This is a genomic window from Pseudomonas sp. B707, from assembly GCF_022496685.1.
Taxonomy (GTDB): Bacteria; Pseudomonadota; Gammaproteobacteria; order Pseudomonadales; family Pseudomonadaceae; genus Aquipseudomonas; species Aquipseudomonas paraglycinae.
In genome coordinates this window covers 227,095-283,275 of sequence record NZ_WTVE01000032.1, presented here as the reverse complement: position 1 = coordinate 283,275, position 56,181 = coordinate 227,095, and the positions used below count along the sequence as shown (strand labels likewise).

General features: G+C 60.6%; 51 protein-coding genes. 13 read left to right on the top strand and 38 right to left on the bottom strand.

Annotated features, from left to right (window positions below):
• From GQX66_RS22400 to tssA, 21 genes are all read right to left on the bottom strand, one after another.
• Window positions 1-1,520 (bottom strand): type VI secretion system tip protein VgrG (locus GQX66_RS22400; protein WP_240871506.1); only part of this gene is annotated, 1,520 nt, incomplete at its 3' end.
• A gap of 28 nt (window positions 1,521-1,548) precedes the next feature.
• A complete protein-coding gene (locus GQX66_RS22395; protein ID WP_039765160.1) occupies window positions 1,549-2,550 on the bottom strand; it encodes a serine/threonine-protein kinase in 1,002 nt (333 codons plus the stop codon).
• The gene (locus GQX66_RS22390) at window positions 2,547-3,275 is read right to left on the bottom strand and encodes a PP2C family serine/threonine-protein phosphatase (RefSeq protein WP_039765158.1); all 729 of its coding nucleotides are present in this window, start codon (window positions 3,273-3,275) and stop codon (window positions 2,547-2,549) included. Before GQX66_RS22390 ends, GQX66_RS22395 begins: the two co-directional genes overlap by 4 nt.
• Window positions 3,275-6,814 carry a type VI secretion system membrane subunit TssM gene (gene tssM / locus GQX66_RS22385; protein ID WP_240871498.1) on the bottom strand — a complete coding sequence of 1,180 codons (3,540 nt, stop codon included), beginning with the start codon at window positions 6,812-6,814 and terminating at the stop codon, window positions 3,275-3,277. The genes GQX66_RS22390 and tssM overlap by 1 nt, the downstream gene beginning before the upstream one ends.
• A gap of 13 nt (window positions 6,815-6,827) precedes the next feature.
• Complete coding sequence (gene icmH / locus GQX66_RS22380; RefSeq protein ID WP_064600459.1) at window positions 6,828-7,703, bottom strand: type IVB secretion system protein IcmH/DotU; 876 nt, start codon at window positions 7,701-7,703, stop codon at window positions 6,828-6,830.
• A 5-nt stretch (window positions 7,704-7,708) separates the two neighbouring features.
• Complete coding sequence (gene tssK / locus GQX66_RS22375; RefSeq protein ID WP_039765155.1) at window positions 7,709-9,040, bottom strand: type VI secretion system baseplate subunit TssK; 1,332 nt, start codon at window positions 9,038-9,040, stop codon at window positions 7,709-7,711.
• 2 nt (window positions 9,041-9,042) lie between these two features.
• Window positions 9,043-9,543 carry a type VI secretion system lipoprotein TssJ gene (gene tssJ / locus GQX66_RS22370; RefSeq protein WP_011336587.1) on the bottom strand — a complete coding sequence of 167 codons (501 nt, stop codon included), beginning with the start codon at window positions 9,541-9,543 and terminating at the stop codon, window positions 9,043-9,045.
• Window positions 9,544-9,548: 5 nt separating this feature from the next.
• A complete protein-coding gene (gene tagH, locus GQX66_RS22365; RefSeq protein ID WP_240871496.1) occupies window positions 9,549-10,742 on the bottom strand; it encodes a type VI secretion system-associated FHA domain protein TagH in 1,194 nt (397 codons plus the stop codon).
• An 18-nt stretch (window positions 10,743-10,760) separates the two neighbouring features.
• On the bottom strand, window positions 10,761-10,901 hold the full coding sequence (locus GQX66_RS22360) for a hypothetical protein (protein WP_003229566.1): 141 nt from the start codon (window positions 10,899-10,901) through the stop codon (window positions 10,761-10,763).
• A gap of 93 nt (window positions 10,902-10,994) precedes the next feature.
• A complete protein-coding gene (locus GQX66_RS22355) occupies window positions 10,995-12,521 on the bottom strand; it encodes a sigma 54-interacting transcriptional regulator (protein WP_129972430.1) in 1,527 nt (508 codons plus the stop codon).
• Between the two features lie 10 nt (window positions 12,522-12,531).
• A complete protein-coding gene (gene tssH / locus GQX66_RS22350; RefSeq protein WP_240871494.1) occupies window positions 12,532-15,189 on the bottom strand; it encodes a type VI secretion system ATPase TssH in 2,658 nt (885 codons plus the stop codon).
• 11 nt (window positions 15,190-15,200) lie between these two features.
• Window positions 15,201-16,208 carry a type VI secretion system baseplate subunit TssG gene (gene tssG / locus GQX66_RS22345; RefSeq protein ID WP_039765146.1) on the bottom strand — a complete coding sequence of 336 codons (1,008 nt, stop codon included), beginning with the start codon at window positions 16,206-16,208 and terminating at the stop codon, window positions 15,201-15,203.
• Window positions 16,172-17,959 (bottom strand): type VI secretion system baseplate subunit TssF, encoded by a 1,788-nt coding sequence (tssF, locus tag GQX66_RS22340; RefSeq protein ID WP_011336593.1) that lies wholly within the window; start codon window positions 17,957-17,959, stop codon window positions 16,172-16,174. The genes tssG and tssF overlap by 37 nt, the downstream gene beginning before the upstream one ends.
• Before the next feature lie 69 nt (window positions 17,960-18,028).
• On the bottom strand, window positions 18,029-18,451 hold the full coding sequence (locus tag GQX66_RS22335) for a hypothetical protein (protein ID WP_102718399.1): 423 nt from the start codon (window positions 18,449-18,451) through the stop codon (window positions 18,029-18,031).
• A 264-nt stretch (window positions 18,452-18,715) separates the two neighbouring features.
• Entirely contained in the window at window positions 18,716-19,102 is a 387-nt protein-coding gene (locus tag GQX66_RS22330) for a hypothetical protein (RefSeq protein WP_240871492.1), read from the bottom strand.
• The gene (locus GQX66_RS22325; protein WP_240871488.1) at window positions 19,099-20,085 is read right to left on the bottom strand and encodes a DUF6402 family protein; all 987 of its coding nucleotides are present in this window, start codon (window positions 20,083-20,085) and stop codon (window positions 19,099-19,101) included. Before GQX66_RS22325 ends, GQX66_RS22330 begins: the two co-directional genes overlap by 4 nt.
• Before the next feature lie 11 nt (window positions 20,086-20,096).
• Complete coding sequence (locus GQX66_RS22320; protein WP_102718398.1) at window positions 20,097-20,621, bottom strand: PAAR domain-containing protein; 525 nt, start codon at window positions 20,619-20,621, stop codon at window positions 20,097-20,099.
• 11 nt (window positions 20,622-20,632) lie between these two features.
• Window positions 20,633-21,040 carry a type VI secretion system baseplate subunit TssE gene (gene tssE, locus GQX66_RS22315; RefSeq protein WP_064379801.1) on the bottom strand — a complete coding sequence of 136 codons (408 nt, stop codon included), beginning with the start codon at window positions 21,038-21,040 and terminating at the stop codon, window positions 20,633-20,635.
• Between the two features lie 9 nt (window positions 21,041-21,049).
• Window positions 21,050-22,525: a type VI secretion system contractile sheath large subunit gene (tssC, locus tag GQX66_RS22310; protein ID WP_011336600.1), complete on the bottom strand. Its 1,476-nt coding sequence runs from the start codon at window positions 22,523-22,525 to the stop codon at window positions 21,050-21,052.
• 28 nt (window positions 22,526-22,553) lie between these two features.
• On the bottom strand, window positions 22,554-23,057 hold the full coding sequence (gene tssB / locus GQX66_RS22305; protein ID WP_003229587.1) for a type VI secretion system contractile sheath small subunit: 504 nt from the start codon (window positions 23,055-23,057) through the stop codon (window positions 22,554-22,556).
• Between the two features lie 32 nt (window positions 23,058-23,089).
• On the bottom strand, window positions 23,090-24,652 hold the full coding sequence (gene tssA, locus GQX66_RS22300; protein ID WP_102688427.1) for a type VI secretion system protein TssA: 1,563 nt from the start codon (window positions 24,650-24,652) through the stop codon (window positions 23,090-23,092).
• Window positions 24,653-25,367: 715 nt separating this feature from the next.
• Here tssA and tssI point away from each other — a divergent pair.
• From tssI to GQX66_RS22280, 4 genes are all read left to right on the top strand, one after another.
• Window positions 25,368-28,727, top strand: coding sequence for a type VI secretion system tip protein TssI/VgrG (gene tssI, locus GQX66_RS22295; RefSeq protein ID WP_240871486.1), 3,360 nt, complete (start codon window positions 25,368-25,370; stop codon window positions 28,725-28,727).
• A complete protein-coding gene (locus GQX66_RS22290) occupies window positions 28,720-29,388 on the top strand; it encodes a DUF2931 family protein (RefSeq protein ID WP_129972434.1) in 669 nt (222 codons plus the stop codon). Before tssI ends, GQX66_RS22290 begins: the two co-directional genes overlap by 8 nt.
• 168 nt (window positions 29,389-29,556) lie before the next feature.
• A complete protein-coding gene (locus GQX66_RS22285) occupies window positions 29,557-30,228 on the top strand; it encodes a DUF2931 family protein (protein ID WP_129972435.1) in 672 nt (223 codons plus the stop codon).
• A gap of 233 nt (window positions 30,229-30,461) precedes the next feature.
• Entirely contained in the window at window positions 30,462-30,710 is a 249-nt protein-coding gene (locus GQX66_RS22280; protein WP_236187597.1) for a hypothetical protein, read from the top strand.
• Window positions 30,711-30,844: 134 nt separating this feature from the next.
• On the opposite strand, the gene GQX66_RS22275 is transcribed toward GQX66_RS22280, so the two are convergent.
• From GQX66_RS22275 to GQX66_RS22265, 3 genes are all read right to left on the bottom strand, one after another.
• Window positions 30,845-31,120, bottom strand: a complete 276-nt coding sequence (locus GQX66_RS22275) for an HU family DNA-binding protein (RefSeq protein ID WP_003213368.1) — start codon at window positions 31,118-31,120, stop codon at window positions 30,845-30,847.
• A gap of 190 nt (window positions 31,121-31,310) precedes the next feature.
• A complete protein-coding gene (locus GQX66_RS22270) occupies window positions 31,311-32,459 on the bottom strand; it encodes an FAD-dependent oxidoreductase (RefSeq protein ID WP_129972436.1) in 1,149 nt (382 codons plus the stop codon).
• A gap of 21 nt (window positions 32,460-32,480) precedes the next feature.
• Window positions 32,481-32,648 (bottom strand): rubredoxin, encoded by a 168-nt coding sequence (locus GQX66_RS22265; protein ID WP_007954349.1) that lies wholly within the window; start codon window positions 32,646-32,648, stop codon window positions 32,481-32,483.
• A 199-nt stretch (window positions 32,649-32,847) separates the two neighbouring features.
• Here GQX66_RS22265 and GQX66_RS22260 point away from each other — a divergent pair, with 199 nt between their 5' ends.
• Both GQX66_RS22260 and ubiA read left to right on the top strand, forming a co-directional pair.
• The gene (locus tag GQX66_RS22260) at window positions 32,848-33,399 is read left to right on the top strand and encodes a chorismate lyase (protein WP_240871483.1); all 552 of its coding nucleotides are present in this window, start codon (window positions 32,848-32,850) and stop codon (window positions 33,397-33,399) included.
• Window positions 33,399-34,289, top strand: coding sequence for a 4-hydroxybenzoate octaprenyltransferase (gene ubiA / locus GQX66_RS22255; RefSeq protein ID WP_240871479.1), 891 nt, complete (start codon window positions 33,399-33,401; stop codon window positions 34,287-34,289). The genes GQX66_RS22260 and ubiA overlap by 1 nt, the downstream gene beginning before the upstream one ends.
• Window positions 34,290-34,352: 63 nt before the next feature.
• Here the strand turns inward: ubiA and GQX66_RS22250 are convergent, their stop codons facing one another.
• Entirely contained in the window at window positions 34,353-34,736 is a 384-nt protein-coding gene (locus GQX66_RS22250; protein WP_240871477.1) for a hypothetical protein, read from the bottom strand.
• Between the two features lie 151 nt (window positions 34,737-34,887).
• On the opposite strand from GQX66_RS22250, the gene phoB reads away from it, so the two are divergent.
• The 3 genes from phoB (at window position 34,888) to GQX66_RS22235 (ending at window position 38,390) form a co-directional block, all read left to right on the top strand.
• Window positions 34,888-35,577, top strand: a complete 690-nt coding sequence (phoB, locus tag GQX66_RS22245; RefSeq protein WP_007896474.1) for a phosphate regulon transcriptional regulator PhoB — start codon at window positions 34,888-34,890, stop codon at window positions 35,575-35,577.
• Between the two features lie 74 nt (window positions 35,578-35,651).
• On the top strand, window positions 35,652-36,938 hold the full coding sequence (gene phoR / locus GQX66_RS22240) for a phosphate regulon sensor histidine kinase PhoR (RefSeq protein ID WP_240871512.1): 1,287 nt from the start codon (window positions 35,652-35,654) through the stop codon (window positions 36,936-36,938).
• A 111-nt stretch (window positions 36,939-37,049) separates the two neighbouring features.
• Window positions 37,050-38,390, top strand: coding sequence for a hemolysin family protein (locus GQX66_RS22235; protein WP_007954342.1), 1,341 nt, complete (start codon window positions 37,050-37,052; stop codon window positions 38,388-38,390).
• A gap of 6 nt (window positions 38,391-38,396) precedes the next feature.
• Here the strand turns inward: GQX66_RS22235 and GQX66_RS22230 are convergent, their stop codons facing one another.
• The 8 genes from GQX66_RS22230 to GQX66_RS22195 all read right to left on the bottom strand — a co-directional run bounded on the left by GQX66_RS22230 (window position 38,397) and on the right by GQX66_RS22195 (window position 49,056).
• Window positions 38,397-39,293: a M23 family metallopeptidase gene (locus GQX66_RS22230; protein ID WP_240871470.1), complete on the bottom strand. Its 897-nt coding sequence runs from the start codon at window positions 39,291-39,293 to the stop codon at window positions 38,397-38,399.
• Between the two features lie 225 nt (window positions 39,294-39,518).
• On the bottom strand, window positions 39,519-40,475 hold the full coding sequence (locus GQX66_RS22225) for a response regulator (protein ID WP_240871467.1): 957 nt from the start codon (window positions 40,473-40,475) through the stop codon (window positions 39,519-39,521).
• Between the two features lie 177 nt (window positions 40,476-40,652).
• A complete protein-coding gene (phoU, locus tag GQX66_RS22220; protein WP_007954334.1) occupies window positions 40,653-41,414 on the bottom strand; it encodes a phosphate signaling complex protein PhoU in 762 nt (253 codons plus the stop codon).
• Window positions 41,415-41,538: 124 nt separating this feature from the next.
• On the bottom strand, window positions 41,539-42,372 hold the full coding sequence (gene pstB, locus GQX66_RS22215) for a phosphate ABC transporter ATP-binding protein PstB (RefSeq protein ID WP_007954333.1): 834 nt from the start codon (window positions 42,370-42,372) through the stop codon (window positions 41,539-41,541).
• 82 nt (window positions 42,373-42,454) lie between these two features.
• The gene (pstA, locus tag GQX66_RS22210) at window positions 42,455-44,125 is read right to left on the bottom strand and encodes a phosphate ABC transporter permease PstA (RefSeq protein WP_085747944.1); all 1,671 of its coding nucleotides are present in this window, start codon (window positions 44,123-44,125) and stop codon (window positions 42,455-42,457) included.
• A gap of 16 nt (window positions 44,126-44,141) precedes the next feature.
• Window positions 44,142-46,175 (bottom strand): ABC transporter permease subunit, encoded by a 2,034-nt coding sequence (locus tag GQX66_RS22205; protein ID WP_170844920.1) that lies wholly within the window; start codon window positions 46,173-46,175, stop codon window positions 44,142-44,144.
• A gap of 424 nt (window positions 46,176-46,599) precedes the next feature.
• A complete protein-coding gene (locus tag GQX66_RS22200) occupies window positions 46,600-47,601 on the bottom strand; it encodes a phosphate ABC transporter substrate-binding protein PstS (RefSeq protein WP_085747946.1) in 1,002 nt (333 codons plus the stop codon).
• A 156-nt stretch (window positions 47,602-47,757) separates the two neighbouring features.
• Window positions 47,758-49,056, bottom strand: a complete 1,299-nt coding sequence (locus GQX66_RS22195) for an MFS transporter (RefSeq protein ID WP_240871452.1) — start codon at window positions 49,054-49,056, stop codon at window positions 47,758-47,760.
• A 378-nt stretch (window positions 49,057-49,434) separates the two neighbouring features.
• Between GQX66_RS22195 and GQX66_RS22190 the strand changes: the two genes are divergently transcribed.
• Together GQX66_RS22190 and GQX66_RS22185 are read left to right on the top strand one after the other, a co-directional pair.
• Window positions 49,435-49,839 (top strand): acyl-CoA thioesterase, encoded by a 405-nt coding sequence (locus GQX66_RS22190; RefSeq protein ID WP_003229628.1) that lies wholly within the window; start codon window positions 49,435-49,437, stop codon window positions 49,837-49,839.
• 57 nt (window positions 49,840-49,896) lie between these two features.
• Entirely contained in the window at window positions 49,897-50,796 is a 900-nt protein-coding gene (locus tag GQX66_RS22185) for a D-hexose-6-phosphate mutarotase (RefSeq protein ID WP_240871450.1), read from the top strand.
• Between the two features lie 48 nt (window positions 50,797-50,844).
• Here the strand turns inward: GQX66_RS22185 and GQX66_RS22180 are convergent, their stop codons facing one another.
• From GQX66_RS22180 to purE, 4 genes are all read right to left on the bottom strand, one after another.
• Window positions 50,845-51,381 carry a DUF3299 domain-containing protein gene (locus tag GQX66_RS22180; RefSeq protein WP_064379774.1) on the bottom strand — a complete coding sequence of 179 codons (537 nt, stop codon included), beginning with the start codon at window positions 51,379-51,381 and terminating at the stop codon, window positions 50,845-50,847.
• Window positions 51,382-51,484: 103 nt separating this feature from the next.
• A complete protein-coding gene (locus tag GQX66_RS22175; protein ID WP_003229635.1) occupies window positions 51,485-51,730 on the bottom strand; it encodes a GlsB/YeaQ/YmgE family stress response membrane protein in 246 nt (81 codons plus the stop codon).
• Between the two features lie 113 nt (window positions 51,731-51,843).
• Entirely contained in the window at window positions 51,844-52,926 is a 1,083-nt protein-coding gene (locus GQX66_RS22170; protein WP_085747949.1) for a 5-(carboxyamino)imidazole ribonucleotide synthase, read from the bottom strand.
• A 10-nt stretch (window positions 52,927-52,936) separates the two neighbouring features.
• Complete coding sequence (gene purE, locus GQX66_RS22165; RefSeq protein ID WP_007954291.1) at window positions 52,937-53,428, bottom strand: 5-(carboxyamino)imidazole ribonucleotide mutase; 492 nt, start codon at window positions 53,426-53,428, stop codon at window positions 52,937-52,939.
• 493 nt (window positions 53,429-53,921) lie between these two features.
• Between purE and GQX66_RS22160 the strand changes: the two genes are divergently transcribed.
• Together GQX66_RS22160 and GQX66_RS22155 are read left to right on the top strand one after the other, a co-directional pair.
• Window positions 53,922-54,527 carry a reprolysin-like metallopeptidase gene (locus tag GQX66_RS22160; protein WP_085747950.1) on the top strand — a complete coding sequence of 202 codons (606 nt, stop codon included), beginning with the start codon at window positions 53,922-53,924 and terminating at the stop codon, window positions 54,525-54,527.
• Window positions 54,528-54,561: 34 nt separating this feature from the next.
• On the top strand, window positions 54,562-55,149 hold the full coding sequence (locus tag GQX66_RS22155) for a hypothetical protein (protein ID WP_085747951.1): 588 nt from the start codon (window positions 54,562-54,564) through the stop codon (window positions 55,147-55,149).
• A gap of 57 nt (window positions 55,150-55,206) precedes the next feature.
• On the opposite strand, the gene GQX66_RS22150 is transcribed toward GQX66_RS22155, so the two are convergent.
• Window positions 55,207-56,118, bottom strand: coding sequence for a LysR substrate-binding domain-containing protein (locus GQX66_RS22150; protein WP_085747952.1), 912 nt, complete (start codon window positions 56,116-56,118; stop codon window positions 55,207-55,209).
• Window positions 56,119-56,181 lie beyond the last annotated feature (63 nt).

Below are 56,181 nucleotides of genomic sequence, written 5' to 3'. Positions count from 1 at the left end.
ATTTGTTCGGCGCCTTTTTTGTCTTCGATGCGCAGTTCGTTGTAGCCACCGCCGCCCGGGGAGCTGAGGGTTTTGAAGACGCTGCGGGTTTTGTTCGCCGGGAGGGCGTACGGCACCGGGTTTTCCTTGTGGTACAGGCAGCCGGTGACCAGTGGCTGGTCGGGGTCGCCTTCGAGGAAGGTGACGAGGACTTCCATGCCGATGCGCGGGATGGAGATGGCGCCATAGCGGTCGCCGGCCCAGGAGCTGGAGACGCGCAGCCAGCAGCTGGTCTTGTCGTCGGCCAGGCCTTCGCGGTCCCAGTGGAATTGCACCTTGATGCGGCCGTATTGGTCGCAGTGGATTTCTTCGCCTTTGGGGCCGGTGACCATGGCGGTCTGGCTGCCGAGCACGCGGGGTTTCGGGTGCTCCAGCGCGGGGCGGTAGAACACGTCCCACGGGGTGGCGAGGAAGGTGTTGCGATAGCCCTGGTGGAAGTCGTCCTTGTTGTCGGTGGTGTCGCTGGTCACCGACTCTTCGAGGACTTGCGGCTGTTTGCCTTCGTGGAAGATTTCGGTGAGCAGCCACAGGTCGTTCCACTCGCTGCGCGGGTGGTCCGACATTTCCATGAAGTGGCCGCTGACGAGTCTGGTCTGGTCGCCGCGACCTTCGGCCTGGCGGTAGTCGGCACGGTGGCGTTCGAGGGCGCGCTGGCTGAGGAACTTGCCGCGCGCGCGGTCGATGAAGCGGCCGGGGTAGTCGTAGTCTTCCAGATCCGGTTCAGCGTTTTTGCTATCGAGAGCGCCGTCCGGTTTGTACGCCGCCTCCATTTGCAGGCGCGGTTTCTCGAAATCGTAGTCGCGGCGGGTGGTGCGGCTGGTGCGGGTTTCCAGGCGCAGCTTGAAGCCTTTGATCACCGGCTCTTCGGCGACCATGCCGCTGCCCTGCACGTACGCGGTCGGTTGGCCGAGGTTCGGGAATACGGTCTGGTCATCGCCGAACACCAGCAGGTGGCCTTTCTTGCTGTGCTGGAAGTGGTAGTGAATGCCTTCTTCTTCGCACAGGCGCTGGACGAAGTGCAGGTCGGTTTCGTCGTACTGCACGCAGTAGTCGCGATCCGGGCACGGCTGGCTGAGCTGGAAGCTGTAGGCGTTGCCCTTGATGCCGTGCTCGTCGAGGATCAGCGCGATGATTTTCGGCGCCGACATCTGCTGGTAGATGCGCTGGTTGGTGCGGTGATGCAGGTATTGCAGCTGCGGCACCAGCGAAACCTTGTAGCGGGTCAGGCGCTTGCCGGCATCGCCCTGGGCCACGCGGTAGATCTGGCCGTGGATGCCCGAGCCCTGCGGATCGAGGGCGAGGAATGCCTGTTTGTGCAGGAGTTTTTCCAGGTCCAGATCCGGGTTTTCGCTGACCAGTTCGATGTCGAAACGAAACGGCTGGCTGATGCCTTCGGTGCCGGTGAACGACAGGACTTGCAGGTCGCCTACGTAATCTTCAACAGTCAGGCTGAAGTGCGTTTCGTTAGCTGGGTTGAACATAAAGTGCTCCCTGTTCGAATGTCATCCGTTACGCCCTCAGCCGCAAACGCTGCAGCCAGGACGAAGTGGCGCCCAAGGCGTCACGCAATTGTTCGGCAGAAATGTTGCGCTCTGCCGCGTCAAAGGCCAGCGCGGTGCGCAGCGCGGGCCAGCAGTGTGTCGGCAGATTTGCCGGGGCTTGCAGTTCGCGATCCAGGTGTTCGTCACGGGCCTGGGTCGAGGGCAAGCGGCGGAACGGGTGTTTGCCGCCCGCCAGTTCATAGATCACGCAGGCCACGCCGTACACGTCCGCGCTGGCCGACAGCGGTTGGCCCTCAAGCAGTTCGGGGGCGGCGTAGCCCGGAGTCCAGGCGTTGAAGCGCTCGCGGCTCAGGTGCGGCAGGCCGGGCAGGATGCCCTCCTCGGCCTGCCCGAGACCGAAGTCAAACAGGCGCACGCCGTCTTCGCTGAGCATGACGTTGCTCGGTTTCATGTCACCGTGCAGCACCCCGCGACGGTGGGCGTAGGCCAGCGCGTCGAGCAGCGGCAGCGCGATGTCGCGCAGTTCTTTCCACGGCAGGCCCAGCGGCCGCTCGCAGAGCAGTTTGTCCAGGGTCAGGCCACGCATGAGTTCCATGGTGATGAAGGCCCGCTGGCAATCGGTGTCGACTTCGAACGTGTGCGGTCGCAGCACGTTGTCGTGGCGCAGGCGTCGGGTCAGGGCGAACTCGCTGTAAAGCAAGGCACTGGCGTCCGGCGACTCGGCAAATTCTTCGCTGAGGATTTTCAGCGCAATGTAAGGATCGGGATCGCCGAACTGTTCGTGCAGCAGATCCCGGGCCCGGTAAACCGCTCCCATGCCGCCGGCCCCGAGCAGGCGCTCGAGGTGGTAGCGGCCTGCCAGAACATCCGGCAGTGCGCCGACGCTGGCCTTGGTTGGCGCCAGCGCGGGTTCGGCGTTGTGCTGCTTTGCAAAAGCGAAATAGGTCAGGTTGTTGGCCTGCTCCTCGCTCATCAGCAAGTCATCGACTGAGGATTCGATTTCAGTCATTGGCGGATCACCACGGCCGTCAGATTGTCGCGGGCGGCGCCACGCAGGGCGCCGTCGAACAGACGTTCCAGCGCCACATGCGGCGCCGCCAGGCTGAGGGCGTTGCCGAGGGCATCGCTGCTCAGGCCTTGATACAAACCATCGCTGCACAGCAGGAACACATCACCGGGATAGACCTCGAGTTCCAGCACATCCAGGGTCAACTGTTCCGCCGCGCCGACCGCCCGGGTCAACGCCTGGGCTGCCGGGTGCGCCGCCGCCTGTTCGACACTCATCTGCTGCTCATCGATCAGTTGCTGTTGCAGCGAGTGATCCTTCGACAGCTGATACAACCGCTGCCCGCGCCACATGTAGCAACGGCTGTCGCCGGCCCAGATGCAGGCCGCGCGATTGCCTTCCACCAGCAGCGCCACGACGGTGCTGCCCATGATGCTGTCGTGACGCCCGGCGGTGACGGTCAACTCCTGCCCCAGGCGCCGGTTCAGCCAGTGCAGGCACTGGCGGATGGCTTTGAGACGTTCGTCGAAGTCTTCGTGCTGCGGCAGTTCAGCCAGGCTGGCGACGATCAACTGGCTGGCGATGTCGCCACCCTGATGACCGCCCATGCCGTCCGCGACCACCCACAGCCCATGCTGCGGGGTGTCGAGGAAGGCATCTTCGTTGCGCGACCGCACCTTGCCCGGGTCGGTTCGCGCCGCGCTGCGCCAGGGACTGGCCACCAGCATCAGAGCTGCACCGGCATACGGAAGGTACGCAGCACGCCCATGTCGAACGGGTTCGGCGTGCGCTGGCTGGTCAGCAGGTAGTTGGCGCGCAGGCCACCCACGTCGGCTTTGAGCACCAGCACGTCGCGACCGGTCAGGTACTCGGTCTGCATCAGGTCGAACAGACGGAACAGCGACCACGGGCCGGAGTTTTTCTCGATGCCGATCGGGCGTCCGGCCATCTTGTCCATGACCAGGCTGGTGCGACCGTCTTCAGCATCGGTCGGCCACTTGAAGCTCATGGGCAGGATCGGACCGTGGCGGTATTCCATGGTCTTGTCGCCGAACTTGAACTCGGAACGGCTGACCGCCGGATCGAGGGTGTACGGCTCCAGCTTGAACTGCACGGTCGGCTCGGCCGGGTTGATCGAGAAGAAGCTCTGGCGAATGTTCAGGGCCGCCGCCATCTGGTCGAGGAAGACCTTCGACACCGGCAGGCTGCGGCCGTCGACGCTGCGCATCCGGTAGTTGCCCGGATCACCGCTGACGAACGGACGCATGTAGCTGTCGAAGAAGCGGTCGATGGTGCCTTGAGCCCGGAAAAACTCGCGGAAATCGCTGATCGCCACATCGCTGGTGCTTGAGGCGCTGAACGGGTAACGCTTGTTGATGGTCTTGCCATACACGCTGTACAGCTCGTTCTGATAACGGCCGTTCAGGTACTGGTAGGCATCGTTAAGCACCAGGCGCCACGAGTCTTCGGCCAGCACGTTGAACCACACGCTCAGCGGACGCGGCAGACGACCGGACGCATTGCGCAGGTTGGTCAGCGCATCACGCTGGCCGCTCATGCGGGTCTTGGCCAGCTCGAACGCGGCCTGCTCCGGCGTGCTGGAACGGGCGAGGCCCGCCAGTTGCAGTTGCAGGTCGTTGAGCGCGGTGAAGGCCGGGGTCAGGTCAGCGGCCGGGCCGTTATTGTCGTCGAGCAACTTGTGCAGCGGCTCGAAGCGACGTTGCAGGGACTTCTTGGCCGTGTCCGGCAGGTTCTTCGCCACGTTCATGGCCGCAGCCTTGTCCGTCAACGCCGAAGCGAGTTTGCCGACCTTGCCCAGTTTGCCCTTCTGCCCCGCCAGCGCATCGGCAGCGTCACCGGCTTCATCCACCGGTTCAGGAGCTGCCGGAAAGCGGGTGTTCTCACGCACTTCGGTCAGCAGCGCCAGCACCGGCGAGTTGGCCGAGGTCAGGCCCGCCAGTTGCTCTGCGCCTTCACCGGCATCGCTGATCGGCGGCAGCGCCACCTGGCCAACGGCTTCGCTCCAGTAGTTGGCGTAGTCGCGGAAGTACAGTTGCTCCAGCTCGACCATCAGGCGACGCAAGTCCATGTCGCTGATGCCCGCGCCTTCGCCCAGCACCCAGTTGTCGCGCAGGATGTCGGTCACCAGCGATGCGCCTTGGACCGAGAAATACTGCTGATAGCCTGTCTGGGTGTAGAAGCCCGGAATCACGTATTCAGTGCCAATGAACAGCGAGCCCTGCGGCCCGAGGTGCTGGCTGAAACGGTAATCCGGCAGGTTGCGCGCCTGCTCGCGGAGCATGCGGTAAACCACGGTCGCCAGCGACTCGCTGCGCAGGATCTGACGCGCCTGGGCCACCAGTTGCTCGTTGAGCGGATAGATAAACGGCTGCTGCAACAGACGCTCGAGGTGCGTGTTCAGACCGTTCTGCACCGCGGTGTTGCCGGTGTAGCGCTGCGACCAGTCCGCCGCGATCCAGTCCTTGAGCCATGCCGCGTCACGACGATCCTTCATGTTCAACATCAGGTACGCGCGCAGGCTGTTGATCAGCTTTTCGCGGTCCTTCATGTTGGCGCGGATCTGGCCTTCAAGCATCGTTGCAACGCGCGGCAGCAGTTGCTTTTCGAGCTCGTGCTCGTAAGCCTCCTTGACCACCGGATTGACGTCCTGGCCCTGATACAGCCCCATCCGTTCGTGGTACGCCGCGTCGCCTTTTTTCGGGAACACCTGGGTGGCAGCGTAGCTGGTGTCGAGGGTTTTCAGTGCGCCCATGGCGTCATCGCGCGGCGACAGTGCCGTGCGTTGCTGAGTCCAGTTCTGCGCCAGATTGCGCAGGTTTTCCAGACGCTCGTAGTTGGCCGAGAAACCACCGGCCCAGAGCATGCCGAACAGGACCAGCGCACCCAGTGCGCCGACGTACAACGCACGCTGGCCCCAGTGGATGCGGCTGCGCTCGCGCTTGTCCAGACCGGCCAGATCGGCCTCGGGGAAAATCACCCGGCTGAGCAAGTGGTGGATGAAGCGCGAACGACCGCTGCGCAATGTCGGCAGCACGCCGGCGCTCATGCCCAGACTCGCGCCGATGCCGGCGGTGGTCGAATCCATTTCCTGAGTCAGGTGCGGTGCGCTGGTCAGGTAGAAACCACGCAGTTGCGTCGCACGCTGGTAGCGGTTGCCGGTGAACGCCATGTCGACCAGCAGGCACAGACGCTCGCCGATCTGGCCCATCTGGTGCGGGAAGTCGAGGATGCGGCCACGGCGCTGGGTGTCGCGCTCGGAGTGCATGCGCATGATCACCTGGCTGTTGAGGCGACGCAGCAGCTCTTCGAACTCGTTGCGCAGCACCGTCACGTCCGTGCCGACCTGATCCTTGCGGAAACTGGTGCCCAGCACCTGATCGCTTTCTTCGCGAGTCAGTTGGTCGAAGAACTCGTCAAAGCCCAGCAGCTTGTCGGCCTTGCTCAGCACCAAATACACCGGCACATCGACGTGCAGCTTCTGATAGACGTCTTGCAGACGCGCACGCACTTGGCGGGCCAGGGTTTCGATGTCCTGTTCGCTGCCACCGGTCAGGGTTTCCACCGGAATGGTCACCAGCACGCCGTTCAGCGGACGACCGCGACGACGCTTGCGCAACAGCTCCAGCAAGGTGGTCCAGGCGCTGCCGTCGACTTCCGCATCCGGCTGGGTCAGATAGCGGCCGGCGGTGTCGATCAGTACACCGTGATCGGCGAAGTACCAGTCGCAATGACGAGTGCCGTGGGTATCACGGGTCAGCTTGCGGTCGATCTTGTTGATCGGGAATTCCAGCCCGGAGAAGTCCAGCAGGCTGGTCTTGCCGCTGGCCTGCGGGCCGATCAGCAAGTACCACGGCAAGTCATTGCGCCAGCGCTCGCTGCGGCCGCGGTACAGGCTCGAAGTCTTCAGGGTTTTCAGGGCGTCCTTGAAACGCTCCTTCAACTCTTTCTGCTCTTCGTCGATCAACTCTTCGCGGCGGATACGGTCCTGGCCGTCTTCGGTTTCTTCGACGGCTTTCTTGCGGATACCGGCGCGCCAGCTGACGAAGACCATGGTCAGGCCCCAGATCAGGAACAGCACGCTGATGGTCAGCAGACGCGACGTCGCGCTTTCCCAGAACTTGTAGTCATCCACTGCCAACAGCGGGCCGACGAACCACACCAGCAGCGCCACGAACAGCACCAGCAGCAAGGTCCAGACCCAGGTCTGGCGCAGGAAGGCGCCGACTTTCTTGAAAAACTTTTTCATCACACGTCCCTGTTTACGGCTGCGACTGCGGCGAGGCCGCGGCCGGATCAAGCGGCTGATAAGGTTGCAGAACGGTGTCGCGCTGCTCGCCCAAGACCCAGGCGAAGCCCGAATACATCATCACCAGACAGACGAAGGTGAACAGCACCACCATCCACGCCGGCACGATGCGTACCAGGTTGCGGCGCTGATCGTTGAGGCCTTCCCACTGCGGCGACAATTCACGCGGCACGTCGCCACGCAACTGACGGATCTGCCGGTACAGGGCGTCACGGATGCCTTCGAGTTCCAGCATGCCGCGCGCCTGCACGCGGTACTTGCCCTCGAAACCGAGGGACAGGCACAGGTACATCAGTTCCAGCATCGGCAGGTGCTTGACCGGGTTTTTCGACAGCCGATCGAGCAGCTGGAAGAACTTCTCGCCACCGAAGGTTTCGTTGTGGAAGCTGCTGAGCAGGCTCATCTGCGACCACTCGCTTTCGTTGCCCCACGGCGTGGTCACGACGGCTTCGTCGACCACGGTGCAGAGCACGTAACGAGCGGCCATCACCTGGCTGCTTTCGGCGCCGTTGTGCAGGGCCCGCACTTCGAACAGCTTGAGCCCGGCGGTCAGGCGCTCGTTGAGCGCGTAGAGGTCTTCGCGGGTTTCACTGTGCTTGAGACGCACCACTTCCGACAGCAGTTCGGAGGACGCCGCCACCAGCGAATTAAGGCTGATGTTGAAGGCTTCCGCCGGGCGCAGGCGCGCGGCGTAGATCATCCGTTCTTCCAGTTGTTCGAAGCGCGGTGGCGCGGCGAAGTCGGTCAGCGGACTCGCCGCCGGGCCATGGCCCTGACGGTCGAGCAGGACGGTTTTGTCGTCCTGGTTGTGTTCCATGTCCTTGATCATGTCGGTCAGTTCCTGATGGCCCAGAATTTCAGTTCAAGCTCGGCGAATTCGCCGGACACGTGGAACGCGAAGCCGCCGGAGCGCTCGAGTTGTGCCAGGTCTTCGGAACTGAGTTCGAGGATGAAATAGGTTTTGTTGGAGTGGAACGCGATCTGCCGCGGGGCCACCGGCAACGGTTTGACCTTGATCCCCGGCAGGTGCAGGTTGACCAGTTGGCGGATGCGCTCCACCGGGCCGACCTTGAGGTGCGCAGGCAAGCGATTGCGCAGCTCTTCGGAGTCGCAGTTGGCACTGGCTGCCAGCACGAACGACGCCGAGCCCAGCAGTTTGTGGTCGTGCAGCGGCGACACGATGATCCCGTACTGACGCGCTTGCAGGATCAGTTCGATGGCGTGCTGTTCCAGCACCATCGACAGTACCTGACGGATCGACTCCATCAGTTTGCGGAAGCTCGCACCCTGGTCAGCGTGGGAGTAACGGCTGTCCAGACGCGGGCGTTTGCTGTCGCTGGAGAAGGTCGCCAGATCGCCGAGCATGGTCAGCAGCGTGCGGTACAACTCTTCCGGGTGAACCTGCTCCAGGCCGAGGTAGTGGCGCAGCAGCAGTTCGGTGCGGTTGATCAGTTGCAGCATCATGAAGTCGCCGATTTCCGCGCCGCCGACCTTGCCGTTCGAGCGAATGCGCTCGGCAATGGTGTCGCCCCGGTGACCGAGCATGCTGATCACTTCCTTCAGGCACGACAGCAGGTAGCTGGAGGCGTGGGCCTGAATGTAGGTCGGCACGAAATCCGGATCGAGGCTGATCACGCCGTCCGGCGTGGTGTCGAGCACGTCGCAGATCTTCAGCTTCACGTAGGCCTGGTCGCTCTGCTGCTCGCCGAGCAACAGCTTGAAATCCGGACGGCCGCAGCTGACCTGGCTGGCGGAATCATCGCCGGCGTTGGAGTCGGCGACTTCGGCGTCATACGCGGTGTACCGCGCAAGAACGTCGGACTGCTCCGGGCGACGGGCCTCGATGTGGTTACCGGTGACCAATGGCAGCGCCAGGTAGATCGGCGTGTTGCCGGTGTTCGGCGGCACGTCCAGGGCCAGCGGTTCGGTGTTGCCGCCGAGTTCGAACAGGCTGCCGTCCGGCAGGATCCCCGAGGCTTCACTGATTACCAGTTTGCCCATGTTGAGGAACTGCAGGTCGATCTCCAGATTCAGGAACCCCCAGGTGTAGCCGCCCAGCAACCGGGTGCGGGTCTTCATCTGGTGATCGTAGTAGCGGTCGTTGTGCTGGAAGTGCTGCGGACGCAGCAGCATGCCTTCCTGCCAGATGACTTTATGGGTATTCATGATCAGTCATCCGCCTTGGCGAGCACTTCGTTGGTCTTGCGGATACCGGCCTGATCCAGGGTCAGATCGGCTTCGGTGACTTCCAGCGGCGTGATCGGGAACGTGTGGCGCCATTTGGTTTCCGGCAGGTCGCGGTATGCGGCGAGGATGCCGATGAAGCGGCTGCCCTCCTCCACGCTGAGTTTCAGTTCCACGGTTTCACCCGGGCGCAGTTCGAGTTCTTCGCTGGCCACCAGATCCGGGTTGAGGGATTCCTTGGCGCGCTCGTAGAGGCTGAAGAAATCGGCATTCTCGAAGGTCACCGGGTGCTTGAGTTCGAACAGGCGCACCACGATCGGCGACGGGCGACCGTTGAGGTCCGGGTTCAGCTGATCGCTGCCGGTCAGCTTCAGGTTGATCTTGGTCACTTTCGAATACGGCGACAGCGACGAACAACCGGCGAGCAGCACCAACAGGGTGAGCGCGGTCAGCGTCTTGAAAAAAGCGGTCGAGCGGCGAGACATGCGCATCATCCTTGGTGGTCGGTGTGGAGGGTGGAGATCAGGCGGATCTGTTCTTCGTAGGCCTGGGCGAAATCGCGGGCCAGCAGGCGCTCGCTCCAGTCGTCGTCCTGACGCAGCGCATGGTGGTAACGGTTGAACGCTCTCCAGCGCCCGCCAGCGGTGGCGAGCAACGGCTTGTTGTCGCGCTCGAAACGCAGGGTCAACTGCTCCGGCGAGAAGTGCTCCAGAGTGCCGCGCACCGCCGCGCGGCTGGCGGTCAGCAGCGCCACCTGATGCGCCTGCAAATCGCGGAACGCCCGGGAGATCGCCTGCTCGGCCGGCAAATGGCCCGGCTTGTGCGGTTGCAACAGGATGTCCAGCGCTTCGCTCGGATCGACGGCGAATTTCAGCGGATTCTTGTTGGTGCCTTGCACGGTGGTCTGGGCCAGACGCAGCTCGTTCTTCAGCTCCGAACGGGTGCGCAGGCTCTGTTGCAGACCGCCGATGCTCTGGCGCAGCAGACGTGCGGCATTGACCGCCAGTGCTTCGCGCTCATCATGGCTCAGGCCTTTCAGATCGACACCGAGGGCCGCGCCGAATTTATCCCAGAAGGTTTCGCTCTGACGCTCGACCGCTTTCGGTGCCGGCGCAGGCTCAGGCTTGGGCTCGACGATCAGCTCCGGCACCATCAGGCTTTCCATGTCGATGCGCGCGTAGTCGGCGCGCTGACGGGAGTCTTCAGGATCGGTCACCGGCGCGAGCATTTCCTCGAATTCCGAGTACACGCGCTCTTGCTGCTCCAGCGACTTCAACGGGTCGAGGTCGAGGAACGCGTCGTCCGGAATGATGGTGCCGGCGGCACGTGGCAGGCCGACTTCACCGTCGAACGTCGCCGGGTCGCGCACCAGGCGCGCGCGAATCTCGAAGTCGCCCAGCACGTAGGTGCTGCCGTGCTCGATGCGCACCGGTTCGCCCTTGTGCAGGCGTGCGCCGCTGTCGCCGTCCTGAACACCGTTGCTGCTGGTGTCGGTCAGGAAAAACGTGCCCTCGCGATAGCTGACAATCGCGTGGTGATTGGACAAGTGACGCTTGCGGTCCGGGATGATCCAGTCGCAGTCCTCGCCCCGCCCGATCACGCCGCCGGCCTGTTTGAAGGTCCGCTGGCACAGCTCGGTGGGCACGAACTGCTTGGTGTTCAGCATTTCGAAAACCAATTCCATGTTTGATGCTCCTTGCGGTCACTTGCCGCGATTGACCGCCTGCGGATCACCCAACGGGCGGTAATCGTTATCGTTGAATTTGTAATTGCCGCTGCAGCCGCCGAGGCCGCATAGAACGACGAGGGTCAGCAGGACAGCGTGCCAGTGACGAACAGACATCAGAGGGTCTCCAGGTGTAGACAAAGCACAAAGCGCCGACCCTCACGGGCGGCGCTGAAATAGGTTTTCGAGGTGAATCCGACGGACTTTTGCCTACCCATCGAAATCTCCCAGATTGATGTTCAAGCGACCGAGCCGGTACAGCAGCGTGCGTCGCGGCAAGCCCAGTTCCCGGGCGGCGAGCGTCTGGTTGCCGTCGTTCTTGCGCAGGCAATCGAGCAGCAGATTGCGTTCGACCGCTTCCAGTCGTTCGCGCAAATTGAGGCCGCAGTGGTCTTCCGACGCCGGCGCCGATTCCAGGCGCAGCGAGAAATGCTCGGCCAGCAACTCGCCGCCCTCGCACAACAACACTGCGCGTTCGACCAGGCCTTTGAGTTCGCGCACGTTGCCGGGGAAGGTGTAACCGGACAGGTGCTCCAGCGCCGCTTCCGACCAGCGCACCGGATCGCGTTGCAGGAAGCTGCAGGCCTTGTCGGCGAAGTGTTTGGCCAGGTCGAGGATGTCGCCTTCGCGCTGACGCAGGGCCGGCAACTCGATCGGGAATTGCGCGAGACGGTAGTACAGGTCTTCGCGGAATTTGCCTTCGCTGACCAGCACCGACAGATCGCGGTGCGTCGCGGCGATGATGCGCACGTCGATCTTGTGGGTGTCGTTGGAACCCAGCGGGCGGATCTCGCCTTCCTGCAACACGCGCAACAACTTGGCTTGCAGCGACAGCGGCATGTCGCCGATTTCATCGAGCAACAGAGTGCCGCCGTTGGCCGCGTCGAACAGCCCGGCGCGGTCGCGATCGGCCCCGGTGAACGCGCCTTTGCGATAGCCGAACAGCTCGCTTTCCAGCAAGTTTTCCGGGAACGCCGCGCAGTTCTGCACGATGAACGCCTGGGACCGGCGCGGGCCGCAATCGTGGATCGCACGTGCGACCACTTCCTTGCCGGTGCCGGTCTCGCCACGCAACAGCACGGTGTACGGGCTGTGCAGGACTTTGCTGATCAGCGAGTAGGTCTGACGCATCGCCGCGCTCTTGCCGATCAGGCCGTAGCCGCTGGCACTCGGCAGACTGCGCACGACCGGCGCGGCCGCATCCACTGGCTGGCGCAGGCGTTGCAGCAAGTGCAACTGACCAAGCACGAACGAGCCGAGCTGGCCGAGAGAATCGGCGAAGCCTTGCAGGTTGATATGGCGACGGCTGGCGCACAGCAACAGGCCTTCGACAGCCTTCTGCTGATTGACCAGCGGCACGCACAACAGCGACTGCCACGGCGTGGACGACGCCGGCAGGAAACTGGTTTCGTGCAGGCTGCCGCCCAGGTCGTCGAAGCTCACCACGCGGTTCTGGCACAGGGCGAACTGCAACAGTTGCTCGCCGTTGTAGTCCGCCGGCAGGCTCGCCGCGCTGCGCGGTTGCAGCACGCCGTCGAGGCATTCGGCGTTCATCCCCAGCGACGTGTGCGTGGCGTCCAGCAAGTACAGCTGCGTCAGTTCGCAACCGCTCAGCCCGGCCAGACCGCGCACGAAGTCACCCAGCAGCGCAGCACCGTCCGCCGCGCGCGACAGGCTGGCGAACTGCGCCAGCAAGGCTTCGGCATAGAGCAGTGGCTGCGGCACTTGAGTGAACATCACACTCACCTCAGGCGAACTCGCAGGTCACGCTGGCTTCACCGTCGAGCGTCGCATGCACGCGCTTGAGGCTCTCACCGGTGGCCATGGCGTCGAGCAAGCGGTCGGCCACCAGCGGCAGTACGTGCTGGTCGAGCAAATGGTCGATCAGGCGCGCACCGCTTTCGCTTTGGGTGCAGCGCTCGGACAGGTGATCGACGAGGTTCTGGCACCAGGTGAAATCCAGCTGGCGACGGTTCAGACGCTCGCCCAGACGACCGAGCTTGATCTCGATCAGCTCGCGCAGCACCGGGCCGCCGACCGGGTAGTACGGCACCACTTTCATCCGCGCCAGCAGCGCTGGCTTGAAGTGTTTGCTGAGCACCGGGCGAATGGTTTCTTCCAGCACTTCGGCGGTCGGACGCGCACCGTCTTCGCAGAGGTCGCTGATCTTGTCGCTGCCCAGGTTCGAGGTCATCAGGATCAACGTATTGCGGAAGTCGATCTCGCGCCCTTCGCCGTCGTTGGCCACGCCTTTGTCGAAGATTTGGTAGAACAGATTGAGCACGTCCGGATCGGCCTTCTCGACTTCATCGAGCAGCACCACCGAGTACGGCTTCTGGCGCACGGCTTCGGTGAGCATGCCGCCCTCGCCGTAACCGACGTAGCCTGGCGGTGCACCGATCAGGCGGGAAACGGTGTGTTTCTCCTGGAACTCGGACATGTTGATGGTGGTGATGAAACGATCGCCGCCGTACAGCAGGTCGGCAAGTGCCAGGGCGGTTTCGGTCTTGCCGACACCGCTCGGGCCGACCAGCAGGAACACGCCGACCGGTGCGTCAGGCTTGTTCAGGCCGGCAGCGGTGGCGCGCATCGAGCGATCCAGTGCGTGCACGGCTTGTTCCTGACCACGGATGCGGGTGCGCAGGTCGGTGGCGAAGCTCGCGACCTTGGCGTTGTGTTCGCGGGCCAGTTGCGCCAGCGGCACGCCGGTCCAAGCGCTGATCACTTCGGCCACCAGACGCGGGCAGACTTCGAAGCTGACCAGACGCTCCTTGACCTGAGCGGCGGTCAGGGCACTGTGGGTTTCGTTGAGTTGCGCTTCCAGCGCTTCGACGCTTTGGCCTTCTTCAACTTCAGCGACCACGGTTTCGATCACCGTGCCTTCGGCGTCTTCCTCAACGCTGACGGTTGGCTCGATGGCGGCAGCTTCACGAGCCTTGGCCAGTTGCTGACGCAGTTCCAGAAGGCGCTCGGCCAGTTGCTTCTGCTCGGTCCACAGGGTTTCCAGTGCGACCATCTCAGCTTCGGCTTCGTCCAGACGCGCTTCCAGTGCCTCCAGCGCTTCGTGGTCGATCAGCAGACCGGCTTCGGCATCGCGGCGCAGGGCCTGACGCTGACGGCCACCTTCAGCCAGTTCGCCACGCAGGCGCTCCAGGCTTTCCGGGGCGGCAGCGAGGCTGATGCGAACACGGGCGCAGGCGGTGTCGAGCACGTCGACAGCCTTGTCCGGCAGTTGGCGTCCGGCGAGGTAACGGGCGGACAGTTCCGCTGCAGAAACCACCGCGTCATCGCGCAGGTATATGCCGTGGCTCTTCTCGTAGACCTGCGCCAGGCCACGCAGGATGGTGACGGCTTCGCTCACGGTCGGTTCGTGCAGCTGAACCGGTTGGAAACGACGGGCCAGTGCCGGGTCTTTCTCGAAGTATTTCTTGTACTCGGCCCAGGTGGTCGCGGCGATGGTGCGCAGTTCGCCCCGAGCCAGTGCCGGTTTCAGCAGGTTGGCCGCGTCGGAACCGCCGGCGTTGCCGCCCGCGCCGATCAGGGTGTGGGCTTCGTCGATGAAAAGGATGATCGGCTTCGGCGAGGCTTTGACCTCGTCGATCACGCCTTTCAGACGACGCTCGAATTCACCTTTGACGCTGGCACCGGCCTGCAACAGGCCCATGTCCAGCGACAGCAGCTCGACGCCCTTGAGCACTTGCGGCACTTCACCGGCAGCGATGCGCGAGGCCAGGCCTTCGACGATGGCGGTTTTACCGACACCGGCTTCACCGACCACGATCGGGTTGTTCTTGCGACGACGGGCGAGGATGTCGACCATCTGGCGGATCGCGCCATCGCGGCACAGCACCGGGTCGAGTTTGCCGTCGCGGGCCTGTTGGGTCAGGTTGTGGGTGAAGCGCTCGAGCAGCGATTCGCCCTGGGCGGCCGGTTTGCCGTTGGCCGCTGCCTGAGGCTGTTGCGACAGAGCAAATTCCTTCAGGCGATCAATGTTCAGTTTGGCCAGCAACGGCTGGTAGCGGCTGCCGGCGTAGCGCATCGGGTTGCGCAGCAGCGCGAGGATCAGCGCCGCGTCTTCGACCGAGGTCTGGCCCAGTTCAAGGTTGGCCACCAGCAGCGCGTCCTGCAGCCACTGCACCAGTTCCGGGGCGAACACCGGGTTGCGCGAAGCGCTGTGCTCGACCCGCGATTGCAGGGCGGCGCTCAGCTCGCCGGCATCAACATCGGCATCCTGCAGCGCGCGGGAGAGCAGACCGTTCGGGCGCTCCAGCAGGCCGAGCAGCAAGTCTTCGACCAGAATCTTGCTGCCGCCACGGGCCACGCAGCGCTCGGCCGAACGCTCCAGATCGCGACGGGTTTCGGCGTCCAGCGCCTGGATGAGTTGTTGCAGGTCTACGTTGATCATGGCTCACGTCCTTAATGAATTTTGCTGCCCAGGGTCACCACGCCGTCTGCTTTCTCGCAGCCCAGCCAACTGGTCCACCCCAGGCGACAGTCGTTCTTCTCGCCAATGCGCAGTTCGCGGATTTCTTCCGGACGCAGCACCAGGCGAATGTCGTAATCGAGCGGGTCACGCAAGGTGAACCGCACCAGCGCGCAGAGCGGCTGGTAACCGAAACCGATGGGCAGGAATTCGTGGAAGCGTTCCCAGTCGAGTTCGGTGATGTGAATGCGGAATTTGCCGCTGCGATCGCGCACGCGTTCGCCCAGCACCAGGTCTTCACCCAGCACGCTGTTGGCGAAGCCGAGGCGGTTGCGCTGTTCTTCGAGGATTTCCACGCGGCGCTCGATGCATTGCTCGATGACCAGGTCTTCGTGCTTGAAGTAGTAACGCAGCACCGCTTCGATCAACGCCGCCGAGTGCGCCCGCAAGCTGAGCAGGCCGAGGTACGGCAACAGGCGTTTCCAGTTCAGTTCCTTGGCCTTGCGGATCTCGTCGCCGCCGAGGCCGATCAGGGCGAACAGCTGCGACGAGAACGGGTCGACCGCACCGCTCTGGAAGCTCGCGCGATAGCGGTACTTGCGCCAGATCGGCAGCATCAGCCGTTGCAGGCGATGGTGGAACAAGTCGAGGAAATTGCGCGTCGGGTTGCCGTCTTCGCTGTCGCCCAAAGCTTGCTCGCCGTAGAACGCCGGCAGCGGCGAGCCGGAACCGACCAGGCCGATCAGGTTGAACCGCAGGCGCGCGCGCATCTGCCCGTGCTCTTCGAAAAACTCCACGCGATCGACGTCGCTGCGCGGAAATCCGAGGCTCGGGTTGGCCTGGAATTCCAGCTGGTCGTACAAATCGTCTTCGCTCAGGTACGGGTGCGCATCGCGCAGCCGGTCGATCACCAGCAGCACGGCCTGAAACAGCGAGTACTCGCGTATTACCTTCGTCAGCCCGCTTAAAGCAGGGGCTGCAGGCCCATACGTGGTGTCCATTGGTACACCTCTCCCTGTGTGCTTTTTACCCGCAGCTCGTGGAATGAATTGAGACTGGCGTAAAGCGCGAAAAACTCGTTGAGAACCGAGGCGAAGACGAACAGATCGCCTTCGCCGATATACCCTTCCGGGTCGATGGTCAGTTCGGTGCGCAAACCGCGTACCGGCAGACCACGGTGCAAGCGGTCCACGTGGTGATGCTTGATGTGCTTGAGGCCGCCCAGCAGCCGTTTGCTGACCTTCTCCGCGTGCTGGTCGTAGTAGCGCGGCAGGTCGTAGGTTTCGAGAATCACCTTCAGTGCATTGACGTCGGCCAGCGACAGATAGTTAAGCGACATGTTGCTGATCAGCTTCCACAGGAAGTCACGGTTCAGCGGCGGCGCAAAACTCGAAGTGGCCGGGGTGATGTTGCGGAAACTCAGGAACTCCGGGGTCTCTTCGCAGGCCATGCAGATCTGCCCGAGCTTGAGTTTGCGCGGCAGGTTCTGGTTGGTGCAGACCAGCTCGATCGACAGGGTTTCATGGGCTTCGGTGTGGCGGATGCCGAAGCTCAGGTAGGTGTCGAGGCCGTCGTGCAGCAGCGACGAGCGCTGGCGGATGCTGTAATGCGGACGGCTGTTGGGCACGTCGAAACTCGGATCGTGCTCGAAGGATTCGAACGGCACGTACTCCTGATAACCGAGGCCGCCGGGTTTCCAGCCGGTCACGGTCTCCACCGAGAACACGCCGCAGTTTTCCAGATCGTATTCGGCCGGCAGCAGCAGGTATTCGTCCTGTTTGCCGTCGAGGCGGATCGGCAGTGCGTCGTGCTTGAACAGGTTGACGATCGGCGTGCAGAACAGCTTCACGTTATCCAGGGTCGGACGCATGCGCATGATGCCGCTCTTGCGGATGTCGAAGCGCAATTCCAGGCCACGCATCTGCTTGAGGGTGTCTTCCGGCAGCGCCTTGAGGATGTCCAGACCGTGGACATCGACGAACAGGAACTTGTCCTGGAAGGCGAAGTATTCCTGCAGGTAGCGATACCCGCGGAAGGTGTTCAGCGGATACGGGATCAACGCTTCTTCTTCGGCGAAGCCCACTGGCTTGACCCGGTCACCCGGGATCTTGAACGCCATCGGCTTGCCGCTCACGCCATCGATGGGCTTGCCGGCGCCGTCGAGCGGGATCAGTTCGATGCCATCGAGGTTGCGCAGCAGGCTCAGGTAGAGCATCTGGCTGATGTAGCGCTCGCCGGCAAAGTGCAGGCGCAGCTTGCTCAGTTCCAGCTCGCCGAGGTGGCCGTCGGCACTCATCTCCAGGCGCAGGCTGAGCAGCGAACCGTCGCCCTTCACCGAGTAGTTGAGCGCGGCCAGATCCAGCGCCATGACTTCGGTCGGGTAGCAGGTGCGGAAGCGGCAACGCACGTCTTCGATCGGCACGCTCTCGATCGGCGTGTCACGCTCGACCTTCAGCGCCGGCCCGGAACGCTTGAGCGGGTCGAACTGCAGAATGCTGAACGCCGGCAGCGGGCGCATGTAGTTCGGCCACAACAACTGCATCAGGGAATGGCTGAGCTCCGGCAACTCGTCATCGAGCTTCTGACGCAGCCGCCCGGTCAGAAACGCAAAGCCTTCCAGCAACCGCTCCACATCCGGATCCCGCCCGGCCTGCCCCAGGAACGGCGCCAACGCCGGACTACGCTCGGCGAAACGGCGACCCAGCTGGCGCAGTGCGGTGAGTTCGCTTTGGTAGTAGTGGTTAAAGGACACGGGTTACCTGCCTGGTAGTGGAACTCATGGAATAACTGTCCTGTGGATTACGCTCGATACCTGACCTGATCATTGGATGGCACTCTCAGGCTGGTTCGGCTGGATGCGTCCAGCGATGTTTCTTGATACCCAGCGCAACTCGATGACTTGAGAAGCGAGGATTGCCAGCAAGGTGACGCAACCTTGAGCGACGCCATAAAACAAGGCTCTCAATGGGTTGTCGGGGAGCATCCAAAGCAGGATGAAGCCCACCATAAGGCTCAGAATCACCAGTTTGGCAACGAGGCTTGGAATCAGCGCAGCAATAAAATTGACACCGAGAAAAATGTAAAACATCGCGTAGCTGGCAATACCGATGGCGACCCCACGCGTGGTGAACCCGCCGTTCAGATGCTTGTAGGCATGTACTACTGCATTATTCAAAAACACGTAGGCCACACATCCGAAGGCATGGACAAACAGGCACATGGCGATACGGGAGTAGTTGCTCATGCTGGTCTCAGATTTCCGTACCACGATCCAAGGCCATGGATAGCTACAACAGCAGCCAAAACCGAGAGCGTTAGTGCGCGGTGAAGGCGTGAATTTCGAGCCGCCCGATGTGAGGCAGTCAGGAGCAATACAAAGCTCAACAAGGCCAGGCAGCCAAACAGATCACTGTCAGCAACACTGGCCAGATACCCCTGCAAACTCATTGCGTGCATGAATAACGCTCTCCAACTTTCTCAGGTAGCGAGGCCGCCTTTAAATCAGGCATCAACGACACTCTGAAACTATCCAACTTTCCCAGCCTTCAGAGCCTGGATAAACAATCATCTCTCCGCGAAACTCGGGTGCAATGCCGGGACTCCCCTCATCCCGCCAGAGATACCATTCTGATGTTTTTAGTAGATCGTTATTTTTTGTATAAACGCGATAAAAATACGGGCTGCTAAAGTACTTAAACGCACGACCAGCCACTACACCCAAAAAATTGTAATTCGGTGAATACGTTGCGATATAGCAGCTTCCTGAGTCATTCCAGTCAATGAAAAGAGGCTCCGCGGCCTTTGAGCTAAGCACCTTCAAGCCCAAAAGAACCAAAACTGGCACAAGCACGCACAACGAAAAAAATAAAAAGCTCTTTCTAAGGGATGCTTTCATGGCATTGCCTTAGCTGATCGTTGCGAAAACTCTGCAAAATCTGCAGAGGTAAAACGATGATGAATGGATACAGGAATTTTCTTGACCGTAGAGTACACAAACAAATCACCACCCTTGCCAAGCTTGCTGCGGTAATTATCGTAACTATCGTTGGTCACTTTGAAGTAAACCTTCCCCTCAGATTCATATGTTTCTGGCGAAGTTAAATATGCAAAAATGCTCGGCCTGACAACGCCGTCGTGATTCCAATACCCAAGCAGTTGGTCGCTGCCATCTTCATTCAGAAACTCATATGTATCACGTACATAACAACCAATTTCTTCAATCGTTAATGTAGCAGCCATTTTTTTCGTCTTGGGTGTAGTGCTGAATTTTGTGACTGCAAATTTAATAACAAATCCACCCAATGTGCCGTACACATCATCCAATGGGTTATTCTTCTTTTCCGAAGTGGTAATCCCGATAGATCGAAAATTATATTGCGTAGCAGACTCCAGCATTCTTGCACTCAGGGCACTGTAGTCATGAGCACCCCTAGCAAGGTCCTGGTTAGCCTCATCAAGAACTCCAAGCGTTCTCATGCAAGTCATAAATTGCAAAAGCCCCGGTGCTAATTGCGTCAGTCCCTTTTGACGGCCAATAAGCTCATTGTATTGACTGGGGCTTGCGGCCTTCGCAATAAGCTCTTTGATGGTTTCACCTGTGTGGGGCGAGGAGGAGGTAAGCCATTCAAAATCCAAATCATCAAACAGTTTTTCTTGGGTGATCTTGTCAACGGCAAGACGTCCCCGCTTCTCACTTGAGGACATCACGAAAGGCGCACCGTCGAACCAACGCTGCATGATTCGAGCGCTTTCCTTCCAGCCCATTTTTCTCATCACACCTGGAATATCTGTGATCTGGAAATGATCGACGGCCGCTTCCGCTGGCTTCTTGTCAGAGGAAGGGGTGAGTTGAGCTGTTACAGGAGTGGGTGCCGGCATGTGATAGTCCCTTAAGCAATCACGAGCGAAGTCTGTTCTTCGACGATAAGCGTGACACTTTCAGCGAGGTGGGAAGCAATAGGCCTCGTTCGACCTTGTGCATCAGTAACGCCCCTGACCTCTTTACCGGAGGCTGTACGCAAGGTGTACGGCCGGTCAGCAACCGGTGCGCCGGTTCTAGGATTACGAACCACAAAGTGCTGACTAAACGGCCACTGAATCTCCACCGGCAACGGCGGCACAAACGGCGCCGGCGAATGCGAATTGCCGATAATCACCGTCCCGGATCCAGCCGTGACTTTATTGCCATGAGATCCAACCGAACCGACCGTGGCGGCCGGTTTGCCGTTGATCAGAACCGTCGTCGCCAGATCGCCGACCATCGCACCACCACACGCGGAGGCATCGCCTTCGCGGGCGGCCGGGAGGCCGTCGAAGAACACGTCGCCGGAACCGGCGGCAATCGGGTTGGTGCCGTGGCCGGGGAGCGGGCAAGCGGTGGGGTCGGATACGCGTGCTGCAGGTTTGCCAGACATCGGGGTTCTCCTTAGTTGACCTTCACTTGACCGCTGCCATCCAGGCGCGCGGCGAAACTGACCTGACGCTTGAAACCCTCGACTTCCAGCAGGCCTTCGATGCTGAAGGCCAGGCGAAGCTGATCGTGGTCACGCGGCAGGGAAATGACACGCACGTTGCTCAGGCGCGGTTCGTAGGCTTCGATGAAGCTTTCGATGGCCAGGCGGGCCTGACTCAGGGAGTCGTGCAGGCTCAGGCGCATGTCATTGAGATCGGGCAACCCGTAGTCGGACAGCGTTTGCACGCTGCCGGCCCGGGTGCTGAGCATTTTGGCCAGATGGGCAGCCACCGACGCCATGGCCGAAGCCTCGAGGCTCTTGCCCTTGCGCTGTTCCGCGTCGCCGTTGAGGCGCTCGAAAAGGCTGCCGTATCCGTCCATGAGTCGCTCTTACTCTTTGTCCAGCTTGCCAACCAGCGACAGGGTGAAATCGGCACCCATGTACTTGAAGTGCGGACGCACGTTCAGGCTGACGCGGTACCAGCCCGGCTCGCCTTCAACGTCGCTGACGATCACTTGCGCAGCGCGCAGCGGACGACGGCCACGCACTTCGGCGCTCGGGTTTTCCTGGTCGGCCACGTACTGGCGGATCCACTTGTTCAGCTCCAGCTCGAGGTCGGTACGCTCTTTCCACGAACCGAGTTGCTCGCGCTGCAGCACTTTCAGGTAGTGAGCCAGGCGGTTGACGATCATCATGTACGGCAGTTGGGTGCCGAGCTTGTAGTTCAGCTCTGCAGCCTTGCCTTCTGCGCTGATGCCGAAGAACTTCGGCTTCTGCACCGAGCTTGCGGAGAAGAACGCCGCGTTGTCGGAGCCTTTGCGCATGGTCAGGGAGATGAAGCCTTCCTCGGCCAGTTCGTATTCACGACGGTCGGAAACCAGAACCTCGGTAGGAATCTTGGTTTCGATTTCGCCCATGCTTTCGAAGTGGTGCAGAGGCAGGTCTTCAACCGCGCCGCCGCTCTGTGGGCCGATGATGTTCGGGCACCAGCGGAACTTGGCGAAGCTGTCGGTCAGCTTGGTGCCGAACGCGTAAGCGGTGTTGCCCCACAGGTAGTGCTCGTGGCTGTTGGCAACGTTTTCCTTGTACACGAACGACTTGACCGGGTTTTCTTCCGGGTCGTACGGGTTACGCAGCAGGAAACGCGGAACGGTCAGGCCGACATAGCGGGAGTCTTCGGAGGTACGGAAGCTCTGCCATTTGGCGAATTGCGGGCCTTCGAAGTGATCTTTCAGATCCTTCAGGTCCGGCAGACCGGTGAAGCTTTCCAGACCGAAGAATTTCGGGCCGGCGGCGGCGATGAACGGTGCGTGGGACATGCAGGCTACGCTGGACACGTACTGCATCAGCTTCACGTCCGGCGAGCTTGGGGACATGTAGTAGTTGGCGATGATCGCGCCAACCGGCTGACCACCGAACTGGCCGTATTCAGCGGTGTAGATGTGCTTGTACAGGCCCGACTGCATGACTTCCGGCGAGTCTTCGAAATCGTCCAGCAGGTCTTCTTTGGAGACGTTGAGGATTTCGATCTTGATGTTTTCGCGGAAGTTGGTGCGGTCGACCAGCAGTTGCAGGCCACGCCACGACGATTCCAGGGCCTGGAAGTCCGGGTGGTGCAGGATTTCGTCCATCTGACGGCTGAGCTTGGCATCGATCTCGGCGATCATGCGGTCAACCATGGCTTTCTTGACCGGCTCACCGTTGTTCTGCGGCTTGAGCAGCTCTTCGATGAACGCCGACACACCGCGCTTGGCGATGTCGTAGGCTTCGTCGTCCGGCGTCAGGCGGGTTTCGGCGATGATGCTGTCGAGAATGCTGTACTCGCCGTTTTCTGCGGCGTTCTGTTGTGCTGCGCTAGTGCTCATTGTGTTGGCTTCCTTGGCTGCTGGAGTCTCAAGCGTCCGGAGCTGCGGCGTTCAGGCCCAGCTCACCGAGTACGCGACCGCGGGATTCATCGTCGGCGAGCACGCCTTCGATGGCTTTACGGAACGCAGGTGCGTTACCCAGCGGGCCTTTGAGGGCCACCAGCGCGTCGCGCAGTTCCATCAGTTTTTTCAGCTCAGGCACTTGCTCGACCAGACTGGCCGGGTTGAAGTCCTTCATGGAGTTGACGCGCAGTTGCACAGCCAGCTCGTCGGCCTCGCCATCTTCCTGCAGACGGTTCGGCACGCTCAGCGTCAGACCCAGCTCTTGCTTGGCCAGCACTTCGTCGAAGGTCATCTTGTCGATGCTGATCGGCTTGCGATCCTCGATCTTGCGATCGTCCTTGCGGTGGGTGTAGTCACCGATTGCCAGCAGCTTCAGCGGCAGTTCAATCTCTTCCTGAGCACCGCCGGTGGCGGGTTTGAAGGTGACGTTGATGCGTTCCTTGGGGGCTACCGAGCCTTCTTTGGCCATGGCTTTTCTCCTTGCGGTTGTGGCCCTGGGGCCTATTCGAGTACCACTTCGAGGTCGAGGTGGCACAGCCTGCGATAAATCTCTTCCTTGCGTTCACGTACGGCATGGTTCTGCGGTAACAACTCGCAGCAACTGTGCAGCAGGTGCAGCACTTCCAATGCAAGATCGGGCTCCCAGGCGTGCAGGCCTGAGTCCTGTAATGTCTGATCGAGGGTTTCGAGCTGGTTCTTGGCGAGTTCGTATTTCTTGGCCAGGAAGCACAGCCGCGCGAGGGCGAACTGCCAGAAGAAGCGTTCGCGCCCGCCGTGCGCCGATTGCAGACCCTGCTTGAGGATCTGCACGGCAGGCTTGAGGCCTTCCTTGCGCAGGATCGGCTGGACTTCCTCCAAGGCCTTTTCCCAGGCTGGCTGGGTTTCGACGTTCTCGGTCTCGACCTTGCGCGGCGCGCTGGCGCTTTGCAGGTGCGGCATGACGTTGCCGGCGATCCACGCCCGGGTGGACGGATCGGCGAACGGCGCGCCGTCATGGAAACGCAGCTCGATGATGCCGGGCAGGCGCTGAATCAAAAGCGCGAAGTGGATTTCCACTTCGCGCATGGCCAGCTCGGCGTTGAGGTTCTGGAGACATTCCCAGACCATCCTCTGGCCATCGAACCAGAACGGCGCCTTCGCCAGGCTCGCCTCCAGTTCCACCAGCAGGTCGGCATATTTGCCCTGATCGAAGCGGTCCTGATACTGCTTGAGCTTGTCGACCGGCAACCCGCGCAGCACGGTAATCTGCTCGGCGTTGCGCTCGGGCACCGCATCGATCGTCATCCACAGCAAGGTGCGGTTGAGGCGCAGCGCGCGCAGGTCGGTGGCTTTCTGCTTGAGCCACCAGGCGCACAGCGGGCGGGCGCTTTCCTGCTGGGCGCGCAGGGCTTTATGGGCTTCTTTTTCGTTGTCAATCGGCGCACCGGGAGCCAGTAACTGGCTGGCGGCCTGCTTGACCTGCGCCACCGCCGCACCCACCACGCCGGGTGCCGGCTGATTGTCAGCGGCACGCTGGATCATGGTTTTCAGGCGGCGAGAAAGCGGCAGCAGCAGCGGCGCATCATCGCCCAGGTGCTCGGTGCAGGCGGCGTCGAGACCGGACAGATGCTCGGACAACTGCCGGAACATCGGCAGCTGTTCCTTGATCGCGATGTTCTCGGTGATCACCTGCTCAAGACGCGGCACCAGCCAGCCGATGGCGGCGGCCCGGGTGCGGGGTTTGAGCGGGTGAATCTCGGCCCAGTGGTTTTCCGACAAATGGTGCAGAAAACCGAGGCCGGCCAGCAGGCCGGGGAAGGATTCACGCTGGTACAGCGACCAGGTCAGCCAGGCGCCGACACGCAAATCCTTGGATTGGGTACGCAGGAGGTTTTCGCTGTTTTCGCGAATTTTCAGCCAGTCGATCTGCCCGCTTTCGTGCATCGACGAGGCTTTGGCCAGCTCGCTTTCCAAGGCCTCGAATTCGCTCGAGAAACGAACGTCTTCGCCCGCAAAATTCTCTTTGGAAACAGAGACTTTAGCGAGTTCGAGGTAATGGGCGGAAAGTTTGCTTGAGTAGGACATCCATGGCCTTTATTAGGATTACGGTCGTGCGCCTATTGGAGTTGCAGCGGCGCGGGACAGTATCGAAGAGCAGTCGGAAGACTCATCCAATTGAGTGTTTGCTCTTTCAAGTGCGCGCATCGTAATCACTATGATGGCCACTAGCAAGCATCCGATTAAACAACAAGACGAACTGTTCATTGGGCGCTGTAGGAGATCGCCCTATATGTGACAGGGGATTCCCTGATGTCCCTTTATATTTCACTTTTAAGCCTATCCCTTCCGAAAGCATTGGGCCAGAGCGGCCGGCGCGCGGCATCGAGAACATCTGCACGCTCGTTCCATAAGTAAGCGGCGAAAGCATGACAAACCCCGAAAAAATTTGAAGTAGGACGCTTCCGAAAATACACCGCCATTTATTAACAAATGACTGGCGACAACAGACAACATTAAAAGTGCCATCAATTTGATGGCATTTATATGTTTAATAGTCCTGGATCCTTGCCTGCATAAGACTATTACGCAGGATTCCAATCATTCGCCGTCAGTTTCTCACAGCCATTTCCCACAATTTCCACGTTGTTTTACAACCCGGAAAGCTCCGACTTAAACAAGCGATCCTTCTTACATAAATCTGTTTAACGCCTTGTTAGCGTGCCGGCCAATGTTCGCGTGCGCTGACCAGGGAGGGTTTCGACATCACGCCGTCTTCCCCTCTCTGCTTAAGGACAAGCGTATGTCTGGAGCTGTCAGTTCTGCGCGCTTTACGCTGCAGATTCCCGCTGTTCGCAACGACTTCAAGGTGCTGGCCTTCGAAGGCACCGAGACCATCAGCACCCTTTATGCCATCCACGTCGAACTGGTCAGTGAAGACCCCGACTTCGATATGGAAGGCCTGCTCGGTCAGCCTGCCTTCCTGCAGTTCGGCCTGAACGGTGAAGGCATTCATGGACGCATCGACGATGTGTTGGCGGGTGAGTCGGGAAAACGCCTGACCCACTATCGCCTGATACTGGTGCCGAGCCTCCACTATTTGCAGTTCAGTCACGATCAACGGATTTACCAGGGGCAGACTGTCCCGCAGATCATCACGCAAACACTCAAGCGACACGGCATCCTCGCCGATGCGTTCACCTTCCATGTCCAGCCCCTAGCAGCACGGGATTACTGCACCCAATACGACGAAAGCGATTTCGAGTTCATTCAGCGCGTGTGTGCCGAGGACGGAATCGCCTGGCATCACCAGCACTCCGCGCAAGGCCATTTGCTGGTGTTCACCGATGACTCGGTGTTCCTCCCGACATTGCGCGCCACACCCTATCGCCGGGATAGCGGGATGGTCCCGGAATATCCAGTAGTCAGCAGGTTTTCCTTGCGCGCCGCCACCCGGACAAGCCGGGTCACGCGACGCGACTATGACCTGAGGCGACCGACGCTTTTAATCGAAAGCCGCTTCAGCGCCGAATTCACCCCGACGCTTGAGGACTACCAATACCCGTTGCCGCTGGCCAACGAAAAGCGTGGCAAGCAACTGGCCCGTCAGGCCCTGGAGCGCCATCGCGCAGACTATGAAATGGCAGAGGGTCAAAGCAACCAACCTACCTTGCGCTGCGGCCATCTGCTTGAACTGACCGAACACCCTCGCCAGAAATGCAACGATCTGTGGCTGCTGCTCGGGATCAGCCACACCGGGCGGCAGCCGCAAGTGCTCGAAGAGTCGGTTAGCAGCGAAACTCAATCGGCGGACGGTTTTACCCAAGGCTATCGCAACACCTTCCACGCCATTCCGGCCGAGGTAGTTTTCCGTCCGCCGCTTCCCGCACGCAGGCTACCACTGGTCAGCCAGACCGCCCGGGTGACCGGCCCCAAAGGCGAAGAGATCTACTGCGATGAGTTCGGTCGCGTAAAAGTCGAATTCCACTGGGACCGGACCGAATTAAACAGTGAGCGCAGCAGTTGCTGGGTGCGGGTCTCGTCGAGCTGGGCCGGGAACGGTTTCGGTGTCGTCACCCTCCCCCGCATCGGGACGGAAGTGGTGGTGACCTTCGTGGAAGGTGATCCCGACAAGCCGCTGATTACCGGCTGCGTGATCAACAAGGTCACGCCCGCGCCTTACAAACTGCCCGAGCACAAGACCCGAACCGTGCTGCGCAGTCGCAGCTCGCCTGACACCGGCGGCTACAGCGAATTTACGATTGAAGACCGCGCCGGACTGGAACTGGTCTACCTGCGTGCCCAGCGCGACATGGAGCGGCAGGTTCTCCATGACAGCCGGCTGGCGGTCGGGCGCGATCGTTGGGAAAGCATCCAGGGCAGCAGCCAGACGACGGCCGGGAAAATCATTACCGTCGAGGCGGGCCAGCAGGTGCAGATCAAGGCCGGCGCCAGCGTGGTGCTGGATGCCGGCGCCAGCATCACGCTGAAGGCGGGCGGTCACCACATCGTGATCGACAGCGGCGGGATCTTCAGCAGTACCGAGATGGTGGCGGGAGGAAAGACGTCCGCCAGCGGAGCCGCTGATCATCCAGAAGCCGCAATGGCGGGAGCCTTGGCGGCCGGACTGACGGCCTCATCCACTCAAGACCCGGAAGTCGCCGAACTCGAAGAAGAGGAGGAAGAAGTTGAACTGGAAGATGAAATGCCTGCCGGCATCACCTTGCGGATCGGCGTGTTTTTCGATGGGACGGGGAACAACAAGGCCAACAGCGAAACGGTCGCGGCTTGCTATGCGCCAGATGCCAATCTGGCGGAGGCAGCCGAAGAGATTCAGAAGCACTGCGCCGCTTATGGCTATGACGGAAATGGCAACTCACCGGATAACAGCTACGGCAATGATGTAAGCAATATCGTGCGGTTGCATGAGCTGTATACAGACCATGCCTTTGACGTATTACCAGAGAACACGAAACAGGCTTCTTTGCGCGTATACATCGAAGGCATCGGTACAACCGCTGACGGAGACGACTCACTTTACGCACAGGCAACCGGCCGAGGCGAAACGGGTGTTCTGGCTCGTGTGGAGCAGAGCCCTGAAAAAATCATGGAGCAAATTCGGTCACTGATTGATAGCAACCCCAACACGCTAATAGAAAGAATCGAATTCGATATTTTCGGTTTCAGTCGAGGCGCCGCCGCTGCACGGCACTTCGCAAACGAGGTGCTAAAAGGCAAGCGCAGCATTCTCGCAAAGGCGTTGCCAGCGGGCTCTCCGTTCTTGGTCAGTAGCTTTGACTGGGTTTCACAATCCAGTATCAGCATCAATTTCATTGGTCTGTTTGATACCGTCGCGGCAATCGCCAATCCATGGTTGCTCGACTTCACTGGCGCCAACAGCAGAAATCCGGGACTGAACTTGAAGCTGCCGGAGGGTTGCGCCAACAAAGTGGTGCACTTGGTGGCGCGTGATGAACATCGCGAGAACTTTGCCCTTAACAGCCTGGGTGAGATTGATCTGGTATTACCCGGCGCCCACTCGGATCTGGGAGGTGGTTATCTGCCCAGAGCCAGGGAGAAACTTCTGTTGAGCAGTCCGATCACCAGCACCATCAGCCAAAGCAAGGAAGCGACCCGCAGCGCAGCCTATGTCGCTGCCGAAAAGGAGGCGTTTGCCTGGTATACGAAAGGCGTCATCGAAGATGACGCTCCAGGCAATCAACTGCGGGTTGCACTCTGGGAAGCCCCTGTCATTCAACGATTGGAAAGGGGCAGATCCACATCGGATCCCCAGAAGCGGGTTTATGCTGCGGCCATGATTGAACGCCCGATACACGGTGAGTTGTCGCTGGTTTATTTACGCATCATGCGTGAGCTGGGGGTCAGACATGGTGTGCCATTTGAAGCGATTGACAAAAATGATTCAAAACTTTCGCTGCCTGAGGAACTGATCCCGATCCACACCAAACTTGAGGCTTATGCGCTTGGAAATTCATCCGTTGAGAGACTGACCATCAAAGAACGGGCTTTGTTACGCAGTCGCTATATCCATCTTTCTGCTCACTGGAACGCAGCCAAGGACTTTAACAACAGCGACATGAGCATTGTTTTCATAAACCGACCGACAAAAGACAAACAACGAGTGGTGCACCCCCATGAATAAATTCACTCGGTCCATCAAAAAAAACACGGGGTTGGTCTTTGGATTGCTGTTGGCACTTTGCAGTCAAAGCCACGCACAACCAATCACCAAACGGCCTTGGTATCTTGGCTTCGGAGCACCAGCCTACATGGAGGTCTGGATTGAAACAGCAGACGTGGTGGATATACGTGAACGTGTGTTCAAACGTGCCGGCGCCGGGATTGCCTCGGTAAACACCCCCGCCGACAACAAGGGCAAGCCTGCGGGCTGGCCAGAAAGCCCAGGTAGCGGCTCGGGGCGTCACGTCACCGGAGCCGATCTCCCCCGCCTGATCTATGTGCGTTGGCAATCCTTGGCAGAGCCTCAAACCTATGAGGCCTACATTGTGATTCCCGAATCTGCTCGGGAAATCATGCACAAACCGGAAAAGGCTTACTGCAGACTGGATGGCAAATGGATCACGGATTACCGCGACCGCGTAACTATTGGCTTGGCGCCTGGCGGCATTGCCAAGGTGTGGCTGAGGGGGCCGTGCTTGAAGCCAGTCGAAATTACCCGAGTCGAAGGAACTATCAATCCCAAAGGTCCCTATGACGGTAAATCCGGAGGTCAACATCGCCCTCTCAAAGATGCATCCAAAACCTACATCGAAAAATACGGCATCCCCTTCGGGAGCTGGTAAGGCATCACATCCCCTTCATTCAGTGGTGCGACCGTTCATTTTCGTTACGCAGTCGCTATGTCCACCTATCTGCGCACTGGAACGCAGCCAAAGATTTCAACAACAGCGACATGAGCATTGTTTTCATAAACCGACCGACAAAAGACAAACAACGAGTGGTGCACCCCCATGAATAAACCCACTCGTCCCATCAAAAAAAAAACAGGTTTCATCTTCGGATTGCTGTTGTTGCTCTGCACTCCAAGCAATGCACAGCCGATCACCAAACAGCCCTGGTATCTTGGCTTCGGTGCACCCGCCTACATGGAGGTCTGGATTGAAACGGCCGACGTGGTGGATATCCGCGAACGTGTATTCAAACGCGCCGGCGCCGGGATTGCCTCGGTGAACACCCCCGCCGACAACAAGGGCAAGCCCGCAGGATGGCCTGACAGCCCCGGCAGCGGCGCCGGACGTGACGTCACCGGTGCCGATCTTCCCCGCTTGATCTATGTGCGATGGCAATCATTGGCAGAGCCTCAAACCTACGAGGCCTACATTGTTATTCCCGAGTCCGCGCGGGAAATCATGCGCAAACCGGAAAAGGCTTTTTGCAGACTGGATGGCAAATGGATCACAGACTACCGCGACCGCATAGGTATTGGCTTGGCGCCCGGCGGCATCGCCAAGGTCTGGCTGGGAGCGCCTTGTCTCAAGTCTGTCGAGATAACTCGGGTTGAAGGGAGCATCGTCAAGCAGGGGCCGTATCAAGGGAAAAATGGAGGACGCTACGCGCTACCTCTTTCACCGGAGTCCAAAACCTACATCGAAAAATACGGCATCCCCTTCGGGAGCTGGTAAGGCATCTCACCCCCTCCAGTCACTTGCCAATCTGCAATCACTGAACAAAGGGATCCATAAGTAACGTCAGGGAGCGTTAAACCATCATGAGCGGCAGACACAATAAACGATCAATATCAGGGTTTGGATGCGCTTTGGTTGTCATGCTAACGCTCACAACCAGCACCTCTGCTCGTGCTGAGGGCTGCATCGGATTTGGATGCCTATTGAACGGTGGCCCCTTGGAGTTCTCGATGCTGACCGGGATCGGGTTGCTATTCACAACGGTTGGACCGTTCATTTCAACTTCAGACGCCAGTTCGGACGGCCCCTCGAAACATTACACCCAAGCCTTGATAGACGATGCAGCTGCGCATCTGGCGACGGAGGGCGAATACGAAAGTCCCATACTCGAGTCCGAGTGGCGTAAATACCTGAAATCTTATGGACACCAGCCAAGCAAGAACGAGTTCGCCAGAATGGTGCTGGCCACCTACGGGTAACCGGCTAGACGAATCCCATAACGATCCACCAAGACCAGCTCGGCTCGCCATCAGCCAAAAAAATGGGCATCCGACCGCAATCGGTATGCCCATTTTTCATGCAGCGCGCCCGGCTGACCGGGCGTTCGCCGCGATTATGGATTGACGCTGTCTTTCAACGATTTGCCTGGCTTGAACGCAACGGTGTTGCTGGCCTTGATCTTCACCGGTTCACCGGTTTGCGGGTTTTTGCCGGTGCGGGCACCGCGGTGGCGTTGCAGGAAGGTGCCGAAGCCCACCAGCGTGACGCTGTCCTTGCGGTGCAGGGCGCCGGTGATTTCTTCGAGAACGGCGTTGAGAACGCGGTTGGCCTGCTCTTTGGTCAGATCCGCTTTTTCAGCGATTGCAGCGGCGAGTTCTGGTTTACGCATTAGTGAAGCCCCTTTGACGGTTTTTTGTTGTTATGTCCGTGCTGTTCTCGTTGGAACAGCGCCCAAGGCGCCGCAGGCTCTACTCTGCGGCAGACGGGAGTGAGGATGGCACGCGGTTAAGGGCGGCGCCAGTCTCCCCGCGACGTTTGTGGGGGCAAAAGCGGGGTGATTCCGACAGAACGACCGGTATTTACGCCAGCAAGGCCGGAAGCTGTTTGTTCAGCGCGAGTTTTTCCATCACCGCCGCGCCGGTCAGGGCGTAACCGAGCAATTGCCCTTCGGCGTCGTGGCACAGCGCCTTGACGTCGGCGCCCTGCCCTTCGACCGTCCAGACGCCTTCGCGGCCCCGTGGCGGCGGGGAAACCACCAGCGGGCAGACCGGAGTTTTCACGGTGATCGGCATCGGTCCGTAGTTCACCACGGTCGGGTTGCCGGCCAGGGTCTGTGCCAGCGCTCGCGCACAACTCATGAGGGGCATGACGTACAGAAGATTCAGCCCGTCGACCTCGGCGCAGTCGCCCAGGGCGTAAATGTTGGCGTGAGAGGTTTGCAGATGACGGTCGACCACCACGCCGCGATTGGTCTGGATGCCGGCGGCCGCCGCCAGATCGATCCGCGGGCGCAGGCCGATGGCCGAGACCACCACATCGCACGGGACAACCTGACCGTCGGACAGGTGCGCTTCCAGTCCGTCAGCGACTTTTTGCAGGCGAGTCAGCACCGGGCCGAGGTGGAAACGCGCGCCGAGGCTTTCCAGCCCGGCCTGCACCGCAGCCGCCGCAGCGGGATGCAGCAGGGTCGGCATCACCTGTTCGCACGGTGCAACCAGTTGCACCTCGTAGCCGCCGAGAATCAGGTCGTTGGCGAACTCGCAGCCGATCAACCCCGCACCGAGCAGCAACACTCGGCGCTTGCCGGCCGCTGCTGCGCGAAAGCGTGCGTAGTCTTCGAGATCGTTGATCGGGAACACCAGATCCCCGCCATCGCCTTCGATCGGCACGCGTACGGTTTCGGCTCCCCAGGCGAGGATCAGGTCGCGATAGCTCACCGCTTCTTCGCCGATCCACAAACGCTTGTGGCCCGGATCGATGCCGCTGATGCGGGTGTGGGTGCGGATTTCGGCCTTCAACTGCTCGGCCATGGCACCCGGTTCGGCCATGCTCAGGCCGTCGGCGTCCTTGTTCTTGCCGAAGCCGGTAGACAGCATCGGCTTGGAGTAGGAGCGACCGTCATCGGCGGTAATCAGCAGCAACGGGGTTTCGCCATCGAGTTTGCGAAACTCGCGAGCCAGGTTGTAACCCGCAAGCCCGGTGCCAACGATTACGACAGGTGCGCTCATGCCCTACTCCTCAGTGTTTTCTCAGTTGATTTCGATCATTTCGAAGTCCATCTTGCCGACGCCGCAGTCCGGGCACAGCCAGTCTTCCGGCACGTCCTGCCACAGGGTGCCCGGCGCAATGCCGTCATCCGGCCAGCCGTCGGCTTCGTTGTAGATCAGGCCGCAGACCACACATTGCCACTTTTTCATTCAGGTACTTCCTCAGGGTTCAGGCTTTAGCCGGCGCGGACGGTCGATGGTGCAGCGCTGCCGTCCGGCTCAGGGCGTTTTGTACTGATCGGGCCGGGCAGATGCAAGCCTGTTCGGCGCAGCGGCGACCCGGATCAATCAAACTCGCGGCTCGCCATGGTAAGCTCGCCGCCTCATTTGCTGCCAATAATGACTCATTGTGCAACACACAAACGCTCCGCTGTGGCGCCCGCAAAGCGAACTGCCCCCCCTCCCCGACACATCCACGCTCGACTGGCTGTTCGACGAAGGCTCCCTGACCCGCCGGCTGACGCGCCTGTCCGATGACGGCTTCAGCGTGACGCCGCTGTTCGAAGGCTGGCAGACCCTGCGCGACGACGAATGCGCGGCGCTGGACCTGGCCGAAGGCAGCGAAGGCTGGGTGCGCGAGGTGTATCTGCGCGGGCATGGTGAGGCCTGGGTGTTCGCCCGCAGCGTGGCGTCGCGCAGTGCCTTGCAGGGCGACGGCTTGCACATGGATGAACTGGGCAGCCGCTCACTGGGCGAACTGCTGTTCTGCGATCACGCGTTCCAGCGGCGCGCCATTGAAGTCTGTCATTACCCTGAGCACTGGCTGCCAGAAGGTTCCCGGGCTGCCGGTCTGTGGGGACGGCGCTCGCGTTTCGACCGTGGGGCATTGAGCGTACTGGTGGCGGAGATTTTCCTGCCTACGCTGTGGGAAGCCGTCCGCGCCCGTCCGGAGAACTGCTGATGTACCAAAGCCTGCTCAAATCCCTGAATCGCTTGAACCCGCGCGCCTGGGACTTCATCCAGCTGACCCGGATGGACAAGCCGATCGGCATTTACCTGCTGCTGTGGCCGACGCTCTGGGCCCTGTGGATTGCCGGCAAAGGCTCGCCATCGCTGGCCAATATCGTGATTTTCGTCCTCGGCGTGATCCTGACCCGTGCCGGCGGCTGCGTGATCAACGACTGGGCCGACCGTAAGGTTGACGGCCACGTCAAACGCACTGCGCAGCGGCCTATTGCTGCCGGCAAGATCAGCTCGAAAGAGGCGCTGGTGTTTTTCGCGCTGCTGATGGGCGTGAGTTTCCTGCTGGTGCTGTGCACCAACGCGGCGACGATCTGGCTGTCGCTCGGCGGTCTGGCGCTGGCGTTCACCTATCCGTTCATGAAGCGCTACACCTACTATCCGCAAGTGGTATTGGGCGCGGCGTTCTCTTGGGGGATGCCGATGGCGTTCACCGCCGAAACCGGTGAGTTGCCGGCAACGGCCTGGCTGCTGTGGATCGCCAATCTGCTGTGGACGGTGGGCTACGACACTTATTACGCGATGACCGACCGCGACGATGACCTGAAGATCGGCGTGAAATCCACGGCGATCCTGTTCGGCGATGCCGACCGGGTGATCATCCTGACCTTGCAGGTACTGTCGCTGGGCTGTCTGCTGCTGGCGGGGTCGAAATTCGAGCTGGGGATCTGGTTCCACCTCGGCCTGCTGGTGGCGGCCGGGTGCTATGCCTGGGAATTCTGGTACACCCGCGACCGGGACCGGATGCGCTGCTTCAAGGCGTTTTTGCACAACCACTGGGCCGGGCTGGCGATTTTTGTCGGGATCGTGCTGGATTACGCGTTGCGCTGATCTCAAGGAGTCGCGGCCCGAGGCTATGCCTGCGGGCCGCGATCCTGCTTCACTGCCGGTGACTTACTTGTGCTCGTGAACCACGTGCCACACGTCCTTCATCTTGTCGCCGGTCATATCGCCCGGCTTGGCATCTTTCACGAACGTGTACAGCGGTTTGCCGTCGTAGGCGTACTGCATCATGCCGTCATCGCGCTTGATCACCGTCCATTTGCCTTCGGCCTTGGCACCTGCGGGAGCCATCAGCGGCGGCCAGTTCTTGGCGCAGTCGCCGTTGCACATCGACTTGCCGCCACTGTCCTTGTCGAACGTGTAAAGCGTCATGCCGTTGTGGTCGACCATCATTCCATCTTTCATCATGGCCGGCTCGGCCGCCATCGCCAGTCCAGGCAGAGTCAGGGCGGCAGCCATCAGCAAAGCCTTAAAGGAAGCAGTCATTTGAGTCATGGAAACCTTCTCTTGTGGTTGTCAGGATTCGGACTTAGAGCTTAGTTCAGGATTCGCACAATCGCCGCCGGACTAAAATACTGTCACACGACTGCAATAATTCCGTTATCTAATGCGGCGCAAGACAGTTAAATGACAAGAGGATTAAGGCATGGTTGGCAGGAGCATTCTGATCGTCGACGACGAAGCGCCCATTCGCGAAATGATCGCCGTTGCGTTGGAAATGGCCGGCTATGACTGCCTCGAGGCAGAGAACTCGCAGCAGGCCCACGCCATTATCGTCGACCGTAAACCGGACCTGATCCTGCTCGACTGGATGCTGCCCGGCACCTCTGGCATCGAGCTGGCCCGCCGCCTCAAGCGTGACGAGCTGACCGGGGACATCCCGATCATCATGCTCACCGCCAAGGGCGAAGAGGACAACAAGATTCAGGGCCTGGAAGTCGGCGCCGACGACTACATCACCAAACCGTTTTCCCCACGCGAGCTGGTGGCACGCCTCAAGGCTGTGCTGCGTCGCGCCGGCCCGACCGATGGCGAAGCGCCGATCGAAGTCGGCGGCCTGCTGCTCGACCCGATCAGCCACCGCGTGACCATCGACGGCAAACCTGCCGAGATGGGCCCGACCGAATACCGTCTGCTGCAATTTTTCATGACCCACCAGGAACGCGCCTACACCCGTGGCCAGTTGCTGGACCAGGTCTGGGGCGGCAACGTCTATGTTGAAGAGCGCACCGTCGACGTGCACATCCGGCGCCTGCGCAAGGCCCTCGGCGACGCCTACGAAAATCTGGTACAAACCGTGCGCGGCACCGGCTACCGGTTCTCCACCAAAGCCTGAGCCGAGCGCCAGCCCCGTAGACAAGGACCGCATTTTCCGTGAACCAAAACTGGCATGGCACCCTGATTCGCCACATGCTGTTGCTGGTCACCGGCTGCCTGGTGATCGGCCTGATCACCGGCTACTACGGCTGGAGTCTGGCGGCGGGACTGGGCCTGTACCTGGCCTGGACGCTCAAGCAACTGCTGCGTCTGCACGAATGGCTGCGCCTGCACCAACCCGATGAAGCACCGCCCGACGGCTATGGCCTGTGGGGCGAGGTGTTCGACAGCATCTACCACCTGCAACGCCGCGACCAACGGGTACGCGGACGCCTGCAAGCGGTGATCGACCGCGTTCAGGAGTCCACCGCTGCGCTGAAAGATGCGGTGATCATGCTCGACAGCGACGGCAACCTGGAATGGTGGAACCGCGCCGCCGAAACCCTGCTCGGCCTCAAGACCCCGCAAGACAGCGGCCAACCGGTGACCAACCTGGTCCGGCATCCGCGCTTCAAGGAGTACTTTGAGCAGGAAAGCTACGCCGAACCGCTGGAAATCCCCTCGCCGACCAACGATCGCGTACGCATCCAGCTGTACCTCACGCGGTACGGCAACAACGAGCACCTGATGCTGGTCCGCGACGTCACGCGCATCCATCAGCTGGAACAGATGCGCAAAGACTTCATTGCCAACGTCTCCCATGAGCTGCGCACCCCGCTGACGGTGATCTGCGGCTACCTGGAAACCCTGCTCGACAACGTCGAGGAAGTGAACCCGCGCTGGAGCCGCGCGCTGCAGCAGATGCAGCAACAGGGCGGACGAATGCAGACCCTGCTCAACGACTTGCTGTTGCTGGCCAAGCTGGAAGCCACCGATTACCCGTCGGACAACCAGCCGGTGCACATCGACAACTTGTTGCAGTCGATCAAGAGCGACGCCCAGCAGCTGTCAGGATCGAAGAATCAGAAAATCACCCTGGAAGCCGACACCCGCATTCTGCTCAAGGGCAGCGAGGCGGAACTGCGTAGTGCGTTTTCCAACCTGGTGTTCAACGCGGTCAAATACACCCCGGCCGAAGGCAATATCCGCATTCGCTGGTGGGGCGACGATCAAGGCGCACACCTCAGCGTGCAGGATTCCGGGATCGGCATCGACAGCAAACACCTGCCGCGCCTGACCGAACGCTTCTACCGCGTCGACTCCAGCCGCAACTCCAACACCGGCGGCACGGGCCTGGGTCTGGCCATCGTCAAACACGTATTGCTGCGCCATCGCGCACGGATGGAGATCAGCAGCGTGCCCGGTCACGGCAGCACCTTCACCTGCCATTTCGCCCCGGCGCAGGTCGCTCAGGCACGGGTCATCAGCGCCGCTGAGTAATGCCGGACTAGGCAATCGCCAGGTCAGCCGCTACATTGGCTAACTTGCGCCTGCCTTTCAGGTGCGGATTTTTCTTTCTTTCGAATCACACGGAACCCGCAAAACTCCATCATGGACCCTTCCCCTGGCTTGTCCCTCGCAACCATATTCGCCGATTTCGGCATGATTCTTTTCGCTCTGATCCTGGTTCTGCTCAACGGCTTCTTCGTTGCGGCGGAGTTCGCCATGGTCAAACTGCGCTCGACCCGGGTCGAAGCCATCGCTGAGCAGCACGGCTGGCGCGGGCACATCCTGCGCACGGTACACAGTCAGCTCGATGCGTACCTCTCGGCTTGCCAGCTCGGTATCACCCTCGCCTCCCTGGGCCTGGGCTGGGTCGGCGAGCCGGCGTTCGCACACATTCTCGAACCGCTGCTGAGCGCGGTTGGCGTGCAATCGGCCGAAGTCGTCAAAGGCATCTCGTTCTTCACCGCGTTCTTCATCATCTCCTACCTGCACATTGTGGTCGGCGAACTCGCACCCAAATCCTGGGCGATCCGCAAACCCGAGCTGCTGTCGCTGTGGACGGCGGTGCCGCTGTACCTGTTCTACTGGGCCATGTACCCGGCGATCTACCTGCTCAACGCCAGCGCCAACACCATCCTGCGCATCGCAGGACAAGGCGAACCCGGCCCGCATCACGAGCACCATTACAGCCGTGAAGAACTGAAACTGATCCTGCACTCCAGCCGTGGCCAGGACCCGAGCGACCAGGGCATGCGCGTGCTGGCCTCGGCGGTGGAAATGGGCGAGCTGGAAGTGGTCGACTGGGCCAACTCCCGGGAAGACCTGATCACCCTCGAATTCAACGCCCCGCTGAAAGAGATCCTGGCGATGTTCCGTCGCCACAAGTTCAGCCGTTATCCGGTGTACGACAGCGAGCGCAAAGAATTCGTCGGCCTGCTGCATATCAAAGACCTGCTGCTGGAACTGGCGGCGCTGGATCACATTCCCGAGTCGTTCAACCTCGCCGAACTGACCCGCCCGCTGGAGCGCGTTTCCCGGCACATGCCGCTGTCGCAGCTGCTGGAGCAGTTCCGCAAGGGCGGCTCGCACTTCGCTGTGGTTGAAGAAGCCGACGGCAACATCATCGGCTACCTGACCATGGAAGACGTGCTGGAAGTGCTGGTCGGCGATATCCAGGACGAACACCGCAAAGCCGAGCGCGGCATCCTCGCCTACCAGCCGGGCAAACTGTTGGTACGGGGCGATACGCCGTTGTTCAAGGTCGAGCGCCTGCTGGGGATCGACCTCGATCACATCGAAGCCGAAACCCTCGCCGGGCTGATCTACGAAACCCTGAAACGGGTGCCGGAAGAGGAAGAAGTGCTGGAAGTCGAAGGCCTGCGGATCATCATCAAGAAAATGAAAGGTCCGAAGATCATTCTGGCCAAGGTGCTGATGCTCGACTGACGGGGTTTACTGCTTGCCCAACGCAAAGTTGGGCAACGCCCCCAGCGGCTGGTTGAACTGATACGGAATCGACACCAGCCCCATTCCGGTATTGCGCTGCACCACAAAGTGCAGGTGCGGGCCGCTGCTGTTGCCGGTGTTGCCGGACAGCGCCAGCGGACTGCCCACCGTCACCCGCTGCCCCTCGCGCACACTCACCGACCCTTGCTTGAGATGCAGGTACACGCCCATCGTGCCGTCGTCGTGCAGGATCCGCACGAAGTTGCCGGACGGATCGGTGCCGCGCCCGTTCTGGGAATTTTCGGTCCTCACCACCACTCCGGCGCGCGCCGCAATGATCGGCGTACCGACCGGCATGGCGATGTCCATCGCGTATTTGTTCTTCGGCCCGAAGTGGCTGTAATCGCCATTGGCGCCCTGGCTGAGACGGAACGGACCGCCTCGCCACGGAAACGGATAGCGATAGCCCTGAGCCGCGCCAGCAGGGTCACCGAGGGAATACTGGAACATCGGCGTGTACACCAGCGGCTTGCCACCGGACACCGCCGTCAGCAACGCCAGCCGCGTATTGCTGCGCGCCGGCAGCACCCGACGGATCGTTTGAGCGGGAGCGCCGCGCACGTTGCTCATCCCGGTAAACGCCAGTGCAACCTCGACTGGCGCGTACAGGTCGTTGCGCACGAACACCACGTCCGCGCCCTTCTGCTTCTTGATGTCGAGATAGACCTGGCGCTCAAGGCGCTCGACCATCCGGTCCTGAAACACGAACACCTGGGAGCCTTTGCTCGGACGGTCGCTGTACGAAACCACTCCGTTGGCATCGGTGGATTTGTAGATCGTCATGGCCACAGTCGAGGTGGAGGCCATGAACAGACCACAGAAAAACAGCAGGCGCAGGGGCATGGGCGAAAGTTCTGTCGAGTAAGGCCTGGGAATGAGCCTAGCAGCTGAAGCAGACCAGGCTAGTCGACAGATGTTTCAAATTGGCAGGTGCAGGAGATGATCGTCCCCACGCTCTGCGTGGGGATGCAGCCCGGGACGCTCTGCGTCCCATGCGTGAGGACGCAGAGCGTCCCTTGAGGCATTCCCACGCGGAGCGTGGGAACGATCAATGTCAGGCGACGAAGATTATGCGCCCGGAACGAAGTGCTTCTGCGCCGTACCGCGAGCAATCAGGCGGGAGATGTAGTCGAGCTTCTGCGCGTCCTGGTCGACGAAGCGGAAGGTCAGTTGCAGCCAGTCGCTGTCGGGTTTCGGCTCGTGGGCAACGACGGCGTGCAGGTAGCCGTTGAGGCGGGCGATTTCGGCGTTGTCGCCCTGCTCCAGATCGAGCACGGCGCTATCGAGGATCTGCGGCAGGGTGTCGGTGCGTTTCACCACCAGCAGCGCTTCCTTGATGCTCAGGGCCTTGATCACGCATTGCTGGGTGCCGCTTGGCAGGCGCAGTTGACCCTGACCGCGACCGCCGGCCGGAGCGCTGGAGGCTGCCGGGGCTTTCACGGGCGGGCTGTTGAGCAGGCCACGCTGTGGCGCGGCGGCAGGTGCCGGGGCCGCAGCGGCAGGCTTGGCAAACGGATTCACTGCCGCAGCCGTCGCTGCGGAACCAACCACGGCAGCCTTGCCGCCGGTCAACGCGCTCAGAGAGTCGTTGCCGAACGCCGAGTTCATCTTGGTCGGGGCGCTGTTCATCAGAGTGTCGAGCTTGCCGACCTTGTTCAGGGCCTGCTTGACCTTGGTCAGCAGTTGCTCGTTGGTGAACGGCTTGCTGACGTAACCGGTAACACCGGCCTGGATCGCCTGCACGACGTTTTCCTTGTCGCCCCGGCTGGTGACCATGATGAACGGCATGGTCTTGAGGTTGTCCTGCTCACGGCACCAGGTCAGCAGTTCGAGGCCGGACATTTCCGGCATTTCCCAGTCGCACAGCACCAGGTCGAACGCTTCCTTGGCCAGCATGGCCTGGGCCTTCTTGCCGTTGATGGCGTCCTCGGTGCGGATCCCCGGGAAGTAATTACGCAGGCACTTTTTCACCAGGTCACGAATGAACGATGCATCGTCCACGACCAACACACTGATCTTGCTCATCCAACACCCCTATTAAAATCCCGGCAAGCATAACGCTGGCTGATGGCACATTGCCAAAACTCTTCAGTCACGCCGGGACTTTTCGTTCGCGGGTGCTGCTTTTTAATTCGGTTCTGCCCATGAAAAGCAGAAACAAAAACGCCCGGCCAAAGGGCCGGGCGCTTTTCTCAGGCAATCTTACTTATCGTCAGCATCGCCCGGAACATTAGCGGTTTCGCCACTTGTCCCTTCAACTTCTTCCTTCATGCGCTTGAGGCCCATGTGGCGCACATCGGTGCCGCGCACCAGGTAAATCACAAGCTCCGAGATGTTGCGCGCGTGGTCGCCGATCCGCTCCAGCGAACGCAGCACCCAGATAATGCTCAAGACCCGCGAGATAGAGCGCGGGTCTTCCATCATGTAGGTCGCCAGCTCGCGCAGGGCGGTCTTGTATTCGCGGTCGATGATCTTGTCGTATTGGGCCACCGACAGCGCCAGATCGGCGTCGAAGCGGGCAAAGGCGTCCAGCGCATCACGCACCATGTTGCGCACCTGGTCGCCGATGTGGCGAACCTCGACGTAACCACGCGGCGCTTCACCTTCTTCGCACAGCTGAATCGCACGCCGGGCGATCTTGGTCGCTTCGTCGCCGATGCGCTCAAGGTCGATCACCGACTTGGAGATGCTGATGATCAGACGCAGGTCGGAGGCCGCCGGCTGACGACGGGCCAGAATGCGCAGGCATTCTTCGTCGATGTTGCGTTCCATCTGGTTGATCTGGTCGTCGATCTCGCGCACTTGCTGGGCCAAGCCCGAGTCGGCCTCGATCAGCGCGGTGACCGCGTCGTTGACCTGCTTCTCGACCAGCCCGCCCATGGCCAGCAGGTGGCTGCGCACTTCTTCCAGTTCGGCGTTGAACTGCGCGGAAATGTGATGAGTGAGGCCTTCTTTGGAAATCATGCGTTCGCTCCGAAAAAGCGTTTAACCAAGAGCTGCAAGCTACGAGCTGCAAGCTGTTATGTGGTGTTCCCTGCCGCATCGCTTCTAACTTGCCGCTTGAAGCTTGCCGCTTGCAGCTGTACGGCTAGCCGTATCGCCCTGTGATGTAGTCTTCGGTCTGCTTCTTGGCCGGATTGGTGAACAGGGTATCGGTGTCGCCGAATTCCACCAGTTTGCCCATGTACATGAACGCCGTGTAGTCGGACACCCGCGCCGCCTGCTGCATGTTGTGGGTCACGATGACGATGGTGAACTTGGATTTGAGTTCGTAGATCAGCTCTTCGACTTTCAGGGTCGAGATCGGGTCGAGGGCCGAGCACGGTTCGTCGAGCAGCAGCACTTCCGGTTCCACGGCGATGGTACGGGCGATCACCAGACGCTGTTGCTGACCACCGGACAGTCCGAGGGCCGAGTCATGCAGACGGTCTTTGACTTCGTCCCAAAGTGCCGCGCCTTTCAGTGCCCACTCGACGGCTTCGTCGAGGATGCGTTTCTTGTTGATGCCCTGGATGCGCAGGCCGTAGACCACGTTCTCGTAGATGGTCTTCGGGAACGGGTTAGGCTTCTGGAACACCATGCCGACCCGGCGACGCAGCTCGGCCACGTCTTCGCCCTTGCGGTAGATGTTGTTGCCATACAGGTTGATCGCGCCTTCGACGCGGCAGCCGTCCACCAGGTCGTTCATGCGGTTGAAGGTGCGCAGCAGCGTGGACTTGCCGCAGCCGGACGGGCCGATGAAGGCGGTCACGCGCTGTTTCGGAATGTTCATGCTGACATCGAACAGCGCCTGTTTCTCGCCGTAGTAAAGGCTCAGGCCCGGCACTTCGATGGCCACGGTTTCCTGCTCGAGGTTCAGGCTCTGCTTGTCGCGGCCCAGGGCAGACATGTTGATGCCGTGGGTATGTGTTTCGTGCTGCATGGGAGATCCCCTGTGCTAACAAATTCGGTTCGGTTGGCTGCCGGTATTTAGGCCGACAGCCCTTCAATTCTTGTGACGGCGATCAGCTGTCCAGCGCCTTGTACTTCTCGCGCAGGTGGTTACGGATGTACACCGCCGACAGGTTCAGGGTGGCGATCACCAGTACCAGCAACAGCGCCGTGGCGTATACCAGCGGCCGCGCGGCCTCGACGTTCGGGCTCTGGAAGCCGACGTCGTAGATGTGGAAGCCCAGGTGCATGATCTTCTGATCCAGGTGCAGGTACGGGTAGTTGCCGTCCACCGGCAGCGACGGCGCCAGTTTCACCACACCCACCAGCATCAGCGGCGCCACTTCACCGGCGGCGCGAGCCACGGCGAGGATCATGCCGGTCATCATGGCCGGGCTGGCCATCGGCAGAACGATCTTCCACAGGGTTTCAGCCTTGGTCGCGCCCAGAGCCAGCGAGCCCTCACGCACGGTGCGAGGAATCCGCGCCAGACCTTCTTCGGTGGCCACGATCACCACCGGCACCGCCAGCAGCGCCAGAGTCAACGAAGCCCAGAGCAAACCCGGCGTACCGAAGGTCGGTGCCGGCAGCGCTTCCGGGAAGAACAGACGGTCGAGCGAACCACCCAGCACGTAGACGAAGAAGCCCAGACCAAATACGCCGTAAACAATGGCCGGAACACCCGCCAGGTTGTTCACCGCGATCCGGATCACCCGGGTCAGGGTGTTCTGCTTGGCGTATTCACGCAGGTACACCGCCGCCAGCACGCCGAACGGGGTCACGATCATCGCCATGATCAGGGTCATCATCACGGTGCCGAAGATCGCCGGGAAAATCCCGCCTTCGGTGTTCGCTTCACGCGGGTCGTCGGACAGGAATTCCCAGACCTTGCTGAAGTAGAAACCGATCTTGGTGAACGTCCCCATCGCGTTCGGCTGGTAGGCGTGAACCACTTTGCCCAGGCCGATTTCGATTTCCTTGCCGTTCGCATCACGAGCGGTCAAGGCGTCACGGTTGAACTGCGCGTGCAGATCGGCCAGACGGGCTTCGATGTCCTGATAGCGGGCGTTCAGCTCGGCGCGCTCGGATTCCATGTCCGCTTGCGCGGTGGCGTCGAGTTTGCCTTCCAGCTCCAGCTTGCGACCGTGCAGACGGATGCGCTCGAGGCCGGCGTTGATCGCACCGATATCGACTTTTTCCAGAGTCTTGAGCTGGGCGGCAAGTTTGTTCACGCGATCGATCCGCGCTTGCAGCTCAGGCCAGGCGGCTTCGCCTTCGGCGATCACCTTGCCGTCCTGTTTGACGTTGACCAGGTAGCCGTAGAAGTTGCCCCACTCACGACGCTCCAGCGCCATCAGTTCCACCGGCGTGGTCTGGTTGGTCAGCCACTCGCCGACGATCCAGGTGAAGTCGTTGCCATTCAGGTCACGGTTACCGACCTTGATCAGCTCGCGGGTCATGAATTCCGGACCTTCGTCCGGCACCGGCAGGCCGGCGCTCTTCAGACGGGCGCGCGGCACTTCTTCTTTCTGCACCACTTCGCCCACGACCAGATGCTGGCCCTGGCCCGGTACGTCATAGCTGGCGTGGATCAGATCCGCCGGCCAGAAGTGACCCAGACCGCGCACGGCGATCACCGCCAGCAGGCCAATGGTCATGATGACCGCGATGGACACCGCGCCGCCGCTGATCCAGACGCCGGGGGCGCCGCTCTTGAACCATCCTTTCAGGGAGTTCTGTTTCACAGACTTCTACCTTTGCTTAAAGCGACGAGTATTTCTTGCGCAGACGCTGACGAATCAGTTCCGCGAGGGTGTTCATGACGAAGGTGAACAACAGCAGCACCAGCGCCGAGAGGAACAGCACGCGGTAGTGGCTGCCGCCGACTTCCGACTCCGGCATTTCCACCGCGACGTTGGCGGCCAGGGTGCGCAGGCCTTCGAACAGGTTCATTTCCATGACCGGGGTGTTGCCGGTGGCCATCAGCACGATCATGGTTTCACCGACCGCACGGCCCATGCCGATCATCAGCGCCGAGAAGATGCCCGGGCTGGCGGTCAGGATCACCACGCGAGTCATGGTCTGCCACGGCGTGGCACCGAGGGCCAGCGAGCCCAGGGTCAGGCCGCGCGGCACGCTGAACACGGCGTCTTCGGCGATCGAGTAGATGTTCGGGATCACCGCAAAACCCATGGCCAGACCGACCACCAGAGCGTTGCGCTGGTCGTAGGTGATGCCCAGGTCGTGGGAGATCCACATGCGCATGTCACCGCCGAAGAACCAGTTCTCCATGAACGGGCTCATGTACAGCGACAGCCAGCCCACGAACAGGATCACCGGGATCAGCAACGCACTTTCCCAGCCGTCCGGGACTTTCAGGCGGATCGACTCAGGCAGGCGGCTGAAGGTGAAACCGGCGATCAGGATGCCGATCGGCAGCAGCATCAGCAGGCTGAAGATGCCCGGCAGATGCCCTTCCACATACGGTGCGAGGAACAGGCCGGCGAAGAAGCCGAGGATCACCGTCGGCATCGCTTCCATCAGCTCGATCACCGGTTTGACCTTGCGACGCATGCCCGGGGCCATGAAGTACGCGGTGTAGATCGCAGCGGCGACGGCCAGCGGTGCAGCCAGCAGCATCGCGTAGAACGCGGCTTTCAGGGTGCCGAAGGTCAGTGGCGACAGGCTCAGTTTCGGTTCGAAATCGGTGTTGGCGGCGGTCGATTGCCAGACGTATTTAGGCTCGTCGTAGTTCTCGTACCAGACCTTGCTCCACAGCGCGCTCCACGAAACTTCCGGGTGCGGGTTGTCGAGCAGCAGCGGTTGCAGCTTGCCGCCGGCTTCGACGATCACACGGTTGGCGCGCGGCGACAGGCCGAACAGGCCCTGGCCTTCGACCACTTGATCGACCAGCAAGGTGCGGTGCGCGGTGCTGTGGAACACGCCGAGCTTGCCGCTGGCATCCAGGGCCAGGAAGCCCTTGCGACGTTCTTCGGCGGAAATTTCAACGATCGGCGTGGTGCCCATCTGGAAGGTGCGGATCTGCTTCAGGCGCAGCTCGCCATCGGTGTCGCGGGCCATGAACCACTGGGCCAGGCCACCTTTGGAGTCACCGACGATCAGCGAGATACCACCGACCAGTTGCGTGGTCGCAGTGACTTCAGCGTCAGCGTTTTCCAGCAGTTTGTAGCGACCGTTGAGGCTCTTGTCGCGCAGGCTGAACACGTCGGCCTGGGCACGTCCATTGACCACGTACAGCCACTGCTGGCGCGGGTCGACGAAGATGTTTTTCACAGGTTCAGTCATCTGCGGCAGATCGATACGCTTCTGCTCGTTGGTGACTTCGCCGGTCATCATGTTTTCTTCGCTGGTCAGCGACAGCACATTGAGTTGCGAACCGGTGGAGCCGACCAGCATCAGGGTCGAATCGGTGGCATTGAGGCTGACATGCTCCAGCGCACCGCCGCTTTCATTGAGTGCGATCGGTGTCTCGCCGTACGGGTACTCGATGGCCGGAGTGATGGTCTTCTTGCCATCCGGGTAGCTGACTTTATAGGTGTGACGGAACACCAGCGCCTGGCCGTTGGACAGGCCCACGGCCACCAGCGGATGGCCCGGCTGGTCTTCGCCGATGGAGGTCACACTGGCGCCTGCCGGCAAAGGCAGATCGACGCGCTTCAATTCAGCGCCACTGTCGATGTCGAAGAACAGCGCCTGGCCCTTGTCGGAAACGCGCATGGCCACCTGATTTTGCTCTTCGAGCGAAATCATCAGCGGCTTGCCGGCGTCCTGCATCCAGGCCGGGGTGATTGCATCTTTCGCAGTCAGGTCAGCACCTTTGAACAGCGGCGCGACCACGTAGGCGAGGAAGAAGAAGATCAGGGTGATGGCTGCCAGCACCGCCAGACCGCCGACGAGGACGTACCAGCGGGTAAAGCGATCCTTGAGCGCGCGAATGCGGCGCTTGCGTTGCAACTCAGGCGTATTGAAGTCAATGCGCTTGGGAGGGTTCGTAGTCATTTTGGAATTGGCCAGATCATTCATGCGCACACCCTAGCGATCCTGTATGACAGAAAGATGACAATGCAGTGACGCACCAAATCCGCCGCCAGCAGGGCACTGGCGGTGGATAGAAGAATTCGGGGAGTGTGGGGGCCGGGCCGCTCGCGGGCCGGGCCCCACACGTGAGTCAGGCGGGGTTCACCCCTGACTCAGTTTGTTACTTTTTTGCGACTTCAGCGCCGCCTTCCTGCAGACCCAGGTCAGCCAGTGCTTTTGCAGCAACCTTGGCTGGCAGCGGGATGTAGCCGTCTTTCACGACCACTTCCTGGCCCTGTTTCGACAGAACCAGTTTCACGAACTCGGCTTCCAGCGGGGCCAGAGGCTTGTTCGGGGCCTTGTTGACGTACACGTACAGGAAACGCGACAGCGGGTACTTGCCGTTCAGGGCGTTTTCTTCGGTGTCTTCGACGAAGTCAGTGCTGCCTTTCTTCGACAGAGCAACGGTTTTCACGCTGGCGGTCTTGTAGCCGATTCCCGAGTAACCGATGCCGTTCAGCGAGGAGCTGATCGACTGCACGACCGAAGCCGAACCTGGTTGTTCGTTGACGTTAGGCTTGTAGTCGCCTTTGCACAGGGCTTCTTCCTTGAAGTAGCCGTAGGTGCCGGATACCGAGTTGCGACCGAACAGTTGAACCGGCTTGTTGGCCAGGTCGCCGGTCACGCCCAGGTCACCCCAGGTTTTCACGTCGGTCTTGGCGCCGCACAGACGGGTGGACGAGAAGATCGCGTCAACCTGTTCCATGGTCAGGTGCTGGATCGGGTTGTCCTTGTGAACGAAAACAGCCAGGGCGTCCACGGCAACCGGGATAGCGGTTGGCTTGTAGCCGTATTTCTGTTCGAAGGCAGCCAGTTCGGTGTCCTTCATCTTGCGGCTCATCGGGCCCAGGTTGGAGGTGCCTTCAGTCAGCGCAGGTGGCGCAGTGGCGGAGCCAGCGGCCTGAATCTGGATGTTTACGTTCGGGTATTCTTTTTTGTAGTTCTCAGCCCAGAGGGTCATGAGGTTGGCCAGGGTATCGGAGCCGACGCTGGACAGGTTGCCCGACACACCAGTGGTCTTGGTGTAGCTCGGGATAGCAGGGTCAACAGCGGCAACCGCGTTGGCAGTCGCAACGCCAGCAGCGACAAAAGTCATTGCCGCCATCAAACGCTTCAGTTTCATGCCTTACTCCTAGCAGATAGGGTGTGTTAAGTCGGGGCCAAGTATCAGCAGGCCGTGTGAACACTCTATGGCTGAAATATGACAATTGGATGAAAGGCCAGCATGTCGTGACAGATCGTTCCACGCTCTGCGTGGGAACGATCAGTGTGAGGTGGCTTAGCGACCTTTGCTCCACAGCCACGCACCGACCAGGATCCCCATCCCGCACAGCACCGCCACATAGTAGGCAGGCCCCATCGCGCTTTCTTTCAGCAGCAGGCTGACCACCATCGGCGTCAGGCCACCGAAGATCGCGTAAGCCACGTTATAAGAGAAGGACAGACCGCTGAAGCGCACCACCGGCGGGAACGCCTTGACCATGACATAAGGCACCGCGCCGATGGTGCCGACCAGAAAACCGGTCAGCGCATACAGCGGGAACAGCCAGTTCGGATGATCGGCGAGGCTGTGATAGAAGGTCCAGGAACTGGCCAGCAAACCCAGGCAACCGAACACGAACACCCGACCGGCACCGAAGCGATCGGCCAGCGCACCGGAAATGATGCAGCCCAGGCTCAGGAACACGATCGCCAGGCTGTTGGATTGCAGCGCGGTGGTCGGCGAGAAGTGATAGACCGTTTGCAACACGGTCGGCGTCATCAGGATCACCACAACGATACCGGCGGACAGCAGCCAGGTCAGCAGCATCGACACCGCGATTGCACCGCGATGGTCACGCAGCACGGCGCGCAACGGCACCTCTTCGGCCAGCGCCTTGCGCTGTTGCAGTTCGGCGAACACCGGAGTTTCGTGCAGCCAGCGGCGCAGGTAGACCGAGAACAGACCGAAAACGCCACCCAGCAGGAACGGGATTCGCCAGGCGTAATCCGAAACTTCCGTTGGCGTATAAATGCTGTTGATCGCGGTGGCGACCAGCGAACCGAGGAGGATGCCCGCCGTCAGGCCGCTGGTCAGGGTGCCGCAGGCGTAGCCGATGTGCTTGCCGGGTACGTGTTCGGAAACGAAGACCCAGGCCCCCGGCACCTCACCGCCAATTGCCGCGCCCTGAATGACGCGCATCAACAGCAGCAGGATCGGCGCCCACAGGCCGATCTGGGCGTAGGTCGGCAGCAGGCCCATGATCAGGGTCGGCACGGCCATCATGAAAATGCTCAGGGTGAACATCTTCTTGCGCCCCAGCAGGTCGCCGAAGTGCGCCATCACGATCCCGCCCAGCGGCCGCGCGAGGTAGCCGGCGGCGAAGATGCCGAAGGTCTGCATCAGGCGCAGCCACTCGGGCATGTCGGCCGGGAAGAACAATTTGCCGACCACGGTGGCGAAGAACACGAAGATGATGAAATCGTAGAACTCCAGCGCGCCCCCCAGGGCCGATAGCGACAGAGTCTTGTAGTCATTGCGGGTCAACGGTCGTGCGGGTTGGTCGGGCTGCGCGAGGCTCGAGGGCGCTGTGGTCATGGCAAGGTCTTCTCTTATAGTCGGATCTGCCGCTACAACAACGCTGGCTGTGGCTCGGGCAGGTTCGGCACCATAGCAAATTGTTCGAAAAAGCACATAGAGGCGCGTATTTGCCGGTCGAAATCAGAACCGGACGGTCGTCGCGGAGTCTACCGACCGATATACTCGCAACCTTGCTCCGGTTTGTAAGGGGTTGCTGTGCGAAAACGTCGTTGGCCCGACCCTTGCTCGGGATTAGCCGGTTTCGCAGAGTTTCTCCTTAGGCGCCTGATGGAAAACGTGACGAACGTAGTATGTTCGGTGCTGAATCGTTTTTCCCGAAGACGGCTACCACCAGCAATACCCAACGAAGAGTCACGGGTCAGAGGCACCCCCGGCATGATAGAGCTCGAACAAGAAGATCCGATCCCGCAAGGCGACCTGGCCCTGCAAATCACCGCGCTTCCCCGCGAAACCAACGGCTTCGGCGATATTTTCGGCGGCTGGCTGGTGGCGCAGATGGACCTGGCCGGCACTGCCATGGCCAGTCGTGTTGCCGGCGGCCGTGTTGCGACCGTCGCCATCGATCGCATGGCGTTTCTGGTGCCGGTGGCTGTCGGCGCGCAATTGTCCTTTTATACCCAGACCCTGGAAATCGGCCGCAGCTCGATCCAGATGATGGTCGAGGTATGGAGCGACGATCCGCTGTCCAGCGAGTGGCGTAAAGTGACCGAAGCGGTGTTCGTGTTCGTTGCCATCGATGGCAGCGGTCGCACCCGTTCGGTTCCGCCACGCGCACGTTAAACCTCGCGGCCGTTTCACGGTCGATAGTCGTCCAAGTTGCTGATCGAGAGTTGTCCCATGAACACGCCCAACGTTGAAGCCGTGAAACTGGATGAACTGAACTGCTGGCGCATCCGCCACGGTCAGGCCGAAGTGCTGGTGGCCCAGCAAGGCGCGCACATCCTCAGTTATCAGGTGGACGGCCAGCCGCCGATCATCTGGCTGAACGACAAGGCCATGTTCAAGACCGGCCAGAGCATCCGCGCCGGCGTGCCGGTGTGCTGGCCGTGGTTCGGCAAGTTCGAACGCAACCCGCAGAGCGTGCAGGTGATGCGTGTCAGCGAAGAACCGGCCGCCGCCCACGGGTTTGTCCGGGCGATGGATTGGGAACTGGGCGGTATCGAAACCGAAGATGAAAGCCTGAAGGTGGAGTTCAAGCTGCCCTACCCCGAAGGCGGTTTTCCGGGCTGGCCGCATCAGGTCGATCTGACCCTGACCCTGCGCCTCGACGATCAACTGCACATCAGCCTGACCAGCCACAACCGTGGTACAGACAGCGTCAGCATCAGCCAGGCGTTGCACAGCTATTTCGCCGTCAGCGATGTGCGCAACGTTCGCGTCGAAGGTGTGGATGGCCTCGATTACATCGAGACTCTGGATGACTGGAAAACCCACACCCAGCAAGGTGACCTGCGTTTTGCCGGGGAAACCGACCGTATCTACCTCGACGTCCCGCCGCAACTGAGCATTGTCGATCCGGCCTGGGAACGGCGCATCGTGCTGACCGCTACCGGTTCACGCACGGCGGTGATCTGGAACCCGTGGATCGACCGCGCCGCCGCGCTCAGCGACATGGATAACGACGGCTGGCAGCGCATGCTGTGCATCGAGACGGCGAACGTGATGAGTGATGTGATGACTCTGGCGCCGGATGCCGGTCACACAATGGGTGTCAGTATTGGCAGCGAGCCGCTCTGAAAACAAAAAACGCAGCCCTGAGGCTGCGTTTTTTTTTGCGGCTCTGAATTACAGATCCGATTCCTGCACCACCCGCACCTTGTCCGCTTCCAGCGCGTACGCCGCATCGGCCAGGTCATTGCTGACCTTCTCGATCTTCAGCGTGCCGGTCACCCACAGCGGCGTGTAGATGTCATCCAGCTTCAAGCCTTTTGGATAACGCACCAGCACCAGTTGATTCGGTGGCGGTGGTGGTACGTGGATGCACGCGCCCGGGTACGGCACGAGGAAGAACAGTGTGCTGCGGCCCTTGGCGTCGGATTCCAGCGGCACCGGATAACCGCCGATGCGGATGTGCTTGTCGTTCATCGACGCCACGGTCTTGGTCGAATACATCACCGCCGGCAAACCTTTGGCCTGCTTCATCCCGCCTTTCTGGGTGAAGGTGCCGGTGGCTTCCGGGGAGTTGTGGTCGATTTCAGGCATGGCCTCGAGGGCTTTCTGGTCCGACTTGGGCATCAGTTCCAGCCAGTCGGTTTCCGGCAGTTCGCCGGCGTGGGCCAGACCGCTGCCCAGCAAAAGGAGAGTCAACAGAAGACGGCGCATGAAGGTGCTCGGTAAAGGATGCTCGAAAAGGGAGGGGACGCTGAATCGCCGAGCATTTTAGCCCTCCCCGCCGGATTGGCGGAGAGGACTTTGTCGCTTTGAATCAGTTCTTTTTGATCAGGCCGTAGATCACCAGCAGCACGATCGCGCCAACCAGCGCGCCGATGAAGCCGGCGCCCTGACCCGCCTGATAGATGCCCAGGGCCTGGCCGCCGTAAGTGGCTGCCAGCGAACCGCCGATACCGAGCAGGATGGTCATGATCCAGCCCATGCTGTCATCGCCCGGTTTCAGGAACCGCGCCAGCAAGCCGACGATGAGGCCGATAAAGATGGTTCCGATAATTCCCATGGCATTTCCCTCTGAATGGTAGATATGCGATGAAGCCTAGCCAGACTTTCGCATCCTGCCATCAGAGAACGGCGGCCCCGCAATGGTTCCGCCGCTGCCGGATGAAACTGTCGTTACTCGGCGATCAGCGCTTCGACCTTGAGGATTTGCTGCTCGAGGGTCGCCTTGTCCTTGCAGCGCAGGTTGGCGTGACCGACCTTGCGCCCGGCCTTGAAGGCCTTGCCGTAGTGATGCAGGTGGCAATCGTCGATGGCGATAACCTTCTCGACCGGCGGAACAACGCCGATGAAGTTGAGCATCGCGCTCTCGCCGACCTTGGCGGTCGAACCCAGCGGCAGACCGGCAACGGCCCGCAGGTGGTTTTCGAACTGGCTGCACTCGGCGCCTTCGGTGGTCCAGTGCCCGGAGTTGTGCACGCGCGGGGCAATTTCGTTGGCCTTGAGGCCACCGTCGACTTCAAAGAACTCGAACGCCATCACGCCGACGTAGTTCAGCTGCTTGAGGACGCGGCTGGAGTAGTCTTCAGCCAGGGCCTGCAGCGGGTGATCGGAACTGGCAACCGACAGCTTGAGAATGCCGCTGTCATGGGTGTTGTGCACCAGTGGATAGAACTTCGTCTCGCCATCGCGGGCGCGCACGGCGATCAGCGACACTTCGCCGGTGAATGGCACGAAGCCTTCCAGCAGGCAAGGCACGCTGCCCAGCTCGGCGAACGTACCGACCACGTCTTCCGGCTTGCGCAGGACTTTCTGACCCTTGCCGTCGTAACCCAGGGTGCGGGTTTTCAGCACAGCAGGCAGGCCGATCGAAGCGACGGCGGCGTCCAGGTCGGCTTGCGACTGGATGTCGGCGAACGCCGGGGTCGGAATCCCCAGGTCCTTGAACATGCTCTTTTCGAACCAGCGGTCGCGAGCGATGCGCAGGGCTTCGGCACTCGGGTAGACCGGCACGAATTGCGAAAGGAACGCCACGGTTTCCGCCGGGACGCTTTCGAACTCGAAGGTCACCAGATCGACTTCATCGGCCAACTGGCGCAGGTGATCCTGATCGCCGTAATCGGCCCGCAGGTGTTCGCCCAACGCGGCGGCGCAAGCGTCCGGCGCAGGGTCGAGGAAAGCGAAGTTCATGCCCAGCGGGGTGCCCGCCAGGGCCAACATGCGACCCAACTGGCCGCCACCGATTACACCGATCTTCATCTCAACAACCTCAGGCAATACGTGGGTCTGGATTGTCCAGGACGCTGTCTGTCTGCTCGGCACGGAAGGTTTTCAGTACCGCGTGGAATTGTGGATGCTTGGCGCCCAGGATGCTCGCCGACAGCAGGGCTGCGTTGATCGCACCGGCCTTGCCGATGGCCAGGGTGGCAACCGGAATACCGGCCGGCATCTGCACGATCGACAGCAGCGAATCGACGCCCGAGAGCATCGCCGACTGGACCGGAACACCCAGCACCGGCAGGTGGGTCTTGGCCGCACACATGCCTGGCAGGTGGGCTGCGCCACCGGCACCGGCGATGATCACCTCGATGCCGCGGCCTTCAGCCTCTTCGGCGTACTGGAACAGCAGATCCGGGGTGCGGTGGGCGGAAACCACCTTGACCTCGTAAGGGATGCCGAGCTTTTCCAGCATATCGGCGGTGTGGCTAAGGGTGGACCAATCGGACTTGGAGCCCATGATCACGCCAACCAGTGCACTCATCGTCGCGCCTCTTCTCTCTGGGCGCCCGCAGGCGCGTCAAAAACAACAAGCCACGCAGGATGCGTGGCTTGTTGTAGGAAAAATGGCCGGACGAACCGGCCGAAGGCCGCGCAGTATACCGCAAAGAAAGCAATAAACAGCCCCCGTGGCGACCATCTGTCATCTGCACCGAACCACTCATTTTACTGACTCGAAAATCAAGAACAGCGCCTCTGCCGTTCAAACGAAATACATAGCGATCAAGTTATATCGGGAACGCACTTAACTCACTGCGGCATCCATGTAATAAAATTCAAAACACTCCTGAGCGTCATAACTCATCGCGCATGGTATATAAACAATCACCCACAACTTACTGACGCAACCAATCACCACAACCGGCAATATCAATATCAACCAGAAATACCCACTACCGTTATACCTCTTGCAATACATCGCAAGCTGGGCGCATTGCTAAAACCCGCAATAACTCAAACATTAAAAGGATTTAAACATGCTAAAGGAACCAATAGCACTACAAGTTTTCATCCACGAAGACCTGTCGGATTACACTAAGGAAGATCTATACAAAAGGCACTTCTCCTGGCTTGCAGCGGAGATCGAGAGCATTACCGGCCGCAAAATGCTGATTCGACTGATCGAACCATCAGAAGCAAGGGGCCTGAGCAGTCATCCGTATCAAAACTTGAACGAACGTGCCTCACTGAGCGCTTGGAAAACCAAGGTCGACAAGTATCGAAACACTAATCTTGACCTGCGCTTGATCAAGTTCCTGTTACTGACGCGCAACTCTATAAACAGCCGTACACGGGGAATTGCCGAACTCCCGGGTTACGTGGGTATCGCCTCGACAGAAAAAGTCAGCACGGCCGCTCACGAAGTAGGGCACATGTTCGGTGCAACACATGAAGACGCCGAAATTCTCTACAACGGATGGTGGAGCGAAACGGTCATGTCGAGTGATGAGTTCTCTCCACTGCGAAGCAACGCCGACCGTTTCAGTGATAAAAATCGAGAAAACATTCGTAAGTACCTGAGCACAAAAGTTGTAACAGGCCCAGTGCAATCGACCCTGCGTCCCGAGGAAGACTGGGACTGAGGCAAGGCATGCCGAACTTAAAAAGGAATTACAGATGACCATTGTTAACAAGAAACGAGACATCAATATCTTCGCCGTCGTTCACGACGATATTCCGGCGACGACAACCACGAGTATTTACGCCGAGCACTTCCAGCCTTTTGTAAAAGAGCTGGAAAGCTTTATCGATCGAAAATTCAATGTTGTCTTTGGCAGGGGCGCCCCCTACAGCCAGTTCAACTACAAAGGTGATGACCCGCTACGGACCTTGAAAAGTTGGGAAATACTGGGCCGCCAATACCTGGAGCTGGCCAAGGCCGAAGGCTTCGAGACTGGCCCGCTGGATCAGGTCGTTCTGCTGACTAAAGAAAACCTGAATGAGAGGACTGGGGGGGCTGCACTGCTATGGCCTCCACTCAATACCGGAAACTTTGCAATCTCTTCTCTCGGCAGCCGGATCACTGTGGGTCATGAAGTCGGTCACTTGCTGGGCGCCCGACATGAAGATTCGGAAATTCAATACAACGGCTGGTGGTGTGAAACGTACATGACCCCACAACCCCATCCACTCAGATCCATTTGTTACAGTTTCAGCCAGAAAAACCGGGAAAACATACAAAACCATTTGGCCAGCAAAGGCTGACCGTTCGCCTGGAGACTCGGCAGAGGCGAAAACAAAGTTCGCCTCTGCTTCCATCACTCAGCTATTGCCACTCGCCGCGCCGCCCTCCAACTTGCGCCACAACAACCGCACATTGGCCTTGCGCACCAGCGCGCATCTGTACAGACGAATCTCCAGCGGCACATGCCACTGCGCGCCGCCGCAGACCACCAGTTCGCCCCGCGCCAGCTCGGCCCGCACGCTCAGCTGCGGTACCCAGGCAATGCCGAGGCCTTCCAGCGCCATGCTTTTCAGGCTGTCGGCCATGGCGGTTTCATAGATCGTGGTGAAGCGCAGCTGACGCTGACGCAGCAAGCCGTTCACGGAGCGTCCGAGAAACGCCCCGGCGCTGTACGCCAGTAACGGCACACTGCCCTCGCCTTCCAGATCGAACAGCGGCTTGCCATTGGCATCCGCCGCACATACCGGAAGCATTTCGGTCTGGCCCAGGTGCAGCGACGGGAAGATCTCCGGGTCCATCTGCATCGCCGCGTCCGGGTCGTAGAACGCCAGCATCAGATCGCAGCCACCTTCACGCAGCGCGTGCACCGCGTCGCCAACGTTGGTCGCCACCAGCCGGGTAGCGATGTTCAGGCCTTCGTTGCGCAATTGCGCGATCCAGCGCGGAAAGAAACCCAGCGCCAGCGAGTGCGCCGCCGCGACCTGGATCACTTCGCCCTGCCCGCCTTCCAGATGATGAAGATGGCGCAGCACTTCACCGAGCTGTTCGACCACGGTGCGCGCGGTCACCAGGAACAGTTGCCCCGCCGCCGTCAGCTCGATTGGCGTGCGCGAGCGGTTGACCAGCGTCAGGCCCAGCGCCGCTTCCAGGCTGCGGATCCGCCGACTGAAAGCCGGCTGGGTCACGAAGCGCCGTTCGGCCGCCTGCGAGAAGCTGCGGGTGGCAGCCAGAGCACTGAAGTCCTCGAGCCATTTGCTTTCCAGATTCATCACGTCCTCCCGGACACGCACCAAAACAGGTCACACGTCTGCCGCGCACGCGGCGTCACACGG

Excerpts from the sequence above, each read along its gene's own strand:
- tssI (WP_240871486.1), top strand. The coding sequence starts at position 25,368 with ATGTCTGGAGCTGTCAGTTCTGCGCGCTTTACGCTGCAGATTCCCGCT.
- GQX66_RS22250 (WP_240871477.1), bottom strand. The coding sequence starts at position 34,736 with ATGACTCAAATGACTGCTTCCTTTAAGGCTTTGCTGATGGCTGCCGCC.
- tssH (WP_240871494.1), bottom strand. The coding sequence starts at position 15,189 with ATGATCAACGTAGACCTGCAACAACTCATCCAGGCGCTGGACGCCGAA.
- GQX66_RS22155 (WP_085747951.1), top strand. The coding sequence starts at position 54,562 with ATGACCATTGTTAACAAGAAACGAGACATCAATATCTTCGCCGTCGTT.
- tssE (WP_064379801.1), bottom strand. The coding sequence starts at position 21,040 with ATGGACGGATACGGCAGCCTTTTCGAGCGCCTCAACGGCGACGCGGAA.
- GQX66_RS22285 (WP_129972435.1), top strand. The coding sequence starts at position 29,557 with ATGAATAAACCCACTCGTCCCATCAAAAAAAAAACAGGTTTCATCTTC.
- GQX66_RS22200 (WP_085747946.1), bottom strand. The coding sequence starts at position 47,601 with ATGAAACTGAAGCGTTTGATGGCGGCAATGACTTTTGTCGCTGCTGGC.
- GQX66_RS22160 (WP_085747950.1), top strand. The coding sequence starts at position 53,922 with ATGCTAAAGGAACCAATAGCACTACAAGTTTTCATCCACGAAGACCTG.
- GQX66_RS22225 (WP_240871467.1), bottom strand. The coding sequence starts at position 40,475 with ATGAGCAAGATCAGTGTGTTGGTCGTGGACGATGCATCGTTCATTCGT.
- tssC (WP_011336600.1), bottom strand. The coding sequence starts at position 22,525 with ATGAGCACTAGCGCAGCACAACAGAACGCCGCAGAAAACGGCGAGTAC.
- GQX66_RS22355 (WP_129972430.1), bottom strand. The coding sequence starts at position 12,521 with ATGTTCACTCAAGTGCCGCAGCCACTGCTCTATGCCGAAGCCTTGCTG.
- phoB (WP_007896474.1), top strand. The coding sequence starts at position 34,888 with ATGGTTGGCAGGAGCATTCTGATCGTCGACGACGAAGCGCCCATTCGC.
- phoR (WP_240871512.1), top strand. The coding sequence starts at position 35,652 with ATGCTGTTGCTGGTCACCGGCTGCCTGGTGATCGGCCTGATCACCGGC.
- GQX66_RS22190 (WP_003229628.1), top strand. The coding sequence starts at position 49,435 with ATGATAGAGCTCGAACAAGAAGATCCGATCCCGCAAGGCGACCTGGCC.
- icmH (WP_064600459.1), bottom strand. The coding sequence starts at position 7,703 with ATGATCAAGGACATGGAACACAACCAGGACGACAAAACCGTCCTGCTC.
- tssA (WP_102688427.1), bottom strand. The coding sequence starts at position 24,652 with ATGTCCTACTCAAGCAAACTTTCCGCCCATTACCTCGAACTCGCTAAA.
- tssB (WP_003229587.1), bottom strand. The coding sequence starts at position 23,057 with ATGGCCAAAGAAGGCTCGGTAGCCCCCAAGGAACGCATCAACGTCACC.
- GQX66_RS22235 (WP_007954342.1), top strand. The coding sequence starts at position 37,050 with ATGGACCCTTCCCCTGGCTTGTCCCTCGCAACCATATTCGCCGATTTC.
- GQX66_RS22390 (WP_039765158.1), bottom strand. The coding sequence starts at position 3,275 with ATGCTGGTGGCCAGTCCCTGGCGCAGCGCGGCGCGAACCGACCCGGGC.
- tagH (WP_240871496.1), bottom strand. The coding sequence starts at position 10,742 with ATGGAATTGGTTTTCGAAATGCTGAACACCAAGCAGTTCGTGCCCACC.
- GQX66_RS22205 (WP_170844920.1), bottom strand. The coding sequence starts at position 46,175 with ATGCAGGACGCCGGCAAGCCGCTGATGATTTCGCTCGAAGAGCAAAAT.
- GQX66_RS22265 (WP_007954349.1), bottom strand. The coding sequence starts at position 32,648 with ATGAAAAAGTGGCAATGTGTGGTCTGCGGCCTGATCTACAACGAAGCC.
- GQX66_RS22280 (WP_236187597.1), top strand. The coding sequence starts at position 30,462 with ATGCTGACCGGGATCGGGTTGCTATTCACAACGGTTGGACCGTTCATT.
- GQX66_RS22170 (WP_085747949.1), bottom strand. The coding sequence starts at position 52,926 with ATGAAGATCGGTGTAATCGGTGGCGGCCAGTTGGGTCGCATGTTGGCC.
- tssJ (WP_011336587.1), bottom strand. The coding sequence starts at position 9,543 with ATGTCTCGCCGCTCGACCGCTTTTTTCAAGACGCTGACCGCGCTCACC.
- pstB (WP_007954333.1), bottom strand. The coding sequence starts at position 42,372 with ATGCAGCACGAAACACATACCCACGGCATCAACATGTCTGCCCTGGGC.
- GQX66_RS22275 (WP_003213368.1), bottom strand. The coding sequence starts at position 31,120 with ATGCGTAAACCAGAACTCGCCGCTGCAATCGCTGAAAAAGCGGATCTG.
- tssG (WP_039765146.1), bottom strand. The coding sequence starts at position 16,208 with ATGGACACCACGTATGGGCCTGCAGCCCCTGCTTTAAGCGGGCTGACG.
- GQX66_RS22180 (WP_064379774.1), bottom strand. The coding sequence starts at position 51,381 with ATGCGCCGTCTTCTGTTGACTCTCCTTTTGCTGGGCAGCGGTCTGGCC.
- GQX66_RS22320 (WP_102718398.1), bottom strand. The coding sequence starts at position 20,621 with ATGTCTGGCAAACCTGCAGCACGCGTATCCGACCCCACCGCTTGCCCG.
- GQX66_RS22395 (WP_039765160.1), bottom strand. The coding sequence starts at position 2,550 with ATGACTGAAATCGAATCCTCAGTCGATGACTTGCTGATGAGCGAGGAG.
- GQX66_RS22150 (WP_085747952.1), bottom strand. The coding sequence starts at position 56,118 with ATGAATCTGGAAAGCAAATGGCTCGAGGACTTCAGTGCTCTGGCTGCC.
- GQX66_RS22195 (WP_240871452.1), bottom strand. The coding sequence starts at position 49,056 with ATGACCACAGCGCCCTCGAGCCTCGCGCAGCCCGACCAACCCGCACGA.
- GQX66_RS22185 (WP_240871450.1), top strand. The coding sequence starts at position 49,897 with ATGAACACGCCCAACGTTGAAGCCGTGAAACTGGATGAACTGAACTGC.
- GQX66_RS22175 (WP_003229635.1), bottom strand. The coding sequence starts at position 51,730 with ATGGGAATTATCGGAACCATCTTTATCGGCCTCATCGTCGGCTTGCTG.
- ubiA (WP_240871479.1), top strand. The coding sequence starts at position 33,399 with ATGTACCAAAGCCTGCTCAAATCCCTGAATCGCTTGAACCCGCGCGCC.
- GQX66_RS22360 (WP_003229566.1), bottom strand. The coding sequence starts at position 10,901 with ATGTCTGTTCGTCACTGGCACGCTGTCCTGCTGACCCTCGTCGTTCTA.
- GQX66_RS22335 (WP_102718399.1), bottom strand. The coding sequence starts at position 18,451 with ATGAGCAACTACTCCCGTATCGCCATGTGCCTGTTTGTCCATGCCTTC.
- purE (WP_007954291.1), bottom strand. The coding sequence starts at position 53,428 with ATGAGTGCACTGGTTGGCGTGATCATGGGCTCCAAGTCCGATTGGTCC.
- GQX66_RS22330 (WP_240871492.1), bottom strand. The coding sequence starts at position 19,102 with ATGAAAGCATCCCTTAGAAAGAGCTTTTTATTTTTTTCGTTGTGCGTG.
- tssK (WP_039765155.1), bottom strand. The coding sequence starts at position 9,040 with ATGAATACCCATAAAGTCATCTGGCAGGAAGGCATGCTGCTGCGTCCG.
- GQX66_RS22270 (WP_129972436.1), bottom strand. The coding sequence starts at position 32,459 with ATGAGCGCACCTGTCGTAATCGTTGGCACCGGGCTTGCGGGTTACAAC.
- tssM (WP_240871498.1), bottom strand. The coding sequence starts at position 6,814 with ATGAAAAAGTTTTTCAAGAAAGTCGGCGCCTTCCTGCGCCAGACCTGG.
- GQX66_RS22325 (WP_240871488.1), bottom strand. The coding sequence starts at position 20,085 with ATGCCGGCACCCACTCCTGTAACAGCTCAACTCACCCCTTCCTCTGAC.
- GQX66_RS22230 (WP_240871470.1), bottom strand. The coding sequence starts at position 39,293 with ATGCCCCTGCGCCTGCTGTTTTTCTGTGGTCTGTTCATGGCCTCCACC.
- GQX66_RS22290 (WP_129972434.1), top strand. The coding sequence starts at position 28,720 with ATGAATAAATTCACTCGGTCCATCAAAAAAAACACGGGGTTGGTCTTT.
- phoU (WP_007954334.1), bottom strand. The coding sequence starts at position 41,414 with ATGATTTCCAAAGAAGGCCTCACTCATCACATTTCCGCGCAGTTCAAC.